Here is a 54,737-nt window from a genome sequence, read left to right as displayed (position 1 = left end):
GCAACATGGCGACGGCCAGGCCGGCAAAGGTCAGCAGCAATCCGCTGGCCGGGCCGAAGCTCTCCAGCAGATTGATCTTCGGATAGGGCAGCGCCAGCGACGTGCCGAGCTGGTCCCAGTACACCGCCACCAGCGTGCCGCCGATGACGTTGCCGACGCCCACCACCCAGAAGTGCACCTGCCCTTCCATGGCGCGATACATCCAGCCGGTTTCGCAGCCGCCGGCGACGACGATGCCGATGCCGAACAGCACGCCGCCGAGAATCGCGTTCGGCCCCATCCAGAAAATCTTCGGGCTTGCCCCCAGCGCGATGGCGCCGAACGTACCGACGCAGGCCACCGCCATGCCGAGCAGAATGCCGTAGGCAGCGCGGGTTCGGCCGGTGGTCCAGAGGTCGCGGGCGGCACTGGTGAAACAGATCTGCGCCCGCTCGATCAGCCCGCCGAACAACAAGCCGAACAGCACCGCCATGCCCAGCACCAGCGAGGTATCGAAGCGCCAGGCGGCGAATGCGATGGCCAGCACCGCCACCCCGGTGCCGAGGCGCGCCTGCAACGAGGCCCGCCGCCGCGTGCCTTCCACGTCACCGAACAGCGAACTGGCCTGGCTACCTACCTTCAGCGGCGTGCGCAGCCAGGGCAGCAGGCAGATCTTCACGCCAATCCAGGCGCCGCCCACGGTGGCCAGCATGAAGGCCCAGGCATGCAGCGAGAACATTGGAATGCCGGTGAAGAAGGCCGCCAGGTTGCAGCCCATGGCCAGACGCGCACCGAAGCCGGCGATGATGCCGCCGACCAGACCCTGCAGCAGGCGCCGTCTGCTGGTCGGCCAACGCAGGCTGACGTTGTTCGCCCACAGCGCCGCACACAGCGCGCCAAGCAGCATGCCGATGATCATCACGCCGTCGATGCGATCGAGCGGCGTACCGGCCAGGCCGATCAGCTTGAAATAGCTCCACTCCTGCGGGGTGTAGCCGAACCAGGAAATGATGTGCCCACCCCAGCGGGTGAATTCGCCGGTGACGGCCCAGAAGGTTCCGGTGATGGCGAAGTAGTAGGCGGAGGCGACACCCAGCGCGACGAGCGCCGGCAGGGGCGACCAGAAGCGCACGAGATAGCGCTCCCGGAAATCGGAGAGAACGGACATGTGAAGCTCCTTATGACGCGCGACTGCAAACGCCGCACCGGTCTAGGAAAAGGGTTTCGCCTCGGCGGCAGGATCGCTGCCGTAACGCCGAAGCCGGCGCAACCTTAGTCCAATGACATCCGTCGCGCGAGCCCTTGCTTCCTGCATGCCGCGCCCCCACTTACCATGCACAGCTTCCCAGTCACCCGTCGCCGACGAGAATTCCGATGAGCCAGACGCCCTATATCTTCGATGTCACCACCGCCAGTTTCGAACAGCTGGTGCTCGAGAATTCGTTCCACAAGCCGGTGCTGGTGGATTTCTGGGCCGAATGGTGCGCGCCATGCAAGGCGCTGATGCCCTTGCTGGCGAAGATCACCGAGGAGTACCAGGGCGAGTTGCTGCTGGCGAAGGTCAACTGCGACATCGAGCAGGAGGTCGTCGCCCGCTTCGGTATCCGCAGCCTGCCGACCGTGGTGCTGTTCAAGGACGGCCAGCCGGTGGACGGTTTCGCCGGTGCGCAGCCGGAATCCGCGATTCGCGCCATGCTCGAGCCCCATGTACAGGCCCCGGCATCGCCGCAGGGCAATCTGCTGGAAAGCGCTGAGGCGGCCTTCGCCGAAGGCCGTTTTGCCGAGGCAGAGGCGCAGCTGCAGCAGCTGCTCAGCGAGGACAACGAGAACGCCGCCGGCCTGATTCTGTACGCGCGCTGCCTGGCCGAACGGGGCGAGCTGGGCGAGGCGGAAACCGTGCTCAATGCCGTGAAGGGCGATGAGCACAAGCAGGCGCTGGCCGGCGCGCGCGCGCAACTGACGTTCCTGCGTCAGGCCAATGACCTGCCCGATGCCGCTACGCTGAAGAGCCGCCTGGCGCAGAACGGCGAGGATGACGAGGCGGCATACCAGCTGGCCGTCCAGCAGCTGGCGCGGCAGCAGTATGAAGCGGCGCTGGACGGGCTGCTCAGACTGTTCGTGCGCAACCGAAGCTATGCCGACGGGCTGCCGCACAAGACCCTGCTGCAGGTCTTCGACCTGCTCGGCAACGACCATCCGCTGGTGACGCTGTATCGCCGCAAGCTCTATCAGGCGATCTACTGATCCCGGCCGCCGCTGGTGGCGAGTCCGTCAGCGGGCTCGCCGATCCAGTGATAGCAGGCCGAATCGGCGCCATGCTCGACCCGTACCTCGTCGCAATGACGCAGCCGCACCAGCAACCGCTTGGCCAGCTGCGCGCTCCCGGTGATCGCCTCCAGCTCGGCGAACAACTGCGGCCCTTCCAACGTCCCGGCACTGCGCAGGCATTCCCGCGCGCTGTGCCAGAGAGCATCGGCCGGCGGCGATGCCGCCGTTGCAGGCCGCCCGGCCGAGCTGATCTCGACGGCGCCCAGCCCACGCGCCAGGCCCGACCAGTCCTGCTCGCCCAGTTCGATTTCCAGATCGACCGGCCAGTCCCCTATGCGTCCGCGGATTCGGATCATGCTGTCCCTCCTGAAATATGCATTCATGCTCACATGCACGGGCCGCGCTGGCCAGCCAAGCGGCAAAGTTGTTATAACGTAACGGACCCTTGCCAATGGAGCTGACCATGCGCCACTTACTGCTCGCCGTACCCGTGCTTCTGTTGCCCCTGAGCTACAGCCAAGCACATGAAGATCATCATCACGAACATGAAGAAGCTGCCAGCCTCGGCGCCCACGAACATGGTGCGGCTCGCCTGAATGCCGCGCTGGATGGCAAGCGTCTAGAACTGGAGTTCATCAGCCCGGCCATGAACCTGGTCGGCTTCGAACACGCACCTGCCACGCCAGCGGACGAAGCGAAGATTGCCGAGGCGCGGAGCCAGCTGGAGCAACCGGCAGCGTTGTTCGGCCTGCCGACGGCCGCCGGCTGCTCGGTCAGCGAGCAGCACCTGCATGGCGAACTGCTCGGTTCGGCTCACGCCGGTTACCAGCGCCGCGACCAGGACGATGACCACCAGCACGAACACAGCCATGCCGCCGCAGAGGAACACGGCGGCCACAGTGATATCGAGGCAAGCTACCAGTTCGATTGCAGCAATCCGGGGGCGCTCCAGGCGCTGGATCTCAAGGGCCTGTTCGAACGATTCCCCGGCACGGAGAAGATTCAGGTACAACTGATCGGCCCCAACGGCCAACAGGGCGCGGAACTGACCCCGGCGCGCACGCAGCTGCCTTTCTGAACCGGCACTGGACATCGATGACCGCTCCACTTCTCGCAATCGACAACTTCGGCTTCGCCTGGCCACGCCAGGCCGAGCTGCTGGACATCCCCTGCTTTCGCCTCGAGCGCGGCGAGAGCCTGTTTCTCAAAGGCCCCTCGGGCAGCGGCAAGACCACCCTGCTCGGTCTGATCGGCGGCGTGCAAAAGGCCGCGCGCGGCAGCGTGCGCCTGCTCGACCGTGACCTCGGCAGCCTGTCGGCGGGCGCCCGTGATCGCTTCCGGGTCGATCACACCGGCTACATCTTTCAGCAGTTCAACCTGCTGCCCTTTCTCTCGGTGCGTGAAAACGTCGGTCTGCCCTGCCATTTTTCGCGGCTACGTGCCGAACGTGCGCGCAAGCGGCACGGCAGCACGGACGCCGCCGCGGCCAGCCTGCTGGAGCACCTGGGGCTGGCACCGGAGCTGTTCGAGCGGCGGGCCGATGCGCTCTCCATCGGCCAGCAGCAGCGCGTGGCTGCCGCCCGAGCGCTGATCGGCCAGCCCGAGCTGGTCATCGCCGACGAGCCGACCTCGGCACTGGATGCGGACAGCCGCGAAGCCTTCCTGAAAACTGCTGTTTTCCGAGTGCCGGGCGGCGGGCGCCAGCCTGCTGTTCGTCAGCCATGATCAAAGCCTCGCACCGCTGTTCGACCGCAGCCTGTCGCTGGCCGATCTCAATCGCGCCGCACGCGCGCCGGAGTGCTGAGCGATGTATCTACTGCGCCTGGCCCTGGCGAGCCTGAACAATCGCCGCTTTACCGCCCTGTTGACCGTATTCGCCATCGCGTTGTCAGTGTGCCTGCTGCTCGCCGTCGAACGGGTACGCAGCGAAACCCGCGCCAGCTTCGCCAGCACCATCAGCGGCACCGATCTGGTGGTCGGCGCCCGCTCCGGCTCGGTGAATCTGCTGCTCTATTCGGTGTTTCGCATCGGTAACGCGACGAACAACATCCGCTGGGAAAGCTACCAGCACTTCGCCGAACACCCGCGTGTCGACTGGGCGATCCCGATTTCCCTCGGCGATTCCCATCGTGGTTATCGAGTGATGGGCACCAGCAGCGCCTATTTCGAGCATTACCGCTACGGCCGCAAGCAGCCGCTGCAGCTGGCCGAAGGCCGCGCCTTCGAAAGCGACCCGTTCGAGGTGGTACTGGGCGCCGAAGTGGCCAGCGCGCTGGGCTACCGGCTCGACGACAGTATCGTGCTGGCCCATGGCATCGCCCGGGTCAGCCTGGTGCAGCACGATGACAAGCCGTTCCGCGTGGTTGGCGTGCTGCAGCGCACCGGCACTCCTGTCGACCGCACCCTGCACATCAGCCTGGCCGGCATGGAAGCGCTGCACATCGACTGGCAGAACGGCATGCCGGCGCGCGGCGCCGCACGCATCGACGCCGAGCAAGCGCGTGGCCTAGATCTTCAGCCACAGCAGATCACGGCGTTCCTGCTCGGCTTGAACAGCAAGGTCGCCACGTTCACCCTGCAACGGGAAATCAACCAGTACCGCGGCGAACCGCTGCTGGCGATCCTGCCCGGCGTTGCCCTGCAGGAACTCTGGAGCCTGATGGGCACAGCCGAGAAGGCGCTGTTCGTGGTCTCGCTATTCGTCGTGCTGACCGGGCTGATCGGCATGCTGACGGCGATCCTCACCAGCCTCAACGAACGTCGCCGGGAGATGGCGATCCTGCGCTCAGTGGGTGCTCGCCCCTGGCATATCGCCGCGCTGTTGATCATCGAGGCCTTCGGTCTGGCGCTGGCGGGCACGCTGCTGGGGCTGGCCCTGTTGTATGCAGGGATCGCCATCGCACAGGCGCCGCTGCAGAGCCTGTATGGCCTGTATCTGCCGCTGGCCTGGCCGAGCGCCTATGAGTGGAGCCTGCTTGGCGCTATTCTGCTGGCCGCGCTGCTGATGGGCAGCGTGCCGGCCTGGCGGGCGTATCGCCAATCGCTTGCCGATGGCCTGTCGATCCGACTATGAGGAAGCCCATGCCACGCCTGCTGTTCGCCCTGCTCCTGGCCTGCGCGCTGCCCCTGCACGCGGCTGAAGTCCGTCTGCTGCAATGGTCGGAGCTGATTCCGGAAGGAGCCCCTCCGCCGCCACCGCCGCTGGCGATACATGACATGTCGCAGCTGGCCGATGCGCTCGCCGCCGAGGCCGGCCCGGCCGCGGCACAGCAGTCGCCGGCCGCGCCGGTGGTCGAGGCGCTCGATGGGCAGATGGTGAAGTTGCCAGGCTATATCGTGCCGCTGGACATGACCGACGAAGGGCGCGTCATTGAGTTCCTGCTGGTGCCCTATTTCGGCGCCTGCATCCATGTGCCACCACCGCCGTCCAACCAGATCGTGCATGCCACCAGTGAACTGGGCGTGCGGGTAGAAGCTCTGTACGAGCCGTTCTGGATCGAAGGGCCCATGCGCGTCGAGCATGCCAGCAGCGAGCTGGCAGAGGCCGGCTACCGCATGCAGGCGCAGAAAATCTATCCCTACGAGTTGCAGTGACCAGCAGGCGCAGGACGACGGCGATAGCGATCGCCGTGGTCGCCACGCCAATCAGCGGACGCTGGCGACCTGCCGTTCGCGCTCGAAGCTGAGCTCACCTTCAGCCCACTCCCGCCATTCGCGCACCCGGCGACGCTCCGCTCCGGCTCGCTCCGCCTGTTTCAGCGCTTCGAGCCCGGCCTGCCAGCGGGCCTGTTCCAGTTCGAGCTGTGCGACATTCATCCAGAACTTGGCGCTGCCGGTCTGGGTCGCCAACTGCCGATAGATCTTGGCGGCTTCGGTACGCTCACGTGCCTGCCACCAGAGCATGCCCATGCGTTCCTGACGTTGCGCATTGCTCGGCAGCAAGCGCGAGGCAAGCATGCCTTCCAACAGCTTGGCGCCCTGCCAGGGCTGGCCGGCGGCACTGGCCAGTGCGACCAGGTTGTCCAGCTCGGCCTCAGTGAAGCGCAGCCCCTTGGTGTGCGCCGCCCGTAGGGTAGCCAGCGCGCGATCCTCGGCACCGGCCAGCTGCTGAAGGCCGGCGAGCTGCCGCCAGGCCTTGACCTGATCGGGATGGCGCAGCAAGAGTTTCTGTTGCCAGCGTTCGGCGGCCTGATAGCGTTTGAGTTCGGCATTGCCGGCGACCAGGAACTGCAGCCAGGTGTCGCCGGCTTTCGGATTGGCCTGCACGTAACGCTCGGCCAGCGGCAGGGCCTTGGCATGCTGACCGAGCCCCTGATAGGCCTGCACCAGCATCTGCAGGATCTCCTCGTCGGCCTGATTGGCCGAGCCCAGCAGGCTGACGACCTTGGCATAGCGCCCCTCGACCAGGTTCAGGCGTGCCAGATTGAGGCGCTCGCCGGCCAGCAGTTGCTCGTCCAGCTTGCCGCTGGCCACGGCCTTGTCCAGCCACTCCAGCGCCTGCCGGTTGTTGCCTTCGGCCCAGGCCAGATAGCCTCGGCTGCGCCAGAGCAAAGCCTCTTCGTTGCTCCCCGGCTTGGCGCTCGCGCCGTCCAGCGCCTTGCGTGCAGCCGCATAGTCGCCCTTGCTCTGCGCGGTCTGCGCTCGCTCGAGCGCCATGAACACGGCCGGGTCGATGGCCTGGGCAGCCTGGACCGAAGCAGCGAGGGAAAGGGTCAGCACAAGCAGCAGACGAAGCATTTCAGCGTTCTCCTTGCAGGCGGAAGTGCAGGGTTTTAACGGCTTCTCGGGATACCGGCGCACCGTTCTCGGTGCGCGGGGCGAAACGCCAGCGGGCCGCGGCACGCCGGGCCTCGCGATCGAACACGTTGCGTGGTGACGCCTCCAGTACGCGGATGTTCTCCACCCGCCCCTGGGGATTGATGGTGAAGGCAAGCTTGATATGGCCCTCGATGCCCTGCTGCCGGGCGCGATAGGGATATTCCGGGCGCACGTCGTTGAGCGGCATGACTTCCTGCTCGGGGCCACCCGGCTTGCCAGCCGCCTCGACCGCCGCGCTAGCCGGTGCCGGAGCGGCCGCGGGCGCGCTCTGCGCAGCGGTCAGGCCCGACAGGCTGGGCGCCGGCGCGGTCGCGACCGAAATGCCCGCATCGATGCTCGGCAGATCGAGGTCGAGCTTCGGCAGGTTGGCATCCGGCGTGGCCATGTTCGGCGTCGGCGGCGTCGGCGGTTGCGGCGTCTTCGGCTGTGGCGGTTGCGGCGCCTGCTGGCGAGTGCGCGTGGCGCTGTCTTCGTTGCGTCCATCCATACGCACGAAATTGGCGATGGCCAGCGGGTCTTCCTGAATCTTGCTGCGCGGTGGATTGACCATGCTCAGCATCAGGGCGAACAGCAGCAGCGCCACCACGCAGGCGGCGACGAAAGCCAGACTGAAACGGACCAGCCGCGGTTGCATCAGCGCGACCCCGTGCTGGCAGCCAGCGCCACGTCCTGCACGCCGGCCTGGCGCGCCTGGTCCATCACCTGCACCACAAGGCCGGTGCGGGCATCCTGGTCTGCCTGGACAACCACCGCGCCCTCGGGCTGATCCACCCGCATCCGCTCGACATGGGCGCGGACGCTGCGCACGTCCACCGCCTGCTTGTCGATCCAGACCTGCCCATCGGCGGTGACGGCGATAAGGATGTTGCCCTTGTCCTGCGTGCTCGCGGTATCGGCCTGCGGGCGCTGGACCTCGACACCCGACTCCTTGATGAAGGAGCTGGTGACGATGAAGAAGATCAGCATGATGAAGACCACGTCGAGCATCGGCGTGAGATCGATACCGGTGTCTTCTTCCTGCTGGTAATGGTGACGACGCATACGCATCCCGCTAATCCTCAATCGTGACGCAGCTGGTCGGCCAGCCGGTCGAGAGACTGGCGCGCGATTCGCTCGAGGCGCGCCAGACTGAACAATCCCGTGATGGCCAGCACCATGCCAGCCATGGTCGGCAGGGTCGCCTGCCAGACGCCCGCAGCCATGCCGCGAGGGTTGCCGGTGCCGCTGAGCGCCAGCACATCGAAAACCGCGATCATGCCGCTGACCGTGCCCAGCAGGCCGAGCAGCGGATACATCGCAACCAGCGTCTTGCTCAACCGCAGCGGGCCAGACAGCTGCTGCTGCGCCTGCGCCAGCCAGGCCAGGCGCACGGCGCGCTGCCAGCTGCCGGGCTCATCGGCCAGCTGCGCCCAGGCCTGCCGGCGCGACTCGACCCAATGCGGGAAGACCCGACGCATGAACCACAGGCGCTCGAACACCAGCGTCCAATACAGCACGCAGAGGCCGGCCAATGCCCACATCACCACCCCACCCGCGGTCATGAAGTCGAGCAGCGCGTGACCGCTGTCGACGACACTCAGCCAGTGAGCGCGTAGATCAGTCACGGCGTGGTGCTCCGGACAGATGCAGCGCGATCAGCCCGGCGCTCTGCTGTTCCAGCAGCTGGATCAGCGCCTTGCTGCGGCTGGCCAACAGGCTGTGCAGGAACAGCAGCGGAATCGCCACCACCAGGCCCAGCACCGTGGTCACCAGCGCCTGGGAAATGCCGTCGGCCATCAGCCGCGAATCGCCGCCACCACTTTGAGTGATGGCCTGGAAGGTGATGATCATGCCGGTCACGGTACCCAGCAGGCCGAGCAGCGGCGCCACGGCTGCGAGCAGCTTGAGCAGCGGTTGGCCACGCTCCAGCGGCGGGGTTTCCTGCAGGATGGCTTCGTCCAGCTTGAGCTCCAGCGTCTCCAGGTCCGACAGCTGCGGCTTGGGCCCCAGCACGCCGATGATGCGGCCGAGCGGGTTGTCGTCGCGCGGATGATTGAGCTCGCGCATCTGACTTCCAACCTTGCGGCCAATGCCACCGAGATAGACCATGCGCCAGATCGCCAGCAGCAGGCCGATGGCGCCGAGCACCAGGATCACGCCACCGACCAGACCGCCCTGCTTGACGCGATCCCACAGGTCCGGTTGGCGCTGCAACTGCGCCAGCAGGGTACCCCGGCTCGGGTCGACAGGCAGCGTGGCCAGGGCATCGGAGCTTTTCAGGTAATCCTCGATCAGGCCCTTGCCGGAAGGCTGACGCGGCGGCACCAGCAGCTCCCCGGCATCGGCGTCGTAGCGCAGGAAGGCGTCGCTGGTAAAGGCGGAGAAGCTGCCGACGCGCAGTACCGGCTGCTCGCTGCGCGCACCGTCGGTGCCCACCACCGGCAGTTGCACGCGCTCGACGCGGCCGCTGGCCGCCAGGTCTTCGAGGAGGGTCATCCAGAAGGCATCGAGGTCATCGGCTGATGGCAAGGCACGACTTTCGGCCAGGCTGCGCAGCTGCTTGAGCCGCTCGGGATACTGGGCATTGAGCAGGCTATCCTGCCACTGGCCGGCGATATCACCGGCACTCTGCCGCACCACGCCGAACAGCTCGCCGAGATGACCGACACGCTGTGCCAGCAGCTTTTCCTGCTCGGCCAGCTCCGCTTCCTGGCGGTCGAATTCAGCCTTCAGCCGCTCGGCCTCGGCCTTCTGCTCTGCGAGGGCAGCCCGTGCGCGTGACAGCAGTTGCTGCTGCTCGCCACGGTCACGCACGAAGGCCTGCTCGCGGGTCTGCATGGCGCTGACCTCGGCCGCGCGGTCGCTGCGAATGCGCTCGAGCAGCTGGTCGGGACTGAGCGGCTCCGCCGCATGAGAGGTGAGCGGCAGCAGCGCGACAAGGAACAGGGAAAACAGACGGCTCATTGCGCGGCCTCCTCGGCCAGGGTCTTCACGGGCAGTTGCAGATATGCGGGCGCCTGCTGCTGGCGGGCAATGGCGATGGCCTGGGTCAGCGGCCGCCGGGCGCTGCCATCGAGCACTTCCCAGCTGCGCGTCTGCGGGTTCCACCAGCCGCTCTCGTGGGCATCGAGGGTCTGGTAATAGAGCATCACCCGGCCCAGGCGGAGGAACTCGACGCTACGCGAATCACCATCGCCGGGCAGTTCGCCGCGCCACGCTTCCAGCGTGCGGCCGTAGTCGCTTTCGATCTGATAGGCCTCGAGGATGCGCCGATACTTCTCCGCCAGGCTGACGTCGGCACGCGGCAGCAGGTCTTGCAGGCCGGCCAGGCGATCAGCGCGCTCCTCGGGCAGGAACGGCAAGTCGGCTGCGATGAACTCGCCGAGCACCTCGACCATGCGACTCATCTGCGGCGTTACCGCTTCCTGGGTGCGCTCGATGCTGTCCAGCTGGCGCTGGAAGCCCAGCAGTTCCTTGCGCTGCGCAGCGGTCAATTCCTGCAGCTGCTTGTTGTAGGCCTTCAGGGCTTCGGTCTGCTGCAGCGCGTTGCGGTACTCGGTGAGCATCTCGCGCGTGGCGTCGTCGAGCTGATCGATCCGCGCCTGCGAAGCCTTGGCTTCGGCAGACAGGCGCTCGCTCTCATCGAGCGCAGCGTCCAGCGGGGCCGCGGAGAGCGACCCGGCATACAGGTGCAGGCAGCACGGCAGCACGGCAACCGCCAACAGGCGGGGGATGAAGGAAGGCATGGAGGGGTCCTTGCAGACGGTCGTTAACTCAAAAGAGAAACATTATCATCTGTGAATTGACGCAAAGCAACCCGGGCATTACGTCGCAGCTGACGACGCGGCTTTCATTGAGCTGGATCAAAAAGCCCAAGCGCCCACTCCCTACCATGGCCCCCAATCGCATTCCAACAAACGGAGCATCATCATGCGCAAGACCCTGTTCACCGCTTCCGCGCTGGCCCTGGCGCTGGCCGCCCCCTTCGCCCAGGCTTTCGAAGCCGGGGACATCATCGTTCGCGCTGGTGCGGTTACCGTTGATCCGCGTGAAGACAGCAGTTCTATCTCTACCGCACTGACCGGTCCAATTGCCGGTACCAAGGCTACGCTCGACAGCGACACTCAGTTGGGCCTCAACTTCGCCTACATGATCACCGACAAGGTAGGGATCGAACTGCTGGCCGCTACGCCGTTCAGCCACGACGTTGGCGTCAAAGGCCTTGGCGCACCACTGGACGGGAAGTTCGGAACTATCAAGCATCTGCCGCCGACCCTGAGCGTTATCTACTACCCGCTGGATAAAACGTCGGCTTTCCAACCGTACGTTGGGGCTGGCGTTAACTACACATGGTTCTTCGACGACAAGTTGAGCAGCCAGGCTGAGGGGAATGGTTTCAACGGCCTGGACCTGAAAGATTCTTGGGGCCTGGCCGCACAAGTAGGCATGGATTACATGCTCACAGACAACATCATGCTCAACGCTCAGGTTCGCTATATCGACATCGATACTGAAGCTACTTCCAACCACGCGGTACTGGGCAAGGTCAAAGTCGACGTAGACGTCGACCCCTTCGTCTACATGGTCGGCCTCGGCTACAAGTTCTGACGAATCGGCCTGACCGAGTCGCAGACAGACAAAAGGCGCCATTGGCGCCTTTTGTCTTTTCCGGTTTCGCTTACTCGCCCAATAAACGGGCCAGCCCTTCGCGCATGCTGGTCGGCGGTTCTGGCACGCGGTAGCGCTGAACCAGTCGCGCATTGTTCGCCCGCGAATGACGGATGTCTCCCGAGCGCGCCGCCTGATAGCTCACCTCGGGCAGATCCCCCAGCACATCGCCAATCGCGTCGAGCAGCTGGTTCAACGATGTCGCCTTGTTGAGCCCAACGTTCACCGCCCCTTCCGGCGCATCCGGAGCTTCGAGTGCCTGCACCAGCACCTCGACCAGATCCCCTACATAGATGAAATCCCGCGTCTGCTCCCCATCGCCGAACACCGCAATCGGCAGCCCCTTCTGCGCCCGCTCGGTGAAGATGCTGATCACCCCGGAATAGGGCGACGACGGATCCTGCCGAGGGCCGTACACATTGAAGAAGCGGAACACCACCGGCTCCAGACCATGCTGGCGCCGATAGAAATCCAAATAGTGCTCACTGGCCAACTTGTCCGCGGCGTAGGGGGTAAGCGGCGCCTTCGCGGTGCCTTCATCGATGGCCTGGCCTTCCCCGTTGTTGCCATAGACCGCCGCGCTCGAGGCAAACAACACTCGCTGCACGCCTGCCTCACGCATGGCTTCGCACAGATTGAGCGTGCCGATCAGGTTGCTCTGATGCGTACCGAGCGGATCGTCCACCGACGCTTGCACTGAGGCCACCGCGGCCAGATGGACTACGGCGCGACAACCCTGCACCGAGCGACGCACGCATTCGGCGTCGGCGACATCACCGACGATCAGCTCGACGCGCTCATCCTGTGGCAGGTTCTCACGCTTGCCAGTGGACAGATTGTCCAGCACTCGAACGGCGTAACCGCGAGCCAGCAGTGCATCGACCAGGTTGGAGCCGATGAAGCCGGCGCCACCAGTGATCAGGATAGGGGCATCAGCCATGGCGGTAATAACGCTCCAGCAGGCTCGGCAGGCCGGTGCGCCAGGCACGCGGCTTGATACCGAAGGTGGTGAATATCTTCTTGCAGGCCAGCACACCGTGCTGCGGCTCAGCCGCGGCATCCGAACAGTCGGCGTGAGCGACCGGCGTCAGCTTGGCGGTCGTCACATCGCGATACTTGGCGGCCTCGCCAAGCAGCGCCTGCGCGACCAGCAGCGGCGTCGAAGCTTCGTGGCCGCCGTAATGGTAGGTGCCCCACAACGGGGCCTGGCAATCGAGCTGCTTGAGCACTGCAAGAATGACTCTCGCGGCGTCATCCACCGGCGTCGGATTGCCACGGCGATCGTCCGCCAGCAGGATCGCCTCGCTCTGCTCCAGCCGTTGCAGGACACGCCCCAGCACACCGTCACGACTGTCGTCGAGCAGCCAGCCGAAACGCAACAGCACATGACGCGGGCACAGCGCCCGCACGCTCTGCTCGATGCGCCAGAGCGCCTGCCCCCTGGCATCCAGCGGCGCGACCTCATCCTTTTCGCTGTAGGCAGTGGTGCGCGCGCCATCGAACACGCGGTAGCTCGAAGGCTGCAGGAGAACGAAATCGTGGTGCTGGCACAGCTCGGCAAGCCGCTCCACAGCGCGCTCCTGAGCCGCGAGCGCCGGTTCGTTGGGCTGCCCGCTCTGGAACCAGTCGTAGTAGTAGGCGAGGTTGATGACGACATCCGGACGGTTGTCGTCGAGCAACTGGGTAAGACTGGCGGCATCCCAGCCCTGGGCGGGCGGGCGCGGCGCGAGAAAACCGATGTCTTCCTCGGCGCCGAGGCGGATGAGCGCCTGGCCCAGGGCATTGCCGCCGCCCAACAGCATCAGGCGCATTCGCATTCAGGAAACTCTAGAAGGGGATGTCGTCATCGAAGCTGTCATAGTCCGGCGCTGGCTGCTGCCGTGCGGCCGGCTGCTGCGGCTGAGCCTGCTGACGCGGAGCCTGTTGCGGCTCGCGCTGCGGGCGCGGCTGACGTGGCGCGTCATCGGAACTGCCGCCACGGCCGCCGAGCAGCTGCATGGTGCCATTCATGTCGACGACGATTTCGGTGGTGTAGCGCTTGACGCCATCCTTTTCCCACTCGCGAGTCTGCAGGCGACCTTCGATGTAGCACTGCGAACCCTTGCGCAGGTACTCGCCGGCGATCTCGGCGACCTTGCCGAACAGCACCACACGGTGCCACTCGGTGCGCTCCTGAAGCTGACCGGTCTGCTTGTCCTTCCAGCTGTCGGTGGTTGCCAGCGTGATGTTGGTCACCGCATTGCCATTGGGCATGTAGCGGGTTTCCGGGTCGCCGCCGACATTGCCGATCAAGATGACTTTATTCACCCCTCTGGCCATGGGTAACTCCTCTTGGAACATTGAATTTAAGTGGGCTCACCGATGGCGATCCTGCTACCAGGAGACCCGATGACCGCGAATCTTACCTCAGCCACCCCTGACAACCAACCAACGCGCCAGCAAGTTGCGTCGCCGTGCGCAGCACCACGGCCACGACGAGCGTCGTGTTGGTCAGGCGACCAAACGATCCAGCGCGTCGCGATCCAGCACCAGGGTATCGACCTTCACATAGGCCGCCGCCTCGTCGAGCACGATCAGCACATCGCTCACGCCGGGCACGTGCAGCAGGTCGGCCTCGAGCCGGGTGTTGCTCAGCGCGCCGGCCGAAAGCGGCAGGCGCAGGCTGGTGACATAGGGAGGCTCGCGCATGCTGAAGGCGATCACGAACCACAGTGCGCAGAGTGCCGCGCAGCCAGCGAACACCAGGGCCAGCCCGCCCTGCTGATAGAGCATGCCGCCCAGGACGCCGCCCAGGCCGGCACCGAGGAACTGACTGGTGGAGTAGACCCCCATGGCGGTGCCCTTGCCACCTGCCGGCGCCACCTTGCTGATCAGCGACGGCAACGACGCCTCAAGCAGATTGAAGGCGACGAAGAAGGCAACCATGCCCACCACCAGCATCCACAGGCCGTTGCCGAACCACCAGAAGAACAGCTCGCACAGCAGCAGCGCACAGACGGCACCGAGCAGCACGCGGCGCATCTGGCGCTTCTTCTCGCCATAGATGATGAACGGAATCATGCCGAAGAAGCCGATCAGCAGCGCGGTCAGGTAGACCCACCAATGCTCGTCCTTGGGCAATGCGCCCTGCTCCACCAGCGCCAGCGGCAGCGCGACGAAGCTCGCCATGAGAATCGCGTGTAACGCCAGGATGCTGAAATCCAGGCGCAGCAGGTCTGGATGACGCAGCGTCAGACCCAGCGCCTGCCGGGCGACCCCGGATTCCCGATGACGGACATGGGCCTGGGCCTTGGGCAGCAGCGCAACGATGAGCCCGCCAACCACTGCCATCGCCGCCGTCACCCAGAACAACCCGGAAAGACCGAAGGCACGCGTCAACAGGGGGCCGATGATCATGGCCACGGCAAAGGAGAAGCCGATGCTCACCCCGATCAGCGCCATCGCCTTGGTCCGGTGTTGCTCGCGGGTCAGGTCGGACAGCAACGCCATCACCGCGGCGGAGATCGCGCCGGCGCCCTGCAGCACCCGCCCCGCGACCACGCCCCAGATGCTGTCGGACATCGCCGCCAGAACCGCGCCGGCGGCGAAGATCGCCAGACCGAAATAGATGATCGGCAGGCGCCCGATGCGGTCAGAGAGAATGCCGAAGGGAATTTGCAGCAGCGCCTGGGTCAAACCATAGGCACCGATGGCAAGACCGATCAGGGTCGGCGTAGCGCCTTCCAGGTCCATGCCGTAGGTTGCCAGCACGGGCAAAACCATGAACATGCCGAGCATGCGAAAAGCGAACACCAGCGCCAGCCCGGAAGCTGCGCGTTTTTCGCTGGCGCTCATGCGCTCGCTGTAGGGGTCCTGCATGGAGGGTCTCGCTTGTATGAACCGGCGGCGATTCTAGCAGCCCTCCCCCGCTCGGCACAGGCGCGCGGTTTTGCCGCGACTATCACCCCGGCCGTATACTTTCGGGTTTCCGCCCGCCACGCGAGGCTGTTTTGGACAAGATTCTGATTCGTGGGGCTCGCACCCACAACCTGAAGAACATCGACCTCACCCTGCCACGCGACAAGCTGATCGTCATCACCGGCCTCTCCGGCTCCGGCAAGTCTTCGCTGGCGTTCGACACGCTCTATGCCGAAGGCCAGCGCCGCTACGTCGAATCGCTCTCGGCCTACGCCCGACAGTTCCTTTCGATGATGGAAAAGCCCGACGTGGACACCATCGAAGGGCTTTCTCCGGCCATTTCGATCGAACAAAAGTCGACATCGCACAACCCGCGCTCCACCGTCGGCACCATCACCGAGATCTACGATTACCTGCGCCTGCTCTACGCGCGGGTCGGCACACCACGCTGCCCGGACCATGACGCGCCGCTGGAAGCGCAAACCGTCAGTCAGATGGTCGACCAAGTCCTGGCGCTGCCAGAAGGGCGCAAGCTGATGCTGCTGGCACCCGTCATTCGCGAGCGCAAGGGCGAGCACCTGGCCGTGTTCGACGAGCTCCGGGCCCAGGGCTTCGTTCGCGCCCGCGTCAACGGCCGTCTCTACGAGCTGGACGAACTGCCCAAGCTGGACAAACAGAAGAAGCACTCCATCGATGTCGTGGTGGATCGCTTCAAGGTTCGCGGCGACCTGCAGCAGCGTCTGGCCGAATCCTTCGAGACGGCGCTGAAACTGGCGGACGGCATCGCGCTGGTCGCGCCCATGGACGAGGACGAAGAAAGCGAGGAGATGATCTTCTCCGCACGCTTCGCCTGCCCGATCTGCGGTCACTCCATCAGCGAGCTGGAACCCAAGCTGTTCTCCTTCAACAACCCGGCAGGTGCCTGCCCGACCTGCGATGGCCTGGGCGTGAAGCAGTTCTTCGATGCCAAGCGCCTGGTCAACGGCGAGCTCACCCTGGCCGAAGGCGCGATCCGCGGCTGGGACCGGCGCAACGTCTATTACTTCCAGATGCTCGGCTCGCTGTCCTCGCATTACGGGTTCAGTCTGGACGAGCCCTTCGACTCGCTGGCCGCCGAGCATCAGAAGTTCATCCTGCGCGGAAGCGGCCGGGAGAATGTCGAGTTCCGTTACCTCAATGACCGCGGGGACATCGTCAGGCGCTCGCATCCGTTCGAAGGCATCATCCCCAACCTCGAACGCCGCTACCGCGAGACCGAGTCCACTTCGGTGCGCGAAGAGCTGGCGAAGTACCTCAGCACTCAGCCCTGCCCGGAATGCCGCGGCACCCGCCTGCGCCGCGAGGCTCGCCACGTGTGGGTTGGCGACAAGACACTGCCGGCGGTCACGGCACTCCCCATCGGCGACGCCACCGATTATTTCGGCGGACTCTCGCTCAGCGGTCGTCGCGGCGAAATCGCCGACAAGATCCTCAAGGAGATCCGCGAGCGTCTGCAGTTCCTGGTCAATGTCGGCCTCGACTACCTGACCCTCGACCGCAGTGCGGACACGCTGTCCGGCGGCGAGGCGCAGCGCATCCGCCTGGCGAGCCAGATCGGCGCCGGCCTGGTCGGTGTGATGTACATCCTCGATGAGCCCTCGATCGGCCTGCACCAGCGCGACAATGAGCGCCTGCTGGGCACCCTTCGTCACCTGCGCGACATCGGCAACACGGTGATCGTGGTCGAGCATGACGAGGACGCCATCCGCCTTGCCGACTACGTGGTGGACATTGGCCCGGGGGCCGGGGTGCACGGTGGCCGCATCGTCGCCGAGGGTACCCCCGACGAGGTGATGGCGCACCCGGACTCCCTGACCGGCAAGTACCTCTCCGGCCGGGTGACGATCAATTACCCACCGGAACGCACCCGTCGCGACCCGAAAAAGCTGCTCAAGCTCAAGGGCGCCCGCGGCAACAACCTGCGTAACGTCGATCTGGAGATCCCGGTGGGGCTGCTGACCTGCATCACCGGCGTATCCGGCTCGGGCAAGTCGACGCTGATCAATAACACTCTGTTCCCGATCACTGCCACGGCGCTCAATGGCGCGTCCACCCTGGAGGTGGCGCCCTACGACAGCTTCGACGGCCTGCAGCACCTCGACAAGGTCGTCGACATCGACCAGAGCCCCATCGGCCGCACCCCACGCTCCAACCCGGCGACCTACACCGGCCTGTTCACGCCCATCCGCGAACTCTTTGCCGGGGTACCGGAGGCCCGCTCGCGCGGTTACGGGCCAGGACGCTTCTCCTTCAATGTAAAGGGCGGCCGCTGCGAAGCCTGCCAGGGCGACGGTGTGATCAAGGTGGAAATGCATTTTCTACCGGACATCTACGTCCCCTGCGACGTGTGCAAGGGCAAGCGCTACAACCGCGAGACACTGGAGGTGAAGTACAAGGGCAAGAGCATCACCGAGGTACTGGACATGACCATCGAGGAAGCTCGCGAATTCTTCGACCCAGTGCCGGCAGTTGCACGCAAGCTGCAAACCCTGATGGACGTCGGGCTGTCGTACATCAAGCTAGGGCAGAGCGCGACCACGCTGTCCGGGGGCGAGGCGCAACGGGTGAAGCTGTCCCGCGAGCTGTCCAAACGCGACACCGGCAAGACCCTGTACATCCTCGACGAGCCCACCACCGGCCTGCACTTCGCCGACATCCAGCAGCTACTCGACGTGCTGCATCGCCTGCGCGACCACGGCAACACGGTGGTGGTTATCGAGCACAACCTGGACGTGATCAAAACCGCTGACTGGCTGGTTGACCTCGGCCCGGAAGGCGGCTCCAAGGGCGGTCAGATCATCGCCAGCGGCACACCGGAAGAGGTCGCGGAAATGTCACAGTCGCACACCGGGCATTTCCTCAAACCGCTGCTGGAGCGCGACCGCCACTGACGACCAGCCGCAAAAAAGCCGGGCTCTTCCGAGGCCCGGCTTCTGCGCTCTACGGCTCGGTACAGCTTAGGCGACTTCGTTCGGATCGATCCCCAGTCCCCGGGCGATACCCGCCCCGTATGCCGGGTCGGCCTTGAAGAAGTGCCCCAGCTGACGCAACTGCACGTCTCGCGAAACGCCTGCCATCGCACCGACGATATTGCCGATCAGCAGATTCTGCTGCTCAGCTGTCATCAGACGGAACAGAGCTCCCGCCTGACTGAAATAGTCGTCATCGGCCCTGTGGTCATATCGGTCAGCCGTACCGGAGAGCGCAAGCGCCGGTTCGGCGTACTGCGCTGCCTGCTTAGGGGCGTCGCTGTAGCTGTTCGGCTCGTAGTTGGGCGCCGAACCACCGTTGCCATCAAAACGCATCGCGCCATCACGCTGATAGTTGTGGACCGGGCAACGCGGCGCATTGACCGGAAGCTGCTGATGGTTGGTGCCGACGCGGTAGCGATGGGCATCGGCGTAAGCGAATACCCGCCCCTGAAGCATGCGATCCGGCGACAGGCCGATACCCGGGACGACGTTGCTCGGGGCAAAGGCAGCCTGCTCGACCTCGGCGAAATAGTTCTGCGGATTGCGATTCAGCTCGACCATCCCCACTTCGATCAGCGGAAACTCCTTCTGCGACCAGACCTTGGTGACGTCGAAAGGATTTTCGGCACGGCTGGCCGCCTCCACCTCGCTCATCACCTGGATGCAGAGCTTCCACCTGGGAAACTCGCCCCGCCCGATCGCGTGGAAAAGATCCCGCTGCGCATAATCGGGATCGCTGCCGGCAAGGCGTGCTGCCTCGCTCGGATGCAGGTTTCTGATCCCTTGCATGCTCTTGAAGTGGAACTTCACCCAGTGCCGCTCGCCTTCACTATTGACCAGGCTGAAGGTGTGACTGCCGAAGCCGTGCATGAACCGATAACCATCGGGGATGCCACGATCGGAAAACAGGACGGTGACCTGATGCAACGCCTCGGGCGAGTGCGACCAGAAATCCCACATCATCTGCGGGCTCTTCAGATTACTCCATGGGTCACGCTTTTGCGTATGGATGAAATCCGGAAATTTCAGCGGATCGCGGATGAAGAAGACCGGCGTGTTGTTACCCACGACGTCCCAATTGCCTTCCTCGGTATAGAACTTTACCGCGAAGCCGCGAGGATCACGCTCGGTATCCGCCGAGCCGCGCTCACCCCCTACCGTGGAGAAGCGCAGGAACAGGGGCGTTTGCTTGCCAACGGACTCGAACAGCTTGGCACGGGTGAGGTGAGTTATGTCTGCGGTCACGGTAAACGTGCCATAGGCGCCGGAGCCTTTGGCGTGCACACGACGCTCCGGAATGACTTCGCGGTTGAAATGGGCGAGCTTTTCGACCAAGTGGAAGTCATCCAGCAACAAAGGGCCACGAGGCCCGGCTGAACGAGAATTCTGATTGTCGGCAACGGGGGCGCCACCAGCGGTGGTGAGGGTCTTGCCTTGGCTCATGCTGTATCTCCTTGTACATACCGATGAAGTCGGCTTGAGGAGAATTCTAACGAGACGCCAACAAAGAACTAATTTATTAAACGAACCAACCTGATAGAGCGCCACCATCGGTCAGACAATAAAAAACCGGGCCTAGGCCCGGTTCTTTATACAGCGGCCGATTACTCGGCTGCGGCTTCAACCTCACCAGCGACCGGACGGTCAACCAGCTCGACGTAAGCCATAGGTGCGTTGTCCCCTGCGCGGAAACCGCACTTGAGGATGCGCAGATAGCCGCCCTGACGGGTGGCGTAGCGCTTGCCCAGATCGTTGAACAGCTTGCCTACAGCAGCTTTCGAACGGGTACGGTCGAAAGCCAGGCGGCGGTTGGCAACGCTGTCTTCCTTGGCCAGGGTGATCAGCGGCTCGGCAACGCGACGCAGTTCTTTGGCCTTGGGCAGGGTGGTCTTGATCAGTTCGTGCTCGAACAGCGACACCGCCATGTTCTGGAACATGGCCTTGCGGTGGGCGCTGGTGCGGCTCAGATGACGGCCACTTTTACGATGACGCATGATTGAAATTCCTTACCAAACGTTCAGTTCGGTTACTGGGGGCGATCAGGCAGTGGCCTTATCGTCCTTCTTGAGACTTGCCGGCGGCCAGTTATCCAGGCGCATACCGAGGGACAAACCACGCGAAGCCAGAACGTCCTTGATCTCGGTCAGGGACTTCTTGCCCAGGTTCGGCGTTTTCAACAGCTCTACTTCGGTGCGCTGAATCAGATCACCAATGTAGTAGATGTTCTCTGCCTTGAGGCAGTTGGCCGAACGTACGGTCAGTTCCAGGTCATCCACCGGACGCAACAGGATCGGATCGATCTCGTCTTCCTGCTCGACAACCACCGGCTCGCTGTCGCCCTTCAGGTCGACGAACGCAGCCAGCTGCTGTTGCAGGATGGTCGCTGCACGACGGATCGCCTCTTCGGGATCCAGGGTGCCGTTGGTTTCCAGGTCAATGACCAGCTTGTCCAGGTTGGTGCGCTGCTCGACACGAGCATTCTCGACCACATAAGCCACGCGACGAACCGGGCTGAAGGTGGCGTCGAGCTGAAGACGACCGATGCTACGGCTTTCATCTTCGTCGCTCTGACGCGCATCAGCAGGCTCGTAACCACGGCCGCGAGCGACCTTGAGCTTCATGTTGAGCGAGCCGTTGGCCGCCAGATTGGCGATCAGGTGATCGCCATTGACGATTTCAACATCGTGATCCAGCTGGATATCGGCAGCGGTAACAGCGCCCGCGCCCTTCTTCACCAGGCTCAAGGTCACTTCATCACGGCCGTGCAGCTTGATGGCGATACCTTTGAGGTTGAGCAGGATTTCGATTACATCTTCCTGCACGCCCTCGATGGCGCTGTACTCGTGGAGCACACCGTCGATCTCAGCCTCGACCACAGCGCAGCCGGGCATGGAGGACAACAGAATACGACGCAGCGCGTTGCCCAGGGTGTGGCCAAAACCACGCTCGAGGGGCTCGAGAGTGATCTTGGCACGGGTCGGACTGACCACCTGCACATCGATATGGCGGGGGGTCAGGAACTCATTTACCGAACTCTGCATGGATACACCTATTTTCTAGCCCTTACTTGGAGTAGAGCTCGACAATCAGGTTTTCGTTGATGTCGGCGGACAGATCGCTGCGAGCCGGAACATTCTTGAAAACACCGGATTTCTTGTCGGCGTCTACTTCGACCCATTCAACGCGACCGCGCTGAGCGCACAGTTCGAGGGCCTGGGCGATACGCAGCTGGTTACGGCACTTCTCGCGAACAGCAACCACGTCACCGGCCTTGACCTGGTACGACGGGATGTTCACGGTCTGACCGTTGACGGTGATCGACTTGTGCGAGACCAGCTGGCGCGATTCGGCACGAGTGGAGCCGAAGCCCATGCGATACACGACGTTGTCCAGACGGCACTCGAGCAGCTGCAGCAGGTTCTCGCCGGTAGCGCCCTTGCGGCTGGCAGCTTCCTTGTAGTAACCGCTGAACTGACGCTCCAGCACACCGTAGATACGGCGCACTTTCTGCTTCTCGCGCAGCTGGGTGCCGTAGTCGGACAGGCGGCCACGACGCTGGCCGTGCACACCTGGCGGAGTTTCAATGTTGCACTTGGATTCGAGCGCGCGCGCACCACTCTTCAGGAAGAGATCAGTGCCTTCACGACGAGACAGTTTGCACTTGGGACCAATATAACGAGCCATTCTTTACTGTCTCCTGATTACACGCGGCGCTTCTTCGGCGGACGGCACCCGTTGTGCGGGATCGGCGTCACGTCGGTGATGCTGGCGATTTTATAACCACATGCGTTCAAAGCACGCACGGCGGACTCACGACCCGGGCCCGGGCCCTTGACGTTGACGTCGAGGTTCTTCAGGCCGTACTCCAGAGCAGCCTGGCCAGCGCGCTCTGCAGCGATCTGGGCAGCGAACGGAGTGCTCTTACGCGAGCCGCGGAAACCGGAACCACCCGAGGTAGCCCAGGACAGCGCATTGCCCTGACGATCGGTGATGGTCACGATGGTGTTGTTGAAAGAAGCGTGGATGTGGGCGATGCCATCAACCACTGTCTTTTTGACTTTTTTACGAGGACGAGCAGCAGGTTTTGCCATGACTAGATTCCTGTCGATTCGCTAACGCGATTACTTGCGGATCGGCTTGCGCGGGCCCTTACGGGTACGTGCGTTGGTCTTGGTGCGCTGACCGCGAACCGGAAGACCACGACGATGGCGCAGGCCGCGATAGCAACCCAGGTCCATCAAGCGCTTGATTTTCATGTTGACGTCGCGACGCAGGTCGCCCTCAACGATGAACTTGCCGACTTCGCCACGCAGCAGTTCGACCTGCTCGTCGGAAAGATCCTTGATCTTTGCTGCCGGATTCACACCGGTAGCGGCACAGATTTCCTGCGCACGGGTGCGACCAACACCGTAGATGTAGGTCAGCGAGATAACAGTGTGCTTGTTATCCGGAATGTTGACGCCTGCAATACGGGCCATTCAGTGAAACTCCAATTGACAGCTACCTACGCCCCGGAAGCCAAGAAAAGGGCGCGAGATATTAACGCTGTAATAACAAATATTCAACCCGGCAGCGCACTAGCTGCCGGGTTATAACGCCTTACACAATCAGCCTTGGCGCTGCTTGTGACGCGGTTCTGCGCTGCAGATCACGCGCACGACACCGTCGCGACGGATGATCTTGCAGTTACGGCACAGCTTTTTAACCGATGCACGAACTTTCATCACCAACTCCTAGAACCTTACGAACCACTTCAGCGGAGCATTCCGCTGCCGTAGCCCTTCAGGTTGGCTTTCTTCATCAGGGAATCGTACTGGTGCGACATGAGGTGCGATTGCACTTGGGACATGAAGTCCATGACAACCACAACCACGATCAGCAACGAGGTCCCACCAAGGTAGAACGGCACGTTGGCTGCGACCACAAGAAACTGCGGCAGCAGGCAGACAGCCGTCATGTACAGGGCGCCGAACATGGTCAAGCGGGTCAACACGCCATCGATATAGCGAGCCGACTGCTCACCAGGACGAATCCCGGGAATAAACGCACCGGACTTCTTCAGGTTCTCCGCCACGTCCTTCGGATTGAACATCAATGCCGTATAGAAGAAGCAGAAGAAAATGATCCCAGCACTGAACAGCAGGATGTTCAACGGCTGCCCGGGCGCGATCGCCTGAGAGATATCAGCCAACCAACCCATGTTTTCGGACTGGCCGAACCACTGCCCCAGCGAAGCCGGGAACAGCAGGATGCTGCTGGCGAAGATGGCCGGGATAACGCCCGCCATGTTGACTTTCAACGGCAGGTGGCTGGTCTGCGCAGCGAAGACCTTACGACCTTGCTGACGCTTGGCGTAGTGCACCGCAATGCGACGCTGCCCACGCTCGATGAACACCACGAAACCGATGATCGCAACCGCCAGCAGCCCCACGGCCAGCAAAGCGATGATGTTGATATCGCCTTGGCGAGCGGACTCGAACGACTGCCCGAGCGCGCCCGGCAATCCGGCGACGATCCCAGCGAAGATCAGCATCGAAATACCGTTGCCAACCCCACGCTCGGTGATCTGCTCGCCCAGCCACATCATGAACATCGCACCAGACACGAAGGTCGTGATGGCCACGAAGTAGAAGCCGAAGTCGTTACTGAACGCGACACCCTGCCCCGCCAGACCGACCGACATGCCGACGGCCTGCACGATTGCCAGAACCAGCGTTCCGTAACGCGTGTACTGGCTGATCTTGCGACGACCGGCTTCGCCTTCTTTCTTCAACTGCTCCAGCTGCGGACTGACAGCGGTCATGAGCTGCATGATGATCGATGCCGAGATGTACGGCATGATCCCCAGCGCAAAGATGCTCATGCGCTCCAGCGCACCACCGGAAAACATGTTGAACAAGCTAAGGATGGTCCCCTCGTTCTGACGGAACAGCTCGGCCAGCCGATCGGGATTGATCCCGGGTACTGGAATGTGTGCGCCAATCCGGTAGACGATGATCGCCATGAACAGAAAGCGCAGACGAGCCCAGAGTTCGGACAGACCACCATTACTCAGCGCGGAGAGAGCACCTTGCTTAGCCATTTATTCCTCGAACTTGCCGCCAGCTGCTTCGATAGCCGCACGCGCACCCTTGGTGGCTGCGATGCCCTTTAGAGTGACCGCACGCCCAACCTCGCCGGACAGCATGACTTTCACACGCTGCACGTTCTGGTTGATGACGTTGGCGTCTTTCAGGCTCTGTACGGTAACAACGTCGCCTTCCACCTTGGCCAGTTCGGAAGTGCGCACTTCTGCGCGATCCATGGCCTTCAGCGAAACGAAGCCGAACTTCGGCAGACGGCGGTGCAGCGGCTGCTGACCACCCTCGAAGCCCGGAGCGATCTTGCCGCCGGAGCGGGAAGTCTGACCTTTGTGGCCACGGCCACCGGTCTTGCCCAGACCGCTGCCGATACCACGACCCGGACGTAGCTTTTCGCGACGGGCACCCGGCGCAGAACGCAGATCGTTCAGTTGCATGGCTTAGCCCTCCACACGGAGCATGTAGTAAGCCTTGTTGATCATGCCGCGGTTCTCAGGAGTATCCTGAACTTCTACGGTGTGACCAATGCGACGCAGGCCTAGGCCCTTGACGCACAGCTTGTGATTGGGGATACGACCGCTGACGCTCTTGATCAGCGTAACCTTGACGGTGTTAGCCATGATCAGGAAATCTCCTCGACGCTCTTGCCGCGCTTGGCAGCAATCGACTCAGGCGACTGCATCGCCTTCAGACCCTTGAAGGTGGCATGCACCACGTTGACCGGGTTGGTAGAGCCGTAGCACTTGGCCAGGACGTTGTGCACACCGGCCACTTCAAGGATGGCGCGCATGGCACCACCAGCGATAACACCGGTACCTTCGGAGGCAGGCTGCATGTAGATCTTGGATGCGCCGTGAGCCGCCTTGGTGGCGTACTGAAGCGTAGTGCCGTTCAGGTCGACCTGGATCATGTTGCGGCGCGCCGCTTCCATGGCCTTCTGAATGGCAGCCGGCACTTCGCGGGACTTGCCGCGACCGAAACCAACACGACCCTTACCATCACCAACTACAGTCAGCGCGGTGAAGGTGAAGATACGACCACCCTTCACGGTTTTTGCGACGCGGTTAACTTGAACCAGCTTCTCGATGTAGCCTTCGTCGCGCTTTTGCTCGTTATTTGCCATAACTTAGAACTCCAGCCCGCCTTCACGAGCAGCATCAGCCAGTGCCTTCACACGACCGTGGTACTTGAAGCCAGAACGGTCGAACGCCACCTGAGTGACGCCTGCGGCTTTCGCGCGCTCAGCGACCAGTTGACCGACTTTCTTGGCAGCGTCAACGTTGCCGGTGGCACCGTCACGCAGTTCTTTGTCCAGAGTCGAGGCGCTTGCCAGGACCTTGCCGCCGTCGGCCGAAAGGACCTGGGCGTAGATGTGCTGGGAAGAGCGGTGCACGCAGAGGCGTACGGCTTCCAGCTCGCGCATCTTCAGGCGCGCTTTGCGAGCGCGACGCAGACGAGTTTCTTTCTTTACGCTCATTTGCTATGCCCTACTTCTTCTTAGCTTCTTTGCGACGGACTACTTCATCCGAGTACCGCACGCCTTTGCCCTTGTAAGGCTCCGGACGACGGAAATCACGAATTTCAGCAGCCACCTGACCGACCAGTTGCTTGTCGACACCCTTGATCAGGATATCGGTCTGGCTGGGGGTCTCGGCGGTGACGCCTTGCGGCAGCTCATAATCCACCGGATGCGAGAAACCGAGAGCCAGGGACAGCACTTGACCTTTGGCTTGCGCCTTGTAACCGACGCCGACCAGCTGGAGCTTGCGCTCGAAGCCCTGACTGACACCGATCACCATGTTGTTGACCAGAGCGCGGGTAGTACCGGCCATGGCGCGAGTCTGCTGATCACCGTTACGACCGGCGAAACGCAGCTCACCACCTTCCTGGATAACCTCAACGGAAGGATGAACGTTCAGCTCCAGAGCGCCTTTTGCACCCTTCACCGAAAGCTGCTGGCCGGACATCTTGATTTCAACGCCAGCGGGCAGCTTGACGGGGTTCTTAGCAACGCGAGACATGCTTATCCCCCCTTAGAACACAGTGCAAAGCACTTCGCCGCCGACACCAGCAGCGCGAGCAGCACGATCAGTCATCACACCCTTGTTGGTGGAGACGATCGAGACACCCAGGCCACCGCGAACTTTCGGCAACTGGTCAACGGATTTGTACTGGCGCAGGCCAGGACGACTTACGCGCTTCAGTTCCTCGATGACCGGACGGCCTTCGAAATACTTAAGCTCGATGGAAAGCTGCGGCTTGACGTCGCCACTGACCTGGTATCCCGCGATATAGCCTTCACCTTGAAGAACGTTGGCTACAGCCACCTTCAGCGTGGAAGACGGCATGCTTACGACGGACTTTTCGGCCATCTGGGCATTACGGATACGAGTTAGCATGTCCGCTAACGGGTCCTGCATACTCATGGGCTCTTAGCTCCTAAAACAAAAAAATAAGCCTTGGACGGCTCGTGTCGCCAACGGGCGAACCCTACAAAAATGCGAGGCTCAGGCGAGCCGGGCATTCTAGGCGCTCACCAGAAACGAATCAAGCCCCGAAAGGGGCTCGACCGAAAACAAACAGGGCCCGAAGGCCCTGTTTGATTCTTACCAGCTGGCTTTGACCAGGCCCGGAACGTCACCGCGCATGGCGGCCTGGCGCAGCATGTTGCGCGCGAGGCCGAACTTGCGATAGACGCCGTGCGGACGGCCAGTCAGACGGCAGCGGTTACGCAGGCGCGAAGCGCTTGCATCACGCGGCTGCTTCTGCAGGGCCACCTGAGCTTCCCAACGCGCCTCCGGAGTGGACTCCGGGCTAGCGATGATCGCTTTGAGTGCCGCACGCTTCTGGGCGAACTTGGCAACCGTGCGCTGACGCTTCAGCTCACGGTTCTTCATGCTTTGCTTAGCCATGTGCCTACTCCAATCAGTTACGGAACGGGAAGTTGAAAGCGCGCAGCAACGCACGACCCTCATCATCCGTCCGAGCAGTAGTGGTCAGAGTGATATCCAGACCACGCAGGGCATCGATCTTGTCGTAATCGATTTCCGGGAAGATGATCTGCTCTTTGACACCCATGCTGTAGTTGCCGCGGCCATCGAAGGACTTGGCATTCAGGCCGCGGAAGTCACGCACGCGCGGCAGGGAGATCGAAAGCAGACGATCCAGGAATTCGTACATGCGATCGCTGCGCAGGGTTACCTTGACGCCGATCGGCCAGCCTTCGCGGACCTTGAAGCCTGCGATGGACTTGCGAGCGTGGGTCACTACAACCTTCTGACCGGTGATCTTTTCCAGATCGGCAACCGCGTTGTCGATGATCTTCTTGTCACCGATCGCTTCGCCGATACCCATGTTGAGGGTGATCTTGGTAATGCGCGGAACTTCCATCACGTTCTTGAGCTGAAGTTCTTCCTTCAGCTTGGGCGCGATTTCCTTCCGATAAACTTCTTTTAGTCGTGCCATGGTTATCTACCTAGCAGTCTCAAGCGTCAACCGGCTTCTGGGTCGACTTGAAGACACGAATTTTCTTGCCTTCTTCAACCTTGAAGCCAACGCGGTCTGCCTTGTTGGTTTCACCGTTGAAAATGGCGACGTTAGAGACGTGCAAAGGCGCCTCTTTCTCGACGATACCGCCCTGAACACCGGACATCGGGTTCGGCTTGGTGTGGCGCTTGACCAGGTTGATCCCGCCAACGACCAGACGGTCGTCAGCGAGCACCTTCAGCACCTTACCGCGCTTGCCCTTGTCTTTGCCGGCGATGACGATGATCTCGTCGTTGCGACGAATCTTTTGCATGCGGCTACTCCTTACAGCACTTCAGGTGCGAGCGAAACGATCTTCATGAACTTCTCGGTACGAAGCTCACGAGTCACCGGCCCGAAGATGCGGGTGCCGATAGGCTCTTGCTTGTTGTTCAGCAGAACAGCAGCGTTGCCATCGAAGCGGACGATGGAGCCGTCGGGACGGCGAACACCGTGACGGGTGCGGACCACTACAGCGGTCATCACCTGGCCTTTCTTGACCTTGCCACGCGGAATCGCTTCCTTGACGGTGACCTTGATAATGTCGCCGATGCCGGCGTAACGGCGGTGGGAACCGCCGAGCACCTTGATACACATGACGCGACGAGCGCCACTGTTATCAGCCACATCGAGCATGGATTGAGTCTGAATCATATAATTTCTCCGACCCCTAGCCCTTAGACTTCGACGGCGCGTTCAACGACTTCAACCAGCGCCCAGGACTTGGTCTTGGACTGCGGACGGGTTTCACGAATGGAAACCTTGTCGCCGATCTTGCACTGGTTGGTTTCGTCGTGGGCGTGCAGTTTGGTCGAACGCTTAACGTATTTGCCGTAGATCGGGTGCTTGACGCGACGCTCGATCAGTACGGTGATGGTCTTGTCCATCTTGTCGCTGACGACACGGCCGGTCAGCGTGCGGACGGTTTTCTGAGCTTCAGCCATGATCACTTACCTGCCTGCTGGTTGAGCACAGTCTTGACACGAGCGATGTCGCGCTTGACTTGCGAGAGCAGGTGAGACTGCCCCAACTGGCCAGTCGCTTTCTGCATACGCAGATTGAACTGGTCCCGCAGCAGCTCGAGCAGTTGCTCGTTCAGCTGCTCAACGGATTTTTCACGAAGTTCATTCGCTTTCATTACATCACCGTCCGCTTAACAAAGGAGGTGGCGAGCGGCAGCTTTGCAGCGGCCAGGGCGAAAGCCTCACGCGCCAGCTCTTCGGAAACACCCTCGATCTCGTAGAGCACCTTGCCCGGCTGAATCTGGGCTACCCAGTACTCGACGCTACCCTTACCTTTACCCATACGAACTTCCAGGGGCTTCTTGGTAACGGGCTTGTCGGGGAACACGCGGATCCAGATCTTGCCGCCACGCTTGACGTGACGAGTCAGCGCACGACGTGCAGCCTCGATCTGACGCGCGGTCAGACGACCACGGGAAACAGACTTCAGCGCGAATTCGCCGAAGCTGACCTTGCTACCGCGCTGAGCCAGACCACGATTGTGGCCGGTCATCTGCTTGCGGAATTTTGTACGCTTGGGTTGCAACATTTGGCGTACCCCTTACTTAGCAGCTTTTTTACGAGGAGCAGGCGCTTGAGGCTTGAGCTCTTCATGGCGACCACCAATCACTTCGCCTTTGAAGATCCACACCTTCACGCCGATCACACCGTAAGTGGTGTGCGCTTCGTAAGTGTTGTAATCGATATCGGCACGCAGGGTGTGCAGCGGCACACGACCTTCGCGATACCACTCGGTACGGGCGATTTCAGCCCCACCCAGACGACCACTGACCTGGATCTTGATGCCCTTGGCACCAATACGCATGGCGTTCTGTACGGCGCGCTTCATGGCGCGACGGAACATCACGCGACGCTCCAGCTGCTGAGCTACGCTCTGTGCAACCAGCATGGCGTCGAGCTCCGGCTTGCGGATCTCTTCGATATTGATGTGCACCGGCACACCCATTTGCTTGGTCAGGTCCTGACGCAGCTTCTCAACATCCTCACCCTTCTTGCCGATCACGATGCCGGGACGAGCGGTGTGGATGGTGATGCGTGCGGTTTGAGCCGGGCGATGGATATCGATACGGCTTACGGACGCGCTTTTTAGTTTGTCTTGGAGGTACTCACGCACGTTCAGATCTGCAAGCAGATAGTCTGCATACGTACGGCCGTCTGCGTACCAGACGGAGGTGTGCTCCTTGACGATTCCCAGGCGAATGCCAGTGGGATGTACTTTCTGACCCATCTGATCGACTCCGTTACTTGTCCGCAACCTTGACAGTGATATGGCAAGACCGCTTGACGATGCGATCAGCGCGGCCTTTGGCACGCGGCATGATGCGCTTAAGCGAACGCCCTTCGTTGACGAAGACGGTGGAGACTTTCAGGTCATCCACATCAGCGCCTTCGTTGTGCTCGGCGTTGGCAACGGCCGACTCCAGCACCTTCTTCATGATCTCGGCGGCTTTCTTACTGCTGAAAGCCAGGAGGTTGAGCGCATCGCCCACCTTCTTCCCGCGGATCTGGTCGGCGACCAGGCGGGCTTTCTGGGCGGAGATGCGAGCGCCCGACAACTTAGCGGCTACTTCCATCTTTCCTTACCCCTTAGCGCTTGCCTTTCTTGTCCGCCACGTGCCCACGATAAGTGCGGGTAGCAGCGAACTCGCCGAGTTTGTGGCCGACCATGTCTTCGGACACGAGGACCGGAACATGCTGGCGACCGTTGTGTACAGCGATGGTCAGACCGACCATCTGCGGCAGGATCATCGAACGACGCGACCAGGTTTTCACCGGCTTGCGATCATTCTTTTCCACCGCCGCTTCGACCTTCTTCAGTAGGTGAAGATCGATAAAAGGACCTTTTTTCAGAGAACGCGGCACTGTCGTATCCCTCTAGTTACTTGCGACGACGGACGATCATGTTATCGGTGCGCTTGTTAGTGCGGGTCTTCGCGCCCTTAGTCGGGAAGCCCCATGGCGACACCGGATGACGACCACCGGAGGTACGACCTTCACCACCACCGTGCGGGTGATCGACCGGGTTCATCGCGACACCACGAACGGTCGGGCGAATGCCCTTCCAGCGCTTGGCACCGGCCTTACCCAGCGAACGCAGGCTGTGCTCGGAGTTCGAGACTTCGCCCAGGGTCGCACGGCATTCAGCCAACACCTTGCGCATTTCGCCGGAGCGCAGACGCAGCGTCACATAGGAGCCCTCACGAGCGACCAGCTGAGCCGAAGCACCAGCGGAGCGAACGAGCTGAGCACCCTTGCCCGGCTTGAGCTCGATACCGTGAACGGTAGAACCCAGCGGGATGTTACGCAGCGGCAGGCTGTTACCAGCCTTGATCGGAGCATTGATGCCCGAGACCAGCTGATCGCCAGCGCTCACGCCTTTCGGCGCGATGATGTAGCGACGCTCACCGTCGGCATACTTCAGCAGCGCGATGTGCGCAGTACGGTTCGGATCGTATTCGATACGCTCGACGATGGCCGGAATGCCATCCTTGTTGCGACGAAAATCGACCAGACGATAATGCTGCTTGTGACCACCGCCGATGTGGCGAGTGGTGATACGACCGTTGTTGTTACGGCCGCCAGTCTTCGACTTCTTCTCGAGCAGCGGTGCGTAAGGAGCGCCTTTGTGCAGCTCCTGATTGACCACCTTGACCACAAAACGGCGGCCCGCGGAAGTCGGTTTGCATTTAACGATTGCCATGATGCACCCCTTCCTTACTCAGCACTGCCGGAGAAATCGAGATCCTGGCCTGGCTGAAGAGCGATATAAGCCTTCTTCCAGTCGTTGCGCTTGCCCAGACCGCGAGCGGTGCGCTTGGTCTTGCCCTGAACGTTCAGGGTGTTGACGGCGGCGACCTTCACGTCGAACAGGCTTTCAACAGCCTTCTTGATTTCCAGCTTGGTTGCGTCAGTCGCAACCTTGAAAACGAATTGCTTCTTGCTGTCAGCCAGCACGGTAGCCTTCTCGGAGACGTGCGGACCAAGCAGGACTTTGAATACGCGTTCCTGGTTCATCCCAGCAGCTCCTCGAATTTCTTCACAGCCGACACGGTGATCAACACCTTGTCATAGGCGATCAGGCTGACCGGATCGGAACCCTGGACGTCACGTACGTCGACATGCGGCAGATTGCGCGCAGCCAGGTACAGGTTCTGATCGACAGCATCGGAAACGATCAGCACGTCGCTCAGACCCATACCATTGAGCTTGCTGGCAAGCGCCTTGGTCTTCGGGGCATCGACGGCGAAATCTTCTACGACTACCAGACGCTCGGAGCGAACCAGCTCAGCAAGGATGGAACGCAGCGCAGCGCGATACATCTTCTTGTTCAGCTTCTGCTCGTGGTTCTGCGGGCGAGCAGCGAAGGTGACACCACCGCCACGCCAGATCGGACCACGAGTGGTACCGGCACGAGCGCGACCGGTGCCCTTCTGGCGCCACGGACGCTTGCCACCACCGGACACATCGGAGCGGGTCTTCTGCTGCTTGCTACCCTGACGACCGCCAGCCATGTAGGCGACGACTGCCTGGTGCACCAGCGTCTCGTTGAACTCACCACCAAAGGTGCGATCGGAGACTTCGATGGCCTGTGCGCCATTTACATTCAATTGCATGTGAACTCCCCCTTAACCGCGAGCCTTGACGGCCGGACGCACGAACACGTCACCACCGGTGGCACCAGGGACTGCACCCTTGACCAGCAGCAGGTTACGCTCGGCATCGACACGCACGATTTCCAGAGACTGCACGGTTACGCGCTCGGCGCCCATGTGCCCGGACATCTTCTTGCCCTTGAATACACGACCTGGAGTCTGGCACTGACCAATAGAGCCCGGGACGCGGTGGGATACGGAGTTACCGTGGGTATTGTCCTGACCACGGAAATTCCAGCGCTTGATGGTACCGGCAAAGCCTTTACCCTTGGACTGACCGGTGACATCCACCAGCTGGCCTGCCTGGAAAATTTCGGCATTGATCTGGTCACCAACCTGGAACTCCTCGCCTTCGAGGCGGAATTCCCAGACGCCACGACCTGCTGCCACGTTCGCCTTGGCGAAGTGACCGGCCTGAGCCTTGGTAACACGGGACGCACGACGCTCACCGACAGTGACCTGCACTGCACGATAGCCATCGCTCTCTTCATTCTTGAACTGAGTGACGCGATTCGGCTCGATCTCGATGACCGTAACCGGAATAGAGACACCATCCTCGGTGAAAACGCGGGTCATGCCGCATTTACGACCGACTACACCAATAGTCATTTTTAAACCTCTTGAGTGTACGGGGCTTTCACCCGCTATGGCCGCCCATTTCAGAGCGTTACACGACTAAAACTCTCAGGTTTTAGCCGAGGCTGATCTGCACTTCCACACCAGCCGCAAGATCGAGCTTCATCAGCGCATCGACGGTTTTGTCGGTCGGCTGAACGATGTCCAGCACACGCTTGTGGGTTCGAATTTCATACTGATCGCGCGCGTCTTTGTTGACGTGCGGAGAAACCAGCACAGTGAACCGCTCTTTGCGGGTTGGCAGCGGAATCGGACCACGCACCTGAGCACCAGTACGTTTCGCGGTTTCCACGATTTCCTGGGTTGATTGATCGATCAGGCGATGGTCAAAAGCCTTCAACCGAATACGGATTTGTTGGTTTTGCATTTTGACCTCAGACTCCAAGTAGCCACCCTACCAGGCGCAATACCCCCGGTAAAAGGAGGCGCAATTGTACGGATGCACCTATAGGGTGTCAATAAATGATCAACAATAGAAAAAGGCCCCCGAAGGGGCCTCTTTCATCATCGTCAAATATTACTCGACGATCTTGGCAACCACGCCGGCACCAACGGTACGACCACCTTCGCGAATCGCGAAGCGCAGGCCGTCTTCCATGGCGATCGGCTTGATCAGGGTGACAACCATCTTCACGTTGTCGCCCGGCATTACCATCTCGACGCCTTCCGGCAGTTCGCACGAACCGGTCACGTCAGTGGTACGGAAGTAGAACTGCGGACGGTAGCCCTTGAAGAACGGGGTGTGACGACCACCTTCTTCCTTGGACAGCACGTACACTTCGGCTTCGAACTTGGTGTGCGGCTTGATGGTGCCCGGCTTGGCCAGAACCTGACCACGCTCCACTTCGTCACGCTTGGTGCCACGCAGCAGCACGCCGCAGTTCTCGCCAGCGCGACCTTCGTCGAGCAGCTTGCGGAACATCTCAACGCCGGTGCAGGTAGTCTTGGTGGTCGGACGCAGACCGACGATCTCGATCTCTTCCTGAACCTTGACGATGCCGCGCTCTACGCGACCGGTTACCACGGTGCCGCGACCGGAGATCGAGAACACGTCTTCGATCGGCATCAGGAACGGCTTGTCGATGGCACGAACCGGCTCGGGGATGTAGCTGTCCAGGGTTTCGACCAGCTTCTTCACCGCGGTGGTGCCGAGCTCGTTGTCGTCTTCGCCGTTCAGCGCCATCAGCGCGGAGCCGATGATGATCGGAGTGTCGTCACCCGGGAAGTCGTAGGTCGACAGCAGGTCGCGAACTTCCATCTCGACCAGCTCGAGCAGCTCGGCGTCATCAACCATGTCGGCCTTGTTCAGGAACACGACGATGTACGGAACACCAACCTGACGGGACAGCAGGATGTGCTCGCGAGTCTGCGGCATGGGGCCGTCAGCAGCCGAGCAAACCAGGATCGCGCCGTCCATCTGGGCAGCACCGGTGATCATGTTCTTCACGTAGTCAGCGTGACCCGGGCAGTCAACGTGCGCGTAGTGACGGACGTTGGAGTCGTACTCTACGTGGGCGGTGTTGATGGTGATACCGCGAGCCTTCTCTTCCGGAGCGCTATCGATCTTGTCGAAGTCGACACGAGCGGAACCGAAGACCTCGGAGCACACGCGAGTCAGAGCGGCAGTCAGAGTGGTCTTGCCATGGTCGACGTGACCAATGGTGCCGACGTTGACGTGCGGTTTGTTACGTTCGAATTTTTCCTTAGCCACGACAGTAAACCTCTTACTTAAAGGGCTGAATCAACCTTGTTTTTTGACGAGCGTCTCGACGATATTCGCCGGAGCCTCAGCGTATTTGGAGAATTCCATGGAGTAGCTCGCGCGACCCTGAGACATGGAACGAACGTCGGTTGCGTAACCGAACATCTCTCCGAGCGGAACCTCAGCACGGATAACCTTGCCGGAGACCGAGTCTTCCATACCCTGGATCAGACCACGACGACGGTTCAGGTCACCCATCACGTCACCCATGTAGTCCTCAGGGGTCACCACTTCGACCTTCATGATCGGCTCGAGCACCTTGCCGCCGCCCTTCTGGGCCAGCTGCTTGGTCGCCATCGAAGCTGCAACCTTGAACGCCATCTCGTTGGAGTCGACGTCGTGGTAGGAGCCATCGAACACGGTCGCCTTCAGGCCGATCAGCGGATAGCCGGCGACAACGCCGTTCTTCATCTGCTCTTCGATGCCCTTCTGGATTGCCGGGATGTATTCCTTCGGAACCACACCACCCACAACCTCGTTGGTGAACACCAGGCCTTCGGTGATATTGCCCTTCTCGTCCACGTCCGGGGTCGAGAAACGGATCCAGCAATGACCGAACTGACCACGACCACCGGACTGACGAACGAACTTGCCTTCGATCTCGACATTGTCCTTGGTGATGGTTTCACGGTAGGAAACCTGCGGCTTACCGATGTTCGCCTCAACGTTGAACTCGCGACGCATACGGTCGACGAGAATGTCGAGGTGCAGCTCACCCATACCGGAAATGATGGTCTGACCAGTCTCTTCGTCGGTCTGGACACGGAACGACGGGTCTTCCTGAGCCAGTTTGCCCAGCGCGATACCCATCTTTTCCTGGTCTGCCTTGGTCTTCGGCTCGACAGCTACCGAGATAACCGGCTCCGGGAAGTCCATACGCTCGAGGATGATCGGCTTCTCGATCGAGCAGAGGGTGTCACCCGTGGTGACGTCCTTCATGCCGATCAGCGCGGCGATGTCGCCGGCACGGCACTCCTTGATCTCGTCACGCTGGTTGGCGTGCATCTGCACCATCCGACCCACGCGCTCCTTCTTGCCCTTGACCGAGTTGATTACCGAGTCACCGGAAGACAGCACACCGGAATAAACACGAGTAAAGGTCAGGGTACCCACGAACGGGTCGGTAGCGATCTTGAACGCCAGAGCGGAGAACGGCTCGTCATCACTTGCATGACGCTCATCGACCTGCTCTTCGTTATCCGGATTGACGCCTTGAATCGGCGGAATCTCGGTCGGCGCAGGCAGATAGTCGATGACGGCATCGAGAACCAGGGGCACGCCCTTGTTCTTGAAGGACGAACCACAAACGGCCGGAACGATTTCACAGGCGATGGTGCGCTGACGCAGACCAGCCTTGATCTCTTCGATGGTCAGCTCACCACCTTCGAGATACTTGTTCATCAGCTCTTCGTTGGCCTCGGCCGCAGCCTCGATCATGTTCGAGCGATATTCTTCGGCCAGATCCATCAGCTCCGCCGGAATCTCTTCCTCGCGGTAGGTGGTGCCTTTGTCGTCATCGTTCCAGTAGATGGCCTTCATCTTGATCAGATCGATCTGACCGGCGAAGTTCTCTTCGGAACCAATGGCCAGCTGAACAGGAACCGGGGTGTGACCCAGGCGCTGCTTGATCTGACCGACGACGCGCAGGAAGTTGGCACCCTGACGGTCCATCTTGTTGACGTAGACGATACGCGGCACGCCGTACTTGTTGGCCTGACGCCATACGGTTTCGGACTGCGGCTCAACGCCGGAGGTACCGCAGAACACAACGACAGCACCGTCGAGAACGCGCAGGGAGCGCTCTACTTCGATGGTGAAGTCAACGTGACCGGGGGTATCGATGACGTTTACACGATAGTTGTCGTACTGACCGCGCGAACCCTGCCAAAAGGTCGTGACAGCAGCGGAGGTGATGGTGATACCACGCTCCTGCTCCTGCACCATCCAGTCGGTGGTCGCCGCACCGTCATGCACTTCACCCATCTTGTGGCTGAGGCCGGTGTAAAACAGAATCCGCTCCGTGGTGGTAGTCTTGCCCGCGTCGACGTGGGCACAGATACCGATGTTACGGTAGCGGTTGATAGGGGTAGTACGGGCCACAATAAGGTCCTCGTAAAAGTTGCGCTTGATTTAGAAGCGGTAGTGCGAGAAGGCCTTGTTGGCTTCAGCCATACGGTGCACGTCTTCGCGCTTCTTGACCGCAGCGCCTTTACCTTCAAAAGCATCCAGCAGCTCGCCAGCGAGGCGCAGCGCCATGGATTTTTCGCCACGCTTGCGCGCAGCATCTACCAGCCAGCGCATGGCCAGCGCGTTACGACGGGAAGGACGAACTTCGACCGGAACCTGGTAGGTAGCACCGCCTACACGGCGGGACTTGACTTCGACCAGCGGAGCGATGGCATCGAGTGCTTTTTCGAAGACTTCCAGGGGGTCGCCATTCTTGCGCTCCTTCACCTTGTCCAAGGCACCATAAACGATACGCTCGGCAACGGCCTTCTTGCCGCTTTCCATCACGTGGTTCATGAACTTGGCCAGGATCAGACTTCCGTACTTCGGATCGTCCAGAATCTCGCGCTTGGCTGCTACACGACGTCTTGGCATTGATAAGCCCTCAAACGGTCTTCAGGTTAGCTCGGAACGGTAACGCGCAGGTTACGCCCGACCTTACTCTTATCGACTCAAATAAATAGAAATACTGCTTACTTCGGACGCTTGGCGCCGTACTTGGAACGACCCTGCTTACGGTCTTTTACGCCGGAGGTATCCAGCGAACCGCGCACGGTGTGGTAACGCACACCCGGAAGGTCTTTTACACGACCGCCACGGATCAGCACTACGCTGTGCTCTTGCAGGTTATGACCTTCACCACCGATGTAGGAGGCGACTTCATAGCCGTTGGTCAGACGAACACGGCACACCTTACGCAGTGCGGAGTTCGGTTTCTTCGGCGTGGTGGTGTACACACGGGTGCACACGCCACGACGCTGCGGGCAGTTTTGCAGCGCAGGGACGTCGCTTTTCTCGACGACCCGCTTGCGCGGCTGACGTACCAGCTGGTTGATAGTTGCCATCTACTAGCTCCACTGTTGTCTTTCGACACAAACGAAAAATGGCAGGGCACGAAGCCCCGCCAATTTAGGGGTACGAGAGTCTAAAGAGCTTCTCGCCCACCGTCAAGGCAGGCCCCGGCTTGCGACCGGGGCCTGGCACTCTCAATTGCCGCTGGAGTTCAGCGCTTCAGTCAGCGCCGCTTCGACTTCATCGGCACTCACACGGACCGGCTTCTCGGCATCACGCTTGCGCTTGCGCTCGCTGTGATACGCCAGACCGGTACCGGCCGGGATCAGACGACCCACAACCACGTTCTCCTTCAGGCCGCGCAGGTAGTCGCGCTTGCCAGTCACGGCCGCTTCGGTCAGCACGCGGGTAGTCTCCTGGAAGGAGGCCGCGGAGATGAACGACTCGGTCGACAACGACGCCTTGGTGATGCCCAGCAGGACGCGGACGTACTTGGCGACGAACTTGTCCTCTGCGCTCAGACGCTCGTTCTCTTCCAGCACCTGGGTCAGTTCCATCTGGTCGCCCTTGATGAAGCTGGAATCGCCCGACTCGGTGATCTCGACCTTGCGCAGCATCTGCCGCAGGATGGTCTCGATGTGCTTGTCGTTGATCTTCACGCCCTGCAGGCGGTAAACGTCCTGGATCTCGTTGACGATGTAGCGTGCCAGTGCGCTGACGCCCAACAGCCGCAGAATGTCGTGCGGGTTGCTCGGGCCGTCGGAGATCACTTCACCCTTGTTCACCTGTTCGCCTTCGAAGACGTTCAGGTGACGCCACTTCGGAATCAGCTCTTCGTACGGATCGCTACCGTCGGTCGGCGTAATCACCAGGCGACGCTTGCCCTTGGTTTCCTTACCGAAGGAAATCGTGCCGCTGATTTCCGCCAGGATGGACGGCTCCTTCGGACGACGCGCTTCGAACAGGTCGGCAACGCGCGGCAGACCACCGGTGATGTCGCGGGTCTTCGAGGTTTCCTGTGGGATACGTGCGATGACGTCACCCACATTGATCTCGGCGCCGTCCGCAACACCGACCAGCGCGTTAGCCGGCAGGAAGTACTGGGCCGGTACGTCGGTACCTGGCAGCAACAACTCCTTGCCATTGGCGTCGACCATCTTGATCGCCGGACGGATGTCCTTGCCTGCGGCCGGACGGTCCTTCGGATCCATCACCTCGATGTTGGTCAGACCGGTCAGCTCGTCGGTCTGGCGCTTGATGGTGATGTTCTCCTCCATGCCAACGAAGGTCACAACACCCTTCATTTCGGTCACGATCGGGTGGGTGTGCGGGTCCCACTTGGCAACCACGGCGCCAGCGTCGACCTTGTCGCCTTCCTTCACGGAAATCACAGCACCGTACGGCAGCTTGTAGCGCTCGCGCTCACGACCGAAGTCGTCCGCCACGGCCAGCTCGCCGGAACGAGACACGGCCACCAGCGCGCCATCGGCACGCTCGACGTGCTTCAGGTTATGCAGGCGGATGGTACCGCCGTTCTTCACCAGCACGTTGTCGACGGCCGAGGTACGGCTCGCCGCACCACCGATGTGGAACGTACGCATGGTGAGCTGAGTACCCGGCTCACCGATCGACTGGGCAGCGATAACGCCGACCGCCTCGCCGATGTTGACCTGATGCCCACGGGCCAGATCACGACCGTAGCACTTGGCACAGATGCCGTAGCGGGTTTCACAGGAGATCGGCGAGCGCACGATCACTTCGTCGATGCTGTTCAGCTCGATAAAGTCGACCCACTGCTCGTCGATCAACGTACCCGCCGGAACCAGCACGTCATCGGTGCCCGGCTTGAGCACGTCACGCGCAATCACGCGACCCAGCACGCGCTCGCCCAGCGGCTCGACCACGTCGCCGCCTTCGATGTGCGGAGTCATGTGCAGACCCTGCTCGGTGCCGCAATCGATCTCGGTGACCACCAGATCCTGCGCGACATCCACCAGACGACGAGTCAGGTACCCGGAGTTCGCGGTTTTCAGTGCGGTATCCGCCAGACCCTTACGAGCACCGTGCGTGGAGATGAAGTACTGCAGTACGTTCAGCCCCTCACGGAAGTTCGCCGTAATCGGCGTTTCGATGATGGAGCCGTCCGGCTTGGCCATCAGGCCACGCATACCGGCGAGCTGGCGAATCTGAGCCGCGGAACCCCGCGCACCGGAGTCGGCCATCATGTACATCGAGTTGAACGAATCCTGCTCGGCTTCGTTGCCTTCGCGGTCGATGACCTTCTCTTTCGAGAGGTTGGCCATCATGGCCTTGGACACTTCGTCGTTGGCCTTGGACCAGAGGTCGATCACCTTGTTGTACTTCTCGCCCTGAGTAACCAGGCCCGAGGCGTACTGCGACTCGATCTCCTTCACTTCTTCGGTGGCCGCATCGATGATGCGCGCCTTCTCGTCCGGGATGACGAAATCGTTCACACCGATCGAAACACCGGAAATGGTCGAGTAGGCGAAGCCGGTGTACATCAGCTGGTCGGCGAAGATGACGGTATCCTTCAGACCAACGGTGCGGTAGCACAGGTTGATCAGCTTGGAGATCGCCTTTTTCTTCATCGGCTGGTTGACGACGTCGAACGACATCCCTTCCGGCACGATCTGGAACAGCAGCGCGCGGCCGACGGTGGTGTCGACGATGCGGGTGTTCTTGGTGATGCTGCCGTCACGATCCTTGATGGTCTCGTTGATGCGCACCTTGACCCGGGCGTGCAGCGAGGCTTCACCGGCGCGGAACACGCGGTCGACTTCCTGCAGGTCGGCGAACACGCGCCCTTCGCCCTTGGCATTGATGGCTTCACGGGTCATGTAGTACAGACCCAGAACCACGTCCTGCGACGGGACGATGATCGGCTCGCCGTTGGCTGGCGAGAGGATGTTGTTGGTCGACATCATCAGCGCGCGCGCTTCCAGCTGGGCTTCCAGCGTCAGCGGCACGTGCACGGCCATCTGGTCACCGTCGAAGTCGGCGTTGTACGCGGCACAGACCAGCGGGTGCAGCTGGATCGCCTTGCCTTCGATCAGTACCGGCTCGAACGCCTGGATACCCAGACGGTGCAGGGTCGGTGCGCGGTTGAGCAGTACGGGATGCTCGCGAATCACTTCGGCGAGAACGTCCCAGACTTCCGGCAGCTCGCGCTCGACCATCTTCTTGGCCGCCTTGATGGTGGTGGCCATGCCGCGCATTTCCAGCTTGCCGAAGATGAACGGCTTGAACAGCTCGAGCGCCATCTTCTTCGGCAGGCCGCACTGGTGCAGACGCAGGGTCGGACCTACGGTGATCACGGAACGACCGGAGTAGTCCACGCGCTTGCCAAGCAGGTTCTGACGGAAACGACCCTGCTTGCCCTTAATCATGTCAGCCAGGGACTTCAGCGGGCGCTTGTTCGAACCGGTGATGGCGCGGCCGCGGCGGCCGTTGTCCAGCAGCGCATCGACCGCTTCCTGCAGCATGCGCTTTTCGTTGCGCACGATGATGTCCGGCGCCGACAGGTCGAGCAGGCGCTTCAGACGGTTGTTGCGGTTGATCACGCGGCGATACAGATCGTTCAGATCCGAAGTCGCGAAACGACCGCCATCCAGCGGAACCAGCGGACGCAGATCCGGCGGCAGCACCGGCAGCACGGTCAGGATCATCCACTCCGGCAGGTTGCCCGAGCCATGGAAAGCCTCCATCAGCTTCAGACGCTTGGAGAGCTTCTTGATCTTGGTTTCCGAGTTGGTCTGCGGAATTTCCTCGCGCAAACGGCCAATCTCGTGCTCCAGGTCGATCTGGATCAGCAGCTCGCGGACAGCCTCGGCACCCATGCGGGCATCGAAGTCGTCACCGAACTCTTCGAGGGCTTCGAAGTACTGCTCGTCGTTAAGCAGCTGACCTTTCTCCAGAGTGGTCATGCCCGGATCGATCACCACGTAGCTCTCGAAATAGAGCACGCGCTCGATATCGCGCAGGGTCATGTCCAGCAGCAGGCCGATACGGGACGGCAGCGACTTCAGGAACCAGATGTGCGCGACCGGAGAAGCCAGTTCGATGTGCGCCATGCGCTCGCGACGCACCTTGGCCAGCGCAACTTCCACACCACACTTCTCGCAGATCACACCGCGATGCTTGAGGCGCTTGTACTTGCCGCACAGGCACTCGTAGTCCTTGACCGGGCCAAAGATCTTGGCGCAGAAAAGGCCGTCACGCTCGGGCTTGAACGTACGGTAGTTGATGGTCTCCGGCTTCTTCACTTCACCGAAGGACCAGGAACGGATCATCTCGGGGGACGCCAGGGCAATCTTGATGGCATCGAACTCTTCGATTTGACCCTGGTTTTTCAACAGATTCAGCAAGTCTTTCAAGGCCTTTCCTCCTCACGGACCTGCGGCAGCCGGCTGACGCCGGGTGCCGCGCAGGCGGTGCGTGGTTATTCGGTTTCCAGATCGATATCGATACCGAGCGAGCGGATTTCTTTGATCAGCACGTTGAAGGACTCCGGCATGCCGGCCTCCATGCGGTGATCGCCGTCCACGATGTTCTTGTACATCTTGGTCCGCCCGTTCACGTCGTCCGACTTGACCGTGAGCATTTCCTGCAGGGTGTACGCGGCGCCATAGGCCTCCAGGGCCCAGACCTCCATCTCCCCGAAACGCTGACCACCGAACTGCGCCTTGCCGCCCAGCGGCTGTTGGGTGACCAGGCTGTACGAACCGGTGGAACGCGCGTGCATCTTGTCGTCGACCAGGTGGTTCAGCTTGAGCATGTACATGTAGCCGACGGTGGTGGTGCGCTCGAAGGCATTACCGGTACGGCCGTCGAACAGCTGCATCTGGCCACTTTCCGGCAGATCGGCCAGCTTCAGCATGGCCTTGATCTCGCGCTCCTTGGCACCGTCGAACACCGGGGTCGCCATCGGCACGCCCTTGCGCAGGTTGTTCGCCAGGTCCAGCACTTCCTGATCGCTCAGGTCGGCCAGATTCTCCTGACGCCCGCCGATCTCGTTGTAGATCTCGTGCAGGAACTTGCGCAGCTCGGCGACCTTGCGCTGCTCTTCGAGCATCAGGTTGATCTTCTCGCCCAGGCCCTTGGCCGCAAGGCCCAGGTGGGTTTCGAGGATCTGCCCGACGTTCATACGCGACGGTACACCCAGCGGGTTCAGGACGATGTCCACCGGCGTACCGTTGGCATCATGGGGCATGTCTTCGACCGGCATGATCACCGAGACCACACCCTTGTTACCGTGACGACCGGCCATCTTGTCGCCCGGCTGGATGCGACGCTTGATGGCCAGGTAGACCTTGACGATCTTCAGCACGCCCGGTGCGAGGTCGTCGCCCTGCTGCAGCTTGCGCTTCTTGTCTTCGAACTTGTCGTCGAGCAGCTGACGGCGATCGGAGAGGTAGGCCTGGGCCTTCTCCAACTGCTCATTCAGCGCGTCTTCGGCCATGCGCAGCTTGAACCACTGGCCATGCTCGAGCCCGTCGAGGATCTCGTCGGTGATCACGACACCCTTCTTCAGACCTGCACCGCCCTCGGCAGTCGCACCGACCAAGGCCGAGCGCAGACGCTCGAACGTGGCGCCTTCGACGATACGGAACTCTTCATTGAGGTCCTTGCGGATCTCGTCGAGCTGCATCTTCTCGATGGCCAGCGCACGGGAGTCGCGCTCGACGCCGTCGCGGATGAACACCTGTACGTCGATGACGGTGCCCTTGGTGCCGGTCGGCACACGCAGGGACGTGTCTTTCACGTCGGAAGCCTTCTCACCGAAGATCGCACGCAGCAGCTTCTCTTCCGGGGTCAGCTGGGTTTCGCCCTTCGGCGTCACCTTGCCGACCAGGATGTCGCCTGGGCCGACTTCGGCACCGACGTAGACGATACCGGCCTCGTCCAGCTTGTTCAGCGCAGCCTCACCCACGTTCGGGATGTCTGCGGTGATCTCCTCTGGGCCGAGCTTGGTGTCGCGCGACACGCAGGTCAGTTCCTGGATATGGATAGTGGTAAAACGATCTTCCTGAACCACGCGCTCCGAGAGGAGAATGGAGTCCTCGAAGTTGTAGCCGTTCCACGGCATGAACGCGACGCGCATGTTCTGACCCAGTGCCAGCTCGCCCATGTCGGTGGACGGACCGTCGGCCATGATGTCGCCACGCGCCACCACGTCACCCTTGCGCACCAGCGGACGCTGGTTGATGCAGGTGTTCTGGTTGGAGCGGGTGTACTTGGTCAGGTTATAGATGTCGACACCCGCTTCGCCGGTCTCGACCTCATCGTCACGCACGCGCACCACGATACGGCTGGCATCGACCGAGTCGATCACGCCGCCGCGACGAGCGACCACGCAGACGCCGGAGTCGCGTGCCACGTTGCGCTCCATGCCGGTACCTACCAGCGGCTTGTCCGAACGCAGGGTCGGCACGGCCTGACGCTGCATGTTGGAACCCATCAGCGCGCGGTTGGCGTCGTCGTGCTCGAGGAACGGAATCAGCGAGGCAGCGACGGAGACGACCTGCTTCGGAGAGACGTCCATCAGGGTCACGTCTTCCGGCGCCTTGACGGTGAATTCGTTCAGATGACGCACAGCCACCAGCTCGTCGACCAGCTTGCGACCGTCCAGCTTGGCGCTGGCCTGAGCGATGACGTGGTCGGCTTCTTCGATTGCCGAGAGGAATACGATCTCGTCGGTGACTTCGCCATCCTTGACCACTCGGTACGGACTTTCCAGGAAGCCATACTGGTTGGTGCGGGCGTAGGCGGCCAGCGAGTTGATCAGACCGATGTTCGGACCTTCCGGAGTTTCGATCGGGCAGACGCGGCCGTAGTGAGTCGGGTGCACGTCACGCACCTCGAAGCCGGCACGCTCACGGGTCAGACCGCCCGGGCCGAGTGCGGAAACGCGGCGCTTGTGGGTGATCTCCGAAAGCGGGTTGTTCTGGTCCATGAACTGCGAGAGCTGGCTGGAACCGAAGAACTCCTTCACCGCCGCCGCAACCGGCTTGGCATTGATCAGGTCCTGCGGCATCAGGCCTTCGCTTTCGGCCATCGACAGACGCTCTTTGACCGCACGCTCGACGCGCACCAGGCCAACGCGGAACTGGTTTTCGGCCATTTCGCCGACACAGCGCACGCGACGGTTACCCAGGTGATCGATGTCGTCAACGATGCCCTTGCCGTTGCGGATGTCGACCAGGGTCTTCAGAACCGCGACGATATCCTCACGGCTCAGTACGCCGGAGCCCTCGATCTCGGTACGACCGATACGGCGGTTGAACTTCATCCGGCCGACAGCCGACAGGTCGTAGCGCTCGGCAGCGAAGAACAGGTTGTTGAACAGCGTCTCGGCGGCGTCCTTGGTTGGCGGCTCGCCCGGGCGCATCATGCGATAGATCTCGACCAGCGCTTCGAGCTGATTGGTGGTCGAATCGATCTTCAGCGTGTCGGAAATGAACGGACCACAATCGATGTCGTTGGTGTACAGCGTCTCGAAGCGTACGACCTGCGCCTTGACGATCTTCGCCATGACGTCGACGGTCAGCTCGGTGTTGCACTCGGCGATGATTTCGCCGGTGGCCGGATGCACGATCGCCTTGGCGACGGTACGACCCAGGACGTAGTCCATCGGCATCTCGAGTTCTTTGATGCCGGACTTGTCGAGCTGGTTGATGTGGCGAGCGGTGATGCGACGGCCCTGCTCGACGATGACCTTGCCGCTGTCATCCTTGATGTCGAAAGTAGCGATCTCGCCGCGCAGACGCTGCGGTACCAGCTCCAGCGCCAGGGTTTCGCCTTTGATGTGGAAGACGTTGGTATCGTAGAAGGCGTCCAGGATCTCTTCGGTGCTGTAATTGAGCGCACGCAGAAGCACCGACGCCGGCAACTTGCGGCGACGGTCGATACGGACGAACACTGCGTCCTTCGGATCGAATTCGAAGTCCAGCCAGGAGCCGCGGTAAGGAATGATGCGCGCGGAGTACAGCAGCTTGCCGGAGCTGTGGGTCTTGCCGCGGTCATGATCGAAGAACACGCCCGGCGAACGATGCAGCTGGGAAACGATGACGCGTTCGGTACCGTTGATGATGAAGGTACCGTTCTCGGTCATGAGGGGGATTTCCCCCATGTAGACTTCCTGTTCCTTGATGTCCTTGATGGCCTTGTTCGACGACTCTTTGTCGAAAATGATCAGGCGCACCTTGACGCGCAGCGGAACGGCGAAGGTCACGCCGCGCAGGACACATTCCTTGACATCGAAAGCCGGCTCGCCCAGGCGATAGCCGACGTACTCCAGCGCTGCATTGCCGGAATAGCTGATAATCGGGAAAACGGATTTGAAGGCTGCATGCAAGCCAATGTCGCGGAACTGATCTTTGGTCGCTCCCGCCTGCAGGAATTCGCGATACGAATCCAGCTGGATGGCCAAAAGATACGGCACGTCCATCACGTGCGGTAACTTGCTAAAGTCCTTGCGGATACGTTTTTTCTCAGTGTATGAGTAAGCCATCAGCGTTCCCCAGCTTGGTCACCTGCTTGTTGGCTTCTCCCGACGGGAGCAGCCAGAAAATCTTGCGAACCCCATGGTTCGCGCCACCTGTAGGTGGCTTCCGAGGAAGAGCCAGCATGGCTGGCTTTCCATAACGGAAAAAGGCCGGTGGCAAGAGCCACCAGCCATCAGCCTGTCGCGAGTCGCTCGGGCTGTAGACGCAAGGTCGTCGCTTACTTGAGCTCGACTTTGGCGCCAGCTTCTTCCAGAGCCTTCTTGGCTGCTTCGGCTTCTTCCTTCGAAACGCCTTCCTTGACCACGCCCGGGGCGCCGTCAACGACAGCCTTGGCTTCTTTCAGGCCCAGACCGGTCAGCTCGCGAACCGCCTTGATCACGTTCACTTTCTTGTCGCCGGCTTCGGCCAGAACGATGGTGAACTCGGTCTGCTCTTCAGCAGCCGGGGCAGCGGCAGCCGGGCCAGCGGCAACAGCGGCAGCAGCGGTAACGCCGAAAGTTTCTTCCATCGCCTTGATCAGCTCGACGATTTCCATGACGGATTTCTGGCCGATCGCTTCGATGATTTGCTCGTTAGTCAGAGACATGACTATCTATTCCTGTATTGGGGTGACAGCTTACGCAGCCATCAAATTAAACATGTGATTTTGAAAGGGCTCACGCTGCCTTAGGCAGCCGCAGCTTCTTTCTGGTCGCGAATAGCTGCCAGGGTGCGAGCGAGCTTGCTGGTGGCGCCTTGAATCACGCTCATCAGCTGTGCAATGCCCTCTTCGCGGGTCGGCAGGCTTGCCAGTACGTCGATCTGGTTTGCTGCGAGGAACTTGCCCTCGAACGCAGCTGCCTTGATCTCGAACTTGTCCTGACCCTTGGCGAATTCCTTGAAGATACGAGCAGCAGCGCCCGGATGTTCATTGGAAAATGCGATCAGGGTCGGGCCTTTGAACACGTCGTTGAGCACGTCGAACTGAGTGCCTTCAACAGCGCGCTTGAGCAGGGTGTTACGCACGACTTTCACGTATACACCAGCCGCTCGGGCCTCTTTACGGAGTCCGGTCATTGCGCCGACGGTCACGCCACGGGCATCAGCCACGACAGCGGACAGACCGGCTTTGGCAGCCTCGTTGACTTCAGCGACGATGGCCTTCTTGTCTTCGAGTTTAATTGCCACGGGTTTACTCCTGGTTTTTACCGTTTCGTCAGGCCGAAGCCCGACGGCGTTTTGGTGTCTGATTCGGTACGAATCGGGAGCACCATCTGCGTAGGCTCAAGAGATCACTCTCCAGGTTTAAGGCTTGCGCCACCTACGGTCTTGGATAGCCCCCGCCAGGCAGGGACCCCAATCTTGCGAGCCGCCTCACGAATGAGGCGACTGATGTCTTACGCTTCCAGGGAAGCCTGATCGATGACCAGTCCCGGACCCATGGTGGTGCTCAGGGTCACGCGCTTGACGTAAATACCTTTGGACGTCGACGGCTTCAGGCGCTTCAGATCCGACAGCAGCGCTTCGACGTTCTGCTTCAGAGCAGCGGCGTCGAAACCGACTTTACCCACGGAGGTGTGGATGATGCCGTTCTTGTCAGTACGGAAACGTACCTGACCGGCCTTGGCGTTCTTGACAGCGGTCGCGACGTCCGGAGTGACAGTACCCACCTTCGGGTTCGGCATCAGGCCACGCGGACCGAGAATCTGGCCCAACTGACCAACGACACGCATAGCATCCGGAGAGGCGATGACGACGTCGTAGTTCAGGTCGCCGCCCTTCATTTCGGCAGCCAGATCGTCCATACCTACGCGGTCAGCGCCGGCGGCCAGAGCAGCTTCGGCGCCCGGACCCTGGGTGAAAACGGCTACGCGGACGGTCTTGCCAGTGCCATTCGGCAGAACGGTTGCACCGCGAACGACCTGGTCGGACTTACGCGGATCGACACCGAGATTGATCGCGATATCGAACGACTCGGTGAACTTGACAACAGAAACCTCTGCCAGCAGCTTGGCGGCGTCTTCGAACGCGTACTGCTTGCCGGATTCGATTTTCTCAGCGATAGCCTTCTGGCGCTTGGTCAGCTTAGCCATTACACACCCTCCACATTCAGACCCATGCTACGAGCCGAACCAGCGATGGTCCGAACGGCAGCTTCCATTTCGGCAGCAGTCAGATCAGCCTGCTTGGCCTTGGCGATCTCTTCCAACTGCGCACGAGTGACGGTGCCGACCTTCTGAGTGTTGGGGCGAGCGGAACCGCTGGTGATGCCAGCAGCTTTCTTCAGCAGCACTGCAGCAGGAGTACTCTTGGTTTCAAAAGTGAAGCTGCGATCGCTGTAGACAGTGATGATCACGGGAGTCGGCAGACCGGGCTCCTGGCCCTGGGTCCGGGCGTTGAACGCCTTGCAGAATTCCATGATGTTGACGCCGTGCTGACCCAGAGCGGGGCCGACGGGCGGCGACGGGTTAGCCTGACCGGCCTTTACCTGAAGCTTGATGTAAGCTTGAATCTTCTTAGCCATAGTTACTCCGTTACGGGTTATAACGCCTTGCGGCTCCCCATTGCTGATTTATCCCAGTTACGACAAAACCCCGCAGCCTGAAGCTGCGGGGTGAGGGATGCTTCGTTCAGTTAAACCTTTTCGACCTGACTGAACTCCAGCTCTACTGGCGTAGAGCGACCGAAGATAAGAACCGCAACCTGGATTCTGCTCTTCTCGTAATTGACCTCTTCGACCACGCCATTGAAATCTGCGAACGGACCATCGGCCACCCGCACCACTTCACCTGGCTCGAAGAGCGTTTTCGGCTTCGGCTTATCACTGCCATCGGCGACGCGACGAAGAATGGCCTCAGCCTCTTTGTCCGTAATGGGCGCCGGCTTGTCAGCCGTACCGCCGATAAAGCCCATCACGCGAGGAGTATCCTTGACCAGGTGCCAAGTACCCTCATTCATCTCCATCTGAACGAGCACGTAACCTGGGAAGAACTTGCGCTCACTCTTGCGCTTCTGCCCGTTACGCATCTCGACCACTTCCTCGGTCGGAACAAGAATCTCGCCGAACTCATCTTCCATGCCGGCAAGCTTGACGCGCTCAATCAGAGAGCGCATGACGTGCTTCTCGTAACCCGAGTAAGCATGCACAACATACCAACGCTTAGCCACGAGACACCCTTAACCCACAACCATGGAGACCAACCAGCCAAGCAGGGAATCGAGCCCCCACAACAGCAGCGCCATAACCAGAACGACAACGACCACGATCAACGTAGTCTGAGTGGTTTCCTGACGGGTCGGCCAGACGACCTTGCGAATCTCGCCGCGCGCTTCTTTCAGCAACACGGCAAACGAACGCCCCTTGGACGTCTGCAGAGCAACAAACGCGGCAACCACGCCTATTGCGAGAACAGCAAGGACACGATAGAGAATAGGCTCAGCGGAGTAGTACTGATTGCCAACAACAGCAACCACAACCAAAGCAGCCACAACAAGCCACTTCACCAGATCGAAGCGCGCATCATTGGCTTCAGCTTTGACATTCATCTGCTAGAACCTTGTAAAGACTGCCATATTCGATATTGAAAATGGCAGGCCAGGAGGGAATCGAACCCCCAACCTGCGGTTTTGGAGACCGCCGCTCTGCCAATTGAGCTACTGGCCTAGAAAGAGACAGGCCGACTATTATGCCGACCTGCTTCAAACAGATCAATCGTTATTCGACGATCTTGGCAACCACGCCGGCACCAACGGTACGACCACCTTCGCGAATCGCGAAGCGCAGGCCGTCTTCCATGGCGATCGGCTTGATCAGGGTGACAACCATCTTCACGTTGTCGCCCGGCATTACCATCTCGACGCCTTCCGGCAGTTCGCACGAACCGGTCACGTCAGTGGTACGGAAGTAGAACTGCGGACGGTAGCCCTTGAAGAACGGGGTGTGACGACCACCTTCTTCCTTGGACAGCACGTACACTTCGGCTTCGAACTTGGTGTGCGGCTTGATGGTGCCCGGCTTGGCCAGAACCTGACCACGCTCGACTTCGTCACGCTTGGTGCCACGCAGCAGTACGCCGCAGTTCTCGCCAGCACGACCTTCGTCGAGCAGCTTGCGGAACATCTCAACGCCGGTGCAGGTAGTCTTGGTGGTCGGACGCAGACCGACGATCTCGATCTCTTCCTGAACCTTGACGATGCCGCGCTCTACGCGACCGGTTACCACGGTGCCGCGACCGGAGATCGAGAACACGTCTTCGATCGGCATCAGGAACGGCTTGTCGATGGCACGAACCGGCTCAGGGATGTAGCTGTCCAGGGTCTCGACCAGCTTCTTCACCGCAGTGGTGCCGAGCTCGTTGTCGTCTTCGCCGTTCAGCGCCATCAGCGCGGAGCCGATGATGATCGGAGTGTCGTCACCCGGGAAGTCGTAGGTCGACAGCAGGTCGCGAACTTCCATCTCGACTAGCTCGAGCAGCTCGGCGTCATCAACCATGTCGGCCTTGTTCAGGAACACGACGATGTACGGAACACCAACCTGACGGGACAGCAGGATGTGCTCGCGAGTCTGCGGCATGGGGCCGTCAGCAGCCGAGCAAACCAGGATCGCGCCGTCCATCTGGGCAGCACCGGTGATCATGTTCTTCACGTAGTCAGCGTGACCCGGGCAGTCAACGTGCGCGTAGTGACGGACGTTGGAGTCGTACTCTACGTGGGCGGTGTTGATGGTGATACCGCGAGCCTTCTCTTCCGGAGCGCTATCGATCTTGTCGAAGTCGACACGAGCGGAACCGAAGACCTCGGAGCACACGCGAGTCAGAGCGGCAGTCAGAGTGGTCTTGCCATGGTCGACGTGACCAATGGTGCCGACGTTGACGTGCGGTTTGTTACGTTCGAACTTTTCTTTAGCCATCGAGACCGTCTCCCATCGTTGAATTGAGCTAGTCACGCCACCATTAAAACAAAGGCAGATATTCACATATCTGCCTTTGAGGTTTGGAGCTCATGAGCGGATTTGAACCGCTGACCTCACCCTTACCAAGGGTGTGCTCTACCAACTGAGCTACATGAGCGAAACATATACCGCAAACATCGAACCTGGAGCGGGTAGCGGGAATCGAACCCGCATCATCAGCTTGGAAGGCTGAGGTTCTACCACTAAACTATACCCGCGAACGCCGAAGCTTACGCTTGAATCTGGTGGAGGGGGAAGGATTCGAACCTTCGAAGTCTATGACGTCAGATTTACAGTCTGATCCCTTTGGCCGCTCGGGAACCCCTCCAAAGTGAGGCGGCATTTTCAGCATCTGCCACCACGCTGTCAAGCATTTTCTCATATAAATCTTGAGGTTAGCTTCATTGACAGCCGCTCCGCGGAGAGACCATTCAGCCCTCGCTGCGAAGCGGGCGCCATTCTATGCAAACTATTCAGAAGTTGCAACGCCCGCGCAGGGCATCTGCCGATGCTGCAGCTCCGGCATGTCGTTCTTCAACCCCTGCAACATTGGATCGTCCAGCTGACCACGGCTGGCGGCCCCTACGCGCACCCAGTACTTGCGGTGCATTCTCGGTAACTCTCGAACCAGCGCCGCATAATCCACCTCGCGCAAGCGCGCAACGACCCCTTCTGCAGAGTCTTTGCGGGAAAATATTCCAAGGGAAATGCCGTTTGCCAGATCGCCTACCGTAATGATGTAGCTGTCGATATTGCGACTTTGCAGCTCACGCAACTGACGCAAAGACGCCTGCCTGGACGCTAGAGGAGGCAGATACACCCAGTAGTCCACGCCACTGGCTGTATCCACCTCTTGTATTTCAGACTGTACGTCCAGGCTTAGCAGCCTCTGCTCCAGGGCTTCCGCCGGCAGCCGATCATCGAACCCACCCAGGAACAAGCAACCGTTCTCTGCAGCGAGCGGCGAGACACTGCTTCTGCGCTCCTTTGCTGAAGATTCACTTAGCAGCGTTATGTTCTGCTGAGGGCGATTATAGGAATCCAGCGGAGTTATTTCTTTGACACGGACCGGAGACTGATACTGGTGCTGAATCCAGAAAAAAACATTCAAAAGCACCAAAAGAAGAAACAACCAACGCATTCGATTTTCAACCTTATAGATGCGCTAGGGGCAAGCGATTGCCAGCCCTCGGAAAACGAGATCCGGCACCCGCTGGACCAGATCGATATCCTCTATGAGCGCAGCGTCCCCTCCCGTGGCGTATACACTGACGTCCGTCCCGAAACGACCACTGGCGTGCGCGATTTGCGACGACACAAAGCTGCGAAGCATCAGCAGGCAGCCGCGCTCCACTGCTTCACCTGTAGTGCGCCCAGGCTCTAGAGCGTCGCACGAGGAAAGCTCCTCCTCCATCGAATAACGTATGCGCTGCGTATGAGTATGTAACTGACTTCTCAGCAAGGACAGGCCGGGACAAATGTAGCCACCTAGGTGCAAGCCGTTCTCATCCACAAGATCCGCAGTTACTGCCGTGCCCAGGTCCACCACAAGCATCGCATTGCGCCTTAACTGAAAAGCGCCAACCATAGCCAGCCAGCGATCCATCCCGAGACGCTCGTACTCTAGATATCCATTGACTACCCCGCCAAGCTCCTTCGAGGGCACAGCGCGCTGCACCCCAACACCTAGCGCGTCCGATATACGCGAGCAGATTTCTGCGGTTTCCTGATCGCTGCGGACACTGACCAATCTGGCTTTTGATATTCGCAACAAGGCCAAACTGGTGAGTTCGCTCAACAGCTCTATCGACGAACTCGAGGCCCCTTGCGCAACCACGACTCCAGAGTCAGGGCTCAACGCGCGCCACTTGATCAAGCTGTTGCCGCAATCCAGCTCAAGAATCATCGATCCAACCTCAAGCTAAGTTCTCCCCCACTGAAGGAACGCTCAACACCATCAATCATTAGCCTGAGCCCACCTTGCGGATCGACCCCTAAGACTGTTCCTGATAGCTCATGCGCGCCGGTACTAAGCGTACAGCTTTGCCCCTGCCAAATATGGGCGGCCTCCCACTCCTCCCTGAGGCTGGCGAAACCAGCAGCCAGGTGTCGATCAAGGTATGTCTTGAGCGTGGCGGCGAACGTCAGCAGCAGCTCATTTCGATCAACCATCCCAATCCACTCCCGGAGCGATGTCCATGGTTGGTCGATCCCCTTAGCGTCCGCCATATTCACATTGATCCCGATGCCGGCTATGACATGGCACTCATCCGCCGGATCCCCGGTCAACTCCAGCAGGATCCCGCCAATCTTGCGCCCGTCCACATACACGTCGTTCGGCCACTTCAGCCCGGCTTGAGGCAATCCCATTCCGCGCAATGTCTGCATGACGGCCAAGCCGACCACCAGACTCATGCCCGACAGCTGCCTAGTGCCACCGTGCACCTTGAACGCCAAGCTGCAATACAGGTTCTGCCCGAACGGACTCACCCAGTGCCGCCCACGCCGCCCCCGTCCGGCAGACTGAGACTCGGCAACTACCAGGAACGGAGCCCGACCAGTAGACAGAAGCCGTAGAGCTTCTGCGTTTGTCGAGTCGAGAGCGTCGAAGAGATAGAGCTCCCAGCCCAACGCCTCCAATTGCGGAAGCAACTGATCTTCGGCGAGCAGCGACAATGGCTCTGCCAATCGGTACCCGCGGCCTGGGACCTTATAGAGGGGGAGCGCCGTTTCATTCTGAATGCGCTGGAGGTGTTTCCAGACAGCACTGCGACTTACTCCCAATGCCTCGCCCAACTCCTGCCCAGAATGAAACCGCCCATCTTGGAGCAACCTTAAAAGCTTATTCATGCCACCCCCATAACGAGGCCCGAATAATAGCGATACAGAGAATGGCTGCACAAAGCTTTCTGCCGCTCCAAAAGCAAACCCCCGACCCGCTTACGCGGATCGGGGGTTTGGTGTAT

63 protein-coding genes, 4 tRNA genes and 1 pseudogene (1 of these 68 running past the window's edge) are annotated in these 54,737 nt (G+C 60.9%); 7 read left to right on the top strand and 61 right to left on the bottom strand.

Annotated elements, in window-relative coordinates:
- Nucleotides 1–1,147, bottom strand: the 5' portion of a protein-coding gene (gene yedE, locus VF716_RS19825) for a selenium metabolism membrane protein YedE/FdhT (RefSeq protein WP_125882543.1). Its footprint begins 80 nt before the window's first position; only the first 1,147 of its 1,227 coding nucleotides appear in the window; its start codon is at nt 1,145–1,147; its stop codon lies off the left edge, out of view.
- A 206-nt stretch (nt 1,148–1,353) separates the two neighbouring features.
- On the opposite strand from yedE, the gene trxA reads away from it, so the two are divergent.
- Entirely contained in the window at nt 1,354–2,223 is an 870-nt protein-coding gene (gene trxA, locus VF716_RS19820) for a thioredoxin (protein WP_013981733.1), read from the top strand.
- Here the strand turns inward: trxA and VF716_RS19815 are convergent.
- The gene (locus tag VF716_RS19815) at nt 2,217–2,603 is read right to left on the bottom strand and encodes a hypothetical protein (RefSeq protein WP_014595791.1); all 387 of its coding nucleotides are present in this window, start codon (nt 2,601–2,603) and stop codon (nt 2,217–2,219) included. The two genes, trxA and VF716_RS19815, sit on opposite strands and share 7 nt — an antisense overlap.
- A 95-nt stretch (nt 2,604–2,698) precedes the next feature.
- Between VF716_RS19815 and VF716_RS19810 the strand changes: the two genes are divergently transcribed.
- The 4 genes and pseudogenes from VF716_RS19810 (at nt 2,699) to VF716_RS19795 (ending at nt 5,841) form a co-directional block, all read left to right on the top strand.
- On the top strand, nt 2,699–3,325 hold the full coding sequence (locus VF716_RS19810) for a DUF2796 domain-containing protein (protein WP_013981731.1): 627 nt from the start codon (nt 2,699–2,701) through the stop codon (nt 3,323–3,325).
- 17 nt (nt 3,326–3,342) lie between these two features.
- Nucleotides 3,343–4,051: pseudogene (locus VF716_RS19805) on the top strand (ABC transporter ATP-binding protein).
- 3 nt (nt 4,052–4,054) lie between these two features.
- The gene (locus VF716_RS19800; RefSeq protein WP_011912015.1) at nt 4,055–5,320 is read left to right on the top strand and encodes an ABC transporter permease; all 1,266 of its coding nucleotides are present in this window, start codon (nt 4,055–4,057) and stop codon (nt 5,318–5,320) included.
- 8 nt (nt 5,321–5,328) lie between these two features.
- Nucleotides 5,329–5,841, top strand: a complete 513-nt coding sequence (locus VF716_RS19795) for a DUF3299 domain-containing protein (protein WP_013981728.1) — start codon at nt 5,329–5,331, stop codon at nt 5,839–5,841.
- 51 nt (nt 5,842–5,892) lie between these two features.
- On the opposite strand, the gene VF716_RS19790 is transcribed toward VF716_RS19795, so the two are convergent.
- From VF716_RS19790 to VF716_RS19765, 6 genes are read right to left on the bottom strand one after another with little or no spacing between them, the layout of a single operon-like run.
- On the bottom strand, nt 5,893–6,984 hold the full coding sequence (locus tag VF716_RS19790; RefSeq protein WP_011912013.1) for a tetratricopeptide repeat protein: 1,092 nt from the start codon (nt 6,982–6,984) through the stop codon (nt 5,893–5,895).
- A gap of 1 nt (nt 6,985) precedes the next feature.
- A complete protein-coding gene (locus VF716_RS19785; protein WP_045633041.1) occupies nt 6,986–7,699 on the bottom strand; it encodes an energy transducer TonB in 714 nt (237 codons plus the stop codon).
- Nucleotides 7,699–8,112, bottom strand: a complete 414-nt coding sequence (locus VF716_RS19780; protein WP_013981725.1) for an ExbD/TolR family protein — start codon at nt 8,110–8,112, stop codon at nt 7,699–7,701. The genes VF716_RS19785 and VF716_RS19780 overlap by 1 nt, the downstream gene beginning before the upstream one ends.
- An 11-nt stretch (nt 8,113–8,123) precedes the next feature.
- Complete coding sequence (locus VF716_RS19775) at nt 8,124–8,669, bottom strand: MotA/TolQ/ExbB proton channel family protein (RefSeq protein WP_011912010.1); 546 nt, start codon at nt 8,667–8,669, stop codon at nt 8,124–8,126.
- Entirely contained in the window at nt 8,662–10,008 is a 1,347-nt protein-coding gene (locus tag VF716_RS19770) for a MotA/TolQ/ExbB proton channel family protein (RefSeq protein ID WP_049340846.1), read from the bottom strand. Before VF716_RS19770 ends, VF716_RS19775 begins: the two co-directional genes overlap by 8 nt.
- Complete coding sequence (locus VF716_RS19765) at nt 10,005–10,790, bottom strand: DUF3450 domain-containing protein (RefSeq protein ID WP_020306669.1); 786 nt, start codon at nt 10,788–10,790, stop codon at nt 10,005–10,007. Before VF716_RS19765 ends, VF716_RS19770 begins: the two co-directional genes overlap by 4 nt.
- A gap of 184 nt (nt 10,791–10,974) precedes the next feature.
- Here VF716_RS19765 and VF716_RS19760 point away from each other — a divergent pair, with 184 nt between their 5' ends.
- On the top strand, nt 10,975–11,652 hold the full coding sequence (locus tag VF716_RS19760; protein ID WP_013981722.1) for an OmpW/AlkL family protein: 678 nt from the start codon (nt 10,975–10,977) through the stop codon (nt 11,650–11,652).
- A 70-nt stretch (nt 11,653–11,722) separates the two neighbouring features.
- Here the strand turns inward: VF716_RS19760 and VF716_RS19755 are convergent, their stop codons facing one another.
- From VF716_RS19755 to VF716_RS19740, 4 genes are all read right to left on the bottom strand, one after another.
- Nucleotides 11,723–12,652, bottom strand: a complete 930-nt coding sequence (locus VF716_RS19755; RefSeq protein ID WP_017244907.1) for an NAD-dependent epimerase/dehydratase family protein — start codon at nt 12,650–12,652, stop codon at nt 11,723–11,725.
- Nucleotides 12,645–13,529 (bottom strand): sugar nucleotide-binding protein, encoded by an 885-nt coding sequence (locus VF716_RS19750; protein ID WP_017244908.1) that lies wholly within the window; start codon nt 13,527–13,529, stop codon nt 12,645–12,647. Before VF716_RS19750 ends, VF716_RS19755 begins: the two co-directional genes overlap by 8 nt.
- A gap of 10 nt (nt 13,530–13,539) precedes the next feature.
- Nucleotides 13,540–14,031, bottom strand: coding sequence for a single-stranded DNA-binding protein (locus tag VF716_RS19745; RefSeq protein ID WP_003281797.1), 492 nt, complete (start codon nt 14,029–14,031; stop codon nt 13,540–13,542).
- Between the two features lie 171 nt (nt 14,032–14,202).
- On the bottom strand, nt 14,203–15,570 hold the full coding sequence (locus VF716_RS19740; protein ID WP_017244909.1) for an MFS transporter: 1,368 nt from the start codon (nt 15,568–15,570) through the stop codon (nt 14,203–14,205).
- A 131-nt stretch (nt 15,571–15,701) separates the two neighbouring features.
- On the opposite strand from VF716_RS19740, the gene uvrA reads away from it, so the two are divergent.
- Complete coding sequence (gene uvrA, locus VF716_RS19735; RefSeq protein WP_013981718.1) at nt 15,702–18,539, top strand: excinuclease ABC subunit UvrA; 2,838 nt, start codon at nt 15,702–15,704, stop codon at nt 18,537–18,539.
- Between the two features lie 66 nt (nt 18,540–18,605).
- On the opposite strand, the gene VF716_RS19730 is transcribed toward uvrA, so the two are convergent.
- From VF716_RS19730 to birA, 49 genes are all read right to left on the bottom strand, one after another.
- Nucleotides 18,606–20,063 carry a catalase gene (locus VF716_RS19730; RefSeq protein WP_440552894.1) on the bottom strand — a complete coding sequence of 486 codons (1,458 nt, stop codon included), beginning with the start codon at nt 20,061–20,063 and terminating at the stop codon, nt 18,606–18,608.
- A gap of 161 nt (nt 20,064–20,224) precedes the next feature.
- A complete protein-coding gene (gene rplQ, locus VF716_RS19725; protein ID WP_011912000.1) occupies nt 20,225–20,614 on the bottom strand; it encodes a 50S ribosomal protein L17 in 390 nt (129 codons plus the stop codon).
- Nucleotides 20,615–20,659: 45 nt separating this feature from the next.
- Entirely contained in the window at nt 20,660–21,661 is a 1,002-nt protein-coding gene (locus VF716_RS19720; RefSeq protein ID WP_003293045.1) for a DNA-directed RNA polymerase subunit alpha, read from the bottom strand.
- A 22-nt stretch (nt 21,662–21,683) separates the two neighbouring features.
- Nucleotides 21,684–22,304 carry a 30S ribosomal protein S4 gene (rpsD, locus tag VF716_RS19715; protein ID WP_011911999.1) on the bottom strand — a complete coding sequence of 207 codons (621 nt, stop codon included), beginning with the start codon at nt 22,302–22,304 and terminating at the stop codon, nt 21,684–21,686.
- 17 nt (nt 22,305–22,321) lie between these two features.
- Complete coding sequence (gene rpsK, locus VF716_RS19710; protein ID WP_003281811.1) at nt 22,322–22,711, bottom strand: 30S ribosomal protein S11; 390 nt, start codon at nt 22,709–22,711, stop codon at nt 22,322–22,324.
- A gap of 30 nt (nt 22,712–22,741) precedes the next feature.
- A complete protein-coding gene (gene rpsM, locus VF716_RS19705; RefSeq protein WP_011911998.1) occupies nt 22,742–23,098 on the bottom strand; it encodes a 30S ribosomal protein S13 in 357 nt (118 codons plus the stop codon).
- Nucleotides 23,099–23,227: 129 nt separating this feature from the next.
- A complete protein-coding gene (gene rpmJ, locus VF716_RS19700; RefSeq protein WP_003281814.1) occupies nt 23,228–23,344 on the bottom strand; it encodes a 50S ribosomal protein L36 in 117 nt (38 codons plus the stop codon).
- A 29-nt stretch (nt 23,345–23,373) separates the two neighbouring features.
- Nucleotides 23,374–24,702, bottom strand: a complete 1,329-nt coding sequence (secY, locus tag VF716_RS19695) for a preprotein translocase subunit SecY (protein ID WP_011911997.1) — start codon at nt 24,700–24,702, stop codon at nt 23,374–23,376.
- A complete protein-coding gene (rplO, locus tag VF716_RS19690) occupies nt 24,703–25,137 on the bottom strand; it encodes a 50S ribosomal protein L15 (protein WP_003281817.1) in 435 nt (144 codons plus the stop codon).
- A gap of 3 nt (nt 25,138–25,140) precedes the next feature.
- Nucleotides 25,141–25,320 (bottom strand): 50S ribosomal protein L30, encoded by a 180-nt coding sequence (rpmD, locus tag VF716_RS19685; RefSeq protein ID WP_003281818.1) that lies wholly within the window; start codon nt 25,318–25,320, stop codon nt 25,141–25,143.
- A 2-nt stretch (nt 25,321–25,322) separates the two neighbouring features.
- On the bottom strand, nt 25,323–25,823 hold the full coding sequence (rpsE, locus tag VF716_RS19680) for a 30S ribosomal protein S5 (RefSeq protein WP_011911996.1): 501 nt from the start codon (nt 25,821–25,823) through the stop codon (nt 25,323–25,325).
- A 3-nt stretch (nt 25,824–25,826) separates the two neighbouring features.
- Nucleotides 25,827–26,177: a 50S ribosomal protein L18 gene (gene rplR, locus VF716_RS19675; RefSeq protein ID WP_013981715.1), complete on the bottom strand. Its 351-nt coding sequence runs from the start codon at nt 26,175–26,177 to the stop codon at nt 25,827–25,829.
- Between the two features lie 10 nt (nt 26,178–26,187).
- The gene (rplF, locus tag VF716_RS19670) at nt 26,188–26,721 is read right to left on the bottom strand and encodes a 50S ribosomal protein L6 (protein WP_011911994.1); all 534 of its coding nucleotides are present in this window, start codon (nt 26,719–26,721) and stop codon (nt 26,188–26,190) included.
- Nucleotides 26,722–26,733: 12 nt separating this feature from the next.
- Nucleotides 26,734–27,126 carry a 30S ribosomal protein S8 gene (gene rpsH, locus VF716_RS19665; protein WP_011911993.1) on the bottom strand — a complete coding sequence of 131 codons (393 nt, stop codon included), beginning with the start codon at nt 27,124–27,126 and terminating at the stop codon, nt 26,734–26,736.
- A 180-nt stretch (nt 27,127–27,306) separates the two neighbouring features.
- Complete coding sequence (rpsN, locus tag VF716_RS19660) at nt 27,307–27,612, bottom strand: 30S ribosomal protein S14 (protein ID WP_011911992.1); 306 nt, start codon at nt 27,610–27,612, stop codon at nt 27,307–27,309.
- Between the two features lie 13 nt (nt 27,613–27,625).
- Nucleotides 27,626–28,165, bottom strand: coding sequence for a 50S ribosomal protein L5 (gene rplE / locus VF716_RS19655; RefSeq protein ID WP_011911991.1), 540 nt, complete (start codon nt 28,163–28,165; stop codon nt 27,626–27,628).
- A gap of 19 nt (nt 28,166–28,184) precedes the next feature.
- Nucleotides 28,185–28,499 (bottom strand): 50S ribosomal protein L24, encoded by a 315-nt coding sequence (rplX, locus tag VF716_RS19650; RefSeq protein WP_003304067.1) that lies wholly within the window; start codon nt 28,497–28,499, stop codon nt 28,185–28,187.
- Nucleotides 28,500–28,510: 11 nt separating this feature from the next.
- Nucleotides 28,511–28,879, bottom strand: coding sequence for a 50S ribosomal protein L14 (gene rplN, locus VF716_RS19645; RefSeq protein WP_440552865.1), 369 nt, complete (start codon nt 28,877–28,879; stop codon nt 28,511–28,513).
- A gap of 23 nt (nt 28,880–28,902) precedes the next feature.
- Nucleotides 28,903–29,169 (bottom strand): 30S ribosomal protein S17, encoded by a 267-nt coding sequence (gene rpsQ / locus VF716_RS19640; protein WP_011911990.1) that lies wholly within the window; start codon nt 29,167–29,169, stop codon nt 28,903–28,905.
- 2 nt (nt 29,170–29,171) lie between these two features.
- A complete protein-coding gene (gene rpmC / locus VF716_RS19635) occupies nt 29,172–29,363 on the bottom strand; it encodes a 50S ribosomal protein L29 (RefSeq protein WP_003281834.1) in 192 nt (63 codons plus the stop codon).
- A complete protein-coding gene (rplP, locus tag VF716_RS19630) occupies nt 29,363–29,776 on the bottom strand; it encodes a 50S ribosomal protein L16 (protein ID WP_003281836.1) in 414 nt (137 codons plus the stop codon). Before rplP ends, rpmC begins: the two co-directional genes overlap by 1 nt.
- Nucleotides 29,777–29,788: 12 nt before the next feature.
- Complete coding sequence (rpsC, locus tag VF716_RS19625; RefSeq protein WP_003289210.1) at nt 29,789–30,475, bottom strand: 30S ribosomal protein S3; 687 nt, start codon at nt 30,473–30,475, stop codon at nt 29,789–29,791.
- A gap of 13 nt (nt 30,476–30,488) precedes the next feature.
- Nucleotides 30,489–30,821, bottom strand: coding sequence for a 50S ribosomal protein L22 (gene rplV / locus VF716_RS19620; protein ID WP_003304070.1), 333 nt, complete (start codon nt 30,819–30,821; stop codon nt 30,489–30,491).
- Between the two features lie 13 nt (nt 30,822–30,834).
- Complete coding sequence (gene rpsS, locus VF716_RS19615; RefSeq protein WP_003293029.1) at nt 30,835–31,110, bottom strand: 30S ribosomal protein S19; 276 nt, start codon at nt 31,108–31,110, stop codon at nt 30,835–30,837.
- 16 nt (nt 31,111–31,126) lie between these two features.
- Nucleotides 31,127–31,948: a 50S ribosomal protein L2 gene (rplB, locus tag VF716_RS19610; RefSeq protein WP_011911989.1), complete on the bottom strand. Its 822-nt coding sequence runs from the start codon at nt 31,946–31,948 to the stop codon at nt 31,127–31,129.
- Between the two features lie 14 nt (nt 31,949–31,962).
- Nucleotides 31,963–32,262 carry a 50S ribosomal protein L23 gene (rplW, locus tag VF716_RS19605; RefSeq protein ID WP_003281842.1) on the bottom strand — a complete coding sequence of 100 codons (300 nt, stop codon included), beginning with the start codon at nt 32,260–32,262 and terminating at the stop codon, nt 31,963–31,965.
- Nucleotides 32,259–32,861 (bottom strand): 50S ribosomal protein L4, encoded by a 603-nt coding sequence (gene rplD, locus VF716_RS19600; RefSeq protein WP_011911988.1) that lies wholly within the window; start codon nt 32,859–32,861, stop codon nt 32,259–32,261. The genes rplW and rplD overlap by 4 nt, the downstream gene beginning before the upstream one ends.
- Before the next feature lie 12 nt (nt 32,862–32,873).
- Nucleotides 32,874–33,509, bottom strand: a complete 636-nt coding sequence (gene rplC, locus VF716_RS19595; protein ID WP_011911987.1) for a 50S ribosomal protein L3 — start codon at nt 33,507–33,509, stop codon at nt 32,874–32,876.
- Between the two features lie 82 nt (nt 33,510–33,591).
- Nucleotides 33,592–33,903 carry a 30S ribosomal protein S10 gene (rpsJ, locus tag VF716_RS19590; protein ID WP_003186070.1) on the bottom strand — a complete coding sequence of 104 codons (312 nt, stop codon included), beginning with the start codon at nt 33,901–33,903 and terminating at the stop codon, nt 33,592–33,594.
- Between the two features lie 150 nt (nt 33,904–34,053).
- Nucleotides 34,054–35,247, bottom strand: a complete 1,194-nt coding sequence (tuf, locus tag VF716_RS19585) for an elongation factor Tu (protein WP_011911986.1) — start codon at nt 35,245–35,247, stop codon at nt 34,054–34,056.
- Between the two features lie 30 nt (nt 35,248–35,277).
- A complete protein-coding gene (fusA, locus tag VF716_RS19580) occupies nt 35,278–37,398 on the bottom strand; it encodes an elongation factor G (protein ID WP_011911985.1) in 2,121 nt (706 codons plus the stop codon).
- 30 nt (nt 37,399–37,428) lie between these two features.
- The gene (gene rpsG / locus VF716_RS19575; protein WP_011911984.1) at nt 37,429–37,899 is read right to left on the bottom strand and encodes a 30S ribosomal protein S7; all 471 of its coding nucleotides are present in this window, start codon (nt 37,897–37,899) and stop codon (nt 37,429–37,431) included.
- Between the two features lie 98 nt (nt 37,900–37,997).
- Complete coding sequence (gene rpsL, locus VF716_RS19570) at nt 37,998–38,369, bottom strand: 30S ribosomal protein S12 (protein WP_003280832.1); 372 nt, start codon at nt 38,367–38,369, stop codon at nt 37,998–38,000.
- A 141-nt stretch (nt 38,370–38,510) separates the two neighbouring features.
- On the bottom strand, nt 38,511–42,710 hold the full coding sequence (gene rpoC / locus VF716_RS19565) for a DNA-directed RNA polymerase subunit beta' (protein ID WP_011911982.1): 4,200 nt from the start codon (nt 42,708–42,710) through the stop codon (nt 38,511–38,513).
- A 65-nt stretch (nt 42,711–42,775) separates the two neighbouring features.
- Nucleotides 42,776–46,846, bottom strand: a complete 4,071-nt coding sequence (gene rpoB / locus VF716_RS19560; RefSeq protein ID WP_020309159.1) for a DNA-directed RNA polymerase subunit beta — start codon at nt 46,844–46,846, stop codon at nt 42,776–42,778.
- 212 nt (nt 46,847–47,058) lie between these two features.
- The gene (gene rplL, locus VF716_RS19555; protein WP_011911980.1) at nt 47,059–47,427 is read right to left on the bottom strand and encodes a 50S ribosomal protein L7/L12; all 369 of its coding nucleotides are present in this window, start codon (nt 47,425–47,427) and stop codon (nt 47,059–47,061) included.
- An 80-nt stretch (nt 47,428–47,507) separates the two neighbouring features.
- The gene (gene rplJ / locus VF716_RS19550; RefSeq protein WP_011911979.1) at nt 47,508–48,008 is read right to left on the bottom strand and encodes a 50S ribosomal protein L10; all 501 of its coding nucleotides are present in this window, start codon (nt 48,006–48,008) and stop codon (nt 47,508–47,510) included.
- Between the two features lie 209 nt (nt 48,009–48,217).
- Complete coding sequence (rplA, locus tag VF716_RS19545) at nt 48,218–48,913, bottom strand: 50S ribosomal protein L1 (RefSeq protein ID WP_019406457.1); 696 nt, start codon at nt 48,911–48,913, stop codon at nt 48,218–48,220.
- Complete coding sequence (gene rplK / locus VF716_RS19540) at nt 48,913–49,344, bottom strand: 50S ribosomal protein L11 (protein ID WP_011911977.1); 432 nt, start codon at nt 49,342–49,344, stop codon at nt 48,913–48,915. Before rplK ends, rplA begins: the two co-directional genes overlap by 1 nt.
- A gap of 110 nt (nt 49,345–49,454) precedes the next feature.
- Complete coding sequence (gene nusG / locus VF716_RS19535) at nt 49,455–49,988, bottom strand: transcription termination/antitermination protein NusG (protein ID WP_011911976.1); 534 nt, start codon at nt 49,986–49,988, stop codon at nt 49,455–49,457.
- Between the two features lie 9 nt (nt 49,989–49,997).
- Nucleotides 49,998–50,366: a preprotein translocase subunit SecE gene (secE, locus tag VF716_RS19530; RefSeq protein WP_011911975.1), complete on the bottom strand. Its 369-nt coding sequence runs from the start codon at nt 50,364–50,366 to the stop codon at nt 49,998–50,000.
- 42 nt (nt 50,367–50,408) lie between these two features.
- Nucleotides 50,409–50,484 (bottom strand) — tRNA-Trp (locus VF716_RS19525).
- Between the two features lie 51 nt (nt 50,485–50,535).
- Nucleotides 50,536–51,729 carry an elongation factor Tu gene (gene tuf, locus VF716_RS19520; RefSeq protein WP_011911986.1) on the bottom strand — a complete coding sequence of 398 codons (1,194 nt, stop codon included), beginning with the start codon at nt 51,727–51,729 and terminating at the stop codon, nt 50,536–50,538.
- Nucleotides 51,730–51,813: 84 nt separating this feature from the next.
- Nucleotides 51,814–51,889: transfer RNA gene (locus VF716_RS19515), tRNA-Thr, on the bottom strand.
- Nucleotides 51,890–51,915: 26 nt separating this feature from the next.
- Nucleotides 51,916–51,989, bottom strand: a tRNA-Gly gene (locus VF716_RS19510).
- Nucleotides 51,990–52,014: 25 nt separating this feature from the next.
- Nucleotides 52,015–52,099: transfer RNA gene (locus VF716_RS19505), tRNA-Tyr, on the bottom strand.
- A 141-nt stretch (nt 52,100–52,240) separates the two neighbouring features.
- On the bottom strand, nt 52,241–52,912 hold the full coding sequence (locus VF716_RS19500) for an SPOR domain-containing protein (protein ID WP_440552864.1): 672 nt from the start codon (nt 52,910–52,912) through the stop codon (nt 52,241–52,243).
- Between the two features lie 24 nt (nt 52,913–52,936).
- Nucleotides 52,937–53,677 carry a pantothenate kinase gene (locus VF716_RS19495; RefSeq protein WP_011911972.1) on the bottom strand — a complete coding sequence of 247 codons (741 nt, stop codon included), beginning with the start codon at nt 53,675–53,677 and terminating at the stop codon, nt 52,937–52,939.
- Complete coding sequence (birA, locus tag VF716_RS19490; protein ID WP_011911971.1) at nt 53,674–54,621, bottom strand: bifunctional biotin--[acetyl-CoA-carboxylase] ligase/biotin operon repressor BirA; 948 nt, start codon at nt 54,619–54,621, stop codon at nt 53,674–53,676. The genes VF716_RS19495 and birA overlap by 4 nt, the downstream gene beginning before the upstream one ends.
- Nucleotides 54,622–54,737 lie beyond the last annotated feature (116 nt).

It is taken from the genome of Stutzerimonas sp. Brlt_14 (assembly GCF_051948915.1).
Taxonomy (GTDB): domain Bacteria; phylum Pseudomonadota; class Gammaproteobacteria; order Pseudomonadales; family Pseudomonadaceae; genus Stutzerimonas; species Stutzerimonas stutzeri.
The sequence above is the reverse complement of the archived record's forward strand: the minus strand, read 5'-3'. Positions and strand labels throughout refer to the sequence as shown.

Bases quoted from the DNA above. Each gene is read 5' to 3' on its own strand.
- trxA (WP_013981733.1), top strand. From the start codon at position 1,354: ATGAGCCAGACGCCCTATATCTTCGATGTCACCACCGCCAGTTTCGAA.
- VF716_RS19815 (WP_014595791.1), bottom strand. From the start codon at position 2,603: ATGATCCGAATCCGCGGACGCATAGGGGACTGGCCGGTCGATCTGGAA.
- VF716_RS19810 (WP_013981731.1), top strand. From the start codon at position 2,699: ATGGAGCTGACCATGCGCCACTTACTGCTCGCCGTACCCGTGCTTCTG.
- VF716_RS19800 (WP_011912015.1), top strand. From the start codon at position 4,055: ATGTATCTACTGCGCCTGGCCCTGGCGAGCCTGAACAATCGCCGCTTT.
- VF716_RS19795 (WP_013981728.1), top strand. From the start codon at position 5,329: ATGCCACGCCTGCTGTTCGCCCTGCTCCTGGCCTGCGCGCTGCCCCTG.
- VF716_RS19790 (WP_011912013.1), bottom strand. From the start codon at position 6,984: ATGCTTCGTCTGCTGCTTGTGCTGACCCTTTCCCTCGCTGCTTCGGTC.
- VF716_RS19785 (WP_045633041.1), bottom strand. From the start codon at position 7,699: ATGCAACCGCGGCTGGTCCGTTTCAGTCTGGCTTTCGTCGCCGCCTGC.
- VF716_RS19780 (WP_013981725.1), bottom strand. From the start codon at position 8,112: ATGCGTATGCGTCGTCACCATTACCAGCAGGAAGAAGACACCGGTATC.
- VF716_RS19770 (WP_049340846.1), bottom strand. From the start codon at position 10,008: ATGAGCCGTCTGTTTTCCCTGTTCCTTGTCGCGCTGCTGCCGCTCACC.
- VF716_RS19765 (WP_020306669.1), bottom strand. From the start codon at position 10,790: ATGCCTTCCTTCATCCCCCGCCTGTTGGCGGTTGCCGTGCTGCCGTGC.
- VF716_RS19760 (WP_013981722.1), top strand. From the start codon at position 10,975: ATGCGCAAGACCCTGTTCACCGCTTCCGCGCTGGCCCTGGCGCTGGCC.
- VF716_RS19755 (WP_017244907.1), bottom strand. From the start codon at position 12,652: ATGGCTGATGCCCCTATCCTGATCACTGGTGGCGCCGGCTTCATCGGC.
- VF716_RS19750 (WP_017244908.1), bottom strand. From the start codon at position 13,529: ATGCGAATGCGCCTGATGCTGTTGGGCGGCGGCAATGCCCTGGGCCAG.
- VF716_RS19745 (WP_003281797.1), bottom strand. From the start codon at position 14,031: ATGGCCAGAGGGGTGAATAAAGTCATCTTGATCGGCAATGTCGGCGGC.
- VF716_RS19740 (WP_017244909.1), bottom strand. From the start codon at position 15,570: ATGCAGGACCCCTACAGCGAGCGCATGAGCGCCAGCGAAAAACGCGCA.
- VF716_RS19730 (WP_440552894.1), bottom strand. From the start codon at position 20,063: ATGAGCCAAGGCAAGACCCTCACCACCGCTGGTGGCGCCCCCGTTGCC.
- rplQ (WP_011912000.1), bottom strand. From the start codon at position 20,614: ATGCGTCATCGTAAAAGTGGCCGTCATCTGAGCCGCACCAGCGCCCAC.
- VF716_RS19720 (WP_003293045.1), bottom strand. From the start codon at position 21,661: ATGCAGAGTTCGGTAAATGAGTTCCTGACCCCCCGCCATATCGATGTG.
- rpsD (WP_011911999.1), bottom strand. From the start codon at position 22,304: ATGGCTCGTTATATTGGTCCCAAGTGCAAACTGTCTCGTCGTGAAGGC.
- rpsK (WP_003281811.1), bottom strand. From the start codon at position 22,711: ATGGCAAAACCTGCTGCTCGTCCTCGTAAAAAAGTCAAAAAGACAGTG.
- rpsM (WP_011911998.1), bottom strand. From the start codon at position 23,098: ATGGCCCGTATTGCAGGCGTCAACATTCCGGATAACAAGCACACTGTT.
- rpmJ (WP_003281814.1), bottom strand. From the start codon at position 23,344: ATGAAAGTTCGTGCATCGGTTAAAAAGCTGTGCCGTAACTGCAAGATC.
- secY (WP_011911997.1), bottom strand. From the start codon at position 24,702: ATGGCTAAGCAAGGTGCTCTCTCCGCGCTGAGTAATGGTGGTCTGTCC.
- rplO (WP_003281817.1), bottom strand. From the start codon at position 25,137: ATGCAACTGAACGATCTGCGTTCTGCGCCGGGTGCCCGTCGCGAAAAG.
- rpmD (WP_003281818.1), bottom strand. From the start codon at position 25,320: ATGGCTAACACCGTCAAGGTTACGCTGATCAAGAGCGTCAGCGGTCGT.
- rpsE (WP_011911996.1), bottom strand. From the start codon at position 25,823: ATGGCAAATAACGAGCAAAAGCGCGACGAAGGCTACATCGAGAAGCTG.
- rplR (WP_013981715.1), bottom strand. From the start codon at position 26,177: ATGAGCGTAAAGAAAGAAACTCGTCTGCGTCGCGCTCGCAAAGCGCGC.
- rplF (WP_011911994.1), bottom strand. From the start codon at position 26,721: ATGTCTCGCGTTGCTAAGAACCCCGTCAAGCTGCCCGCTGGCGTTGAA.
- rpsH (WP_011911993.1), bottom strand. From the start codon at position 27,126: ATGAGTATGCAGGACCCGTTAGCGGACATGCTAACTCGTATCCGTAAT.
- rpsN (WP_011911992.1), bottom strand. From the start codon at position 27,612: ATGGCTAAGCAAAGCATGAAGAACCGTGAGCTGAAGCGTCAGCGCACG.
- rplE (WP_011911991.1), bottom strand. From the start codon at position 28,165: ATGGCACGACTAAAAGAAGTTTATCGGAAGGAAATCGCGCCCAAGCTG.
- rplX (WP_003304067.1), bottom strand. From the start codon at position 28,499: ATGCAAAAGATTCGTCGCAACGACGAGATCATCGTCATCGCCGGCAAA.
- rplN (WP_440552865.1), bottom strand. From the start codon at position 28,879: ATGATTCAGACTCAATCCATGCTCGATGTGGCTGATAACAGTGGCGCT.
- rpsQ (WP_011911990.1), bottom strand. From the start codon at position 29,169: ATGGCTGAAGCTCAGAAAACCGTCCGCACGCTGACCGGCCGTGTCGTC.
- rpmC (WP_003281834.1), bottom strand. From the start codon at position 29,363: ATGAAAGCGAATGAACTTCGTGAAAAATCCGTTGAGCAGCTGAACGAG.
- rplP (WP_003281836.1), bottom strand. From the start codon at position 29,776: ATGTTGCAACCCAAGCGTACAAAATTCCGCAAGCAGATGACCGGCCAC.
- rpsC (WP_003289210.1), bottom strand. From the start codon at position 30,475: ATGGGTCAGAAAGTACATCCCACTGGCATTCGCCTGGGAATCGTCAAG.
- rplV (WP_003304070.1), bottom strand. From the start codon at position 30,821: ATGGAAGTAGCCGCTAAGTTGTCGGGCGCTCGCATCTCCGCCCAGAAA.
- rplB (WP_011911989.1), bottom strand. From the start codon at position 31,948: ATGGCAATCGTTAAATGCAAACCGACTTCCGCGGGCCGCCGTTTTGTG.
- rplW (WP_003281842.1), bottom strand. From the start codon at position 32,262: ATGAACCAGGAACGCGTATTCAAAGTCCTGCTTGGTCCGCACGTCTCC.
- rplD (WP_011911988.1), bottom strand. From the start codon at position 32,861: ATGCAATTGAATGTAAATGGCGCACAGGCCATCGAAGTCTCCGATCGC.
- rplC (WP_011911987.1), bottom strand. From the start codon at position 33,509: ATGACTATTGGTGTAGTCGGTCGTAAATGCGGCATGACCCGCGTTTTC.
- rpsJ (WP_003186070.1), bottom strand. From the start codon at position 33,903: ATGCAAAACCAACAAATCCGTATTCGGTTGAAGGCTTTTGACCATCGC.
- rpsG (WP_011911984.1), bottom strand. From the start codon at position 37,899: ATGCCAAGACGTCGTGTAGCAGCCAAGCGCGAGATTCTGGACGATCCG.
- rpsL (WP_003280832.1), bottom strand. From the start codon at position 38,369: ATGGCAACTATCAACCAGCTGGTACGTCAGCCGCGCAAGCGGGTCGTC.
- rpoB (WP_020309159.1), bottom strand. From the start codon at position 46,846: ATGGCTTACTCATACACTGAGAAAAAACGTATCCGCAAGGACTTTAGC.
- rplL (WP_011911980.1), bottom strand. From the start codon at position 47,427: ATGTCTCTGACTAACGAGCAAATCATCGAAGCGATCGGCCAGAAATCC.
- rplA (WP_019406457.1), bottom strand. From the start codon at position 48,913: ATGGCTAAGCTGACCAAGCGCCAGAAGGCTATCGCTGAGAAAATCGAA.
- rplK (WP_011911977.1), bottom strand. From the start codon at position 49,344: ATGGCTAAGAAGATTCAAGCTTACATCAAGCTTCAGGTAAAGGCCGGT.
- secE (WP_011911975.1), bottom strand. From the start codon at position 50,366: ATGAATGTCAAAGCTGAAGCCAATGATGCGCGCTTCGATCTGGTGAAG.
- tuf (WP_011911986.1), bottom strand. From the start codon at position 51,729: ATGGCTAAAGAAAAGTTCGAACGTAACAAACCGCACGTCAACGTCGGC.
- VF716_RS19500 (WP_440552864.1), bottom strand. From the start codon at position 52,912: ATGCGTTGGTTGTTTCTTCTTTTGGTGCTTTTGAATGTTTTTTTCTGG.
- VF716_RS19495 (WP_011911972.1), bottom strand. From the start codon at position 53,677: ATGATTCTTGAGCTGGATTGCGGCAACAGCTTGATCAAGTGGCGCGCG.
- birA (WP_011911971.1), bottom strand. From the start codon at position 54,621: ATGAATAAGCTTTTAAGGTTGCTCCAAGATGGGCGGTTTCATTCTGGG.